The sequence below is a fragment of the Paenarthrobacter sp. NPDC057355 genome (genome assembly GCF_042667405.1).
GTDB lineage: Bacteria > Actinomycetota > Actinomycetes > Actinomycetales > Micrococcaceae > Arthrobacter.
This window is the reverse complement of the sequence record NZ_JBHVAL010000005.1, coordinates 1-54,434: the sequence shown is the minus strand read 5'-3', so window position 1 is coordinate 54,434 and position 54,434 is coordinate 1. Positions and strand designations below refer to the sequence as shown.

Below are 54,434 nucleotides of genomic sequence, written 5' to 3'. Positions count from 1 at the left end.
CGTCGTGCTTCACGCTGGTAGAGGCCCATCACGGAACCGAAGGCGGCATAGAGGCCCGCGATCGAGTCACCGATGGAGACGCCCACCCGCACCGGTGCGCGATCGGGGTCGCCCACCAGGTTGCGGAACCCGCCATAGGCTTCGGCGACGGCGGCAAAACCGGGCCGCTCGGAAAGTGGCCCGGTTTGCCCGAAGGCGGAGATGCGCGTGACCACGAGGTCCGGGTTGGCTTGGTTGAGGACCTCCGGACCGAGACCCCATTTCTCGAGCGTGCCGGGTCGGAAATTCTCCAGCAGGATGTCCGATTTCGCTGCCAGCTCCAAAACAGCCCGCTTGCCGGCCTCGGTGCGGAGGTCCAGGACCACGGACTTCTTGTTGCGGTTCAGTGTTCGGTACAGCATCGAGGTGGTGCCCTTGTGCAGCCGCCAGTTGCGCAGTTCATCGCCGGTTCCGGGCCGTTCGACCTTGATGACCTCGGCGCCGAAATCTGCCAACAGGCGTCCTGCGGTAGGCGCGGCGATGTAGTTGCCGAGTTCCAGGACGCGGACGCCGTCCAACGGAGCGATGGTTTGCTGTGTCATGGTCCTCTTCCGTGCGGGATGCCCCTTTTGCAAACCTAGACTAGGCCCATGAGATTCGCCATCCGTCCCGCGGTTGAAACGGATGTTCCCGGAATTGTGACCGTGGAGACCCTGTCCGGCCGGTTGTCTAAGGCCGGGAGGGAGCCTTTCGCGGCAAAAATTGCCGCCGCGGTGACCGACGACGGTCGCCTGGTTTTGGTGGCCGAGGCGCCACTGGACATGACCCCGGGGCCGGGGTCCGCCGTCGTTGGCTGGGCGAAAACGCACCATTACGACGTCGGTGACGGTCCAGCGCCGGCGGGTCACTATCTGGGCGGCCTCACCGTGACGCCAGATTTCCGGCGTCGGGGAATTGCGGTTGCGTTGACCTCGCGCCGGCTTGAGTGGATCTGGGAACGCGCTGCCACTGCTTGGTACATCGTGAATGCGCGCAACGAAGCCTCTTTGGAGCTGCACCGGCAGTGGGGATTCAGGGTGGTCTCGCGCGGCCCGGCTTTTCACGCCGTAACGTTCGACGGCGGCGAGGGAGTCCTGCTGGAGGCGGCGCGGCCGCTGTCCTGACCCCAAGGAACGCCCATCCGTCTTAGCATGGGTCCAGGGAAGCACCGACCGGGGGAGTGTGTAATGGGGCCGTTGGATTCGATCCAAGCCAGTGCAAGGACAACCGAACCAGCCCAAGCGGCAAAACGTCCCAGGATCCCGCGAAAACGCTCTTCCCGGCTACGGAAACTCGAGATCGCCATCCTGGTGGTGTTGGTGGTGGCGCTGGCCCTCTCTGCCACTCCTTGGCCGTCTGCTCTGCTGATCCGCAGCGTATTTGAACGGGGCGCCCAGGCAACCATCGATGAAATGACGCCCTACGTTCCCGCTACGCCCCTGGATACCCGGATGGGGGTGGAGTACAAGCCGGGTTCCACCTTTGATGTCTTCAGCCCCCAGGGCACGGCGGCGCCGCTTCCTGCAGTCGTGTGGATCCATGGAGGCGCGTGGATCTCGGGGGCGCAGCGCGACGTCAATCCGTACCTCCAGATCATTGCCGACCAGGGCTACACGACCATCGGCATGAGCTATCCGATAGCACCTGAGGCCACCTACCCCGCAGCTGTGCGGGACATCAACGAAGCTTTGGCCTACATCAAGTCGCACGCTGCAGAGCTCAATGTGGACACCAGCCGGATCGTCCTTGCCGGTGATTCTGCCGGGGCCCAACTGGCCAGCCAGATGACCACGCTCACCGTTAACCCCGAGTACGCCAACCTCATGGGAATCCAGCCTGCGCTTCAGAAGTCCGAACTGGCGGCGACCATCCTGCACTGCGGCGTCTACGACCTCCGGGCCATGGCGGACCTGAACGGCATTGTGGCCTGGGGCTTCAAGACTGCCTTGTGGGCGTACACAGGGACCAAGGACTGGTCCGCTACCTACGCCGGGGCCACGATGTCCACCATTGACTTTGTCACTCCGGACTTCCCGCCGACGTTTATCAGCGGCGGCAACGGTGACGGCCTCACCTGGCTGCAGTCGGTGCCCTACAGTAACCGCCTCAAGGACGCTGATGTAGAAGTGACGGAGTTGTTCTGGCCGGCAACCTACCAGCCGGAACTTCCCCACGAGTACCAGTTCCATTTGAACTTCGCCGAAGCCCGCGAGGCGAGGGACAAGACGTTCAACTTCCTGTCTGAGCACGCTGCGCGGCGTCCGTAGAGCTCTGGTTGGTCTGGCAGCCGGGGTTTCCGGGCTCAGATGTTGCAGCCGGAGGCGCGGGCAGCCGAGTAGGGGTACCAGCTGATGGGGCCCGGGCCCATCTGAGGGGAGCAAAGGATGTTCCAGGTCCGGGGGCCGACAACGCCGTCTGGTTGTAGTCCCCAGAACCGCTGGAAGCCAATCACCGCGTTGCGGGTCGCGGGTCCGTATGAGTTGTCCACTGCCAGTGGGGCATAGGGGGAGCCGATGCGGGTTCTGAACGCATTGAGCAGCACCTGGATGTTGCCGACGCAGCTTGAGTAGCCCCCATAGCTGTAGTTGTAATCGACGCATCGGCCGGCAGCCTGTGCCGGGGCTGGTGCCGCGACACTAAGCGCGCCGAGTGCCAGGCTCGCAGCCACGGAGGTGAGTGCCAGTTTCGAGCGGCGGGTCATTTTCGACATGATAAATCCCTTCGTTGGAGAAACTTTGCTCCATGCTAACTCCCATCACGTGGGCGGACCATGGGGACTTCTGCTCCAGCGCCGTTGCGGTCTGTTCCCGGCGTCGGGCGCGGCGGGAATACATCCGCGGGCGCCCCTGTTCATTGATTTAGATGCAAACGCATGTAAAATGAATGAACGAGCAACAGGAGAAACGCCATGGAAACCCGCCGCATCACCGTACTTTCCGCCGGACTCGGCGTGCCGTCGTCGAGCCGTCTGCTGGCTGACCAGCTGGCCGCTTCAGCCGAGCGGCAACTGGGGGCGGCAGGCTATGAGGCGAGGATCGACGTCGTCGAACTTCGCGACCTCGCCGTGGACATCGCCAACAACTTCGTCACCGGGTACGCCGCACCGCGCCTCGCGGAGGTGATTGCCGGCGTCGAGGATTCCGACGCCATCATCGCCGTCAGCCCCGTGTTCAGTGCCTCGTACAGCGGGCTGTTCAAGTCGTTCATCGACGTCCTTGATCCCAAGTCGCTCGACGGCAAGGCCGTATTGCTCGGCGCCACGGGCGGTACCGACCGCCACCAGATGGTCCTCGACTACGCCATGCGCCCGCTGTTCACTTACCTCCGGACGCGGATTGCCGCTACCGCAGTTTTCGCGGGGCCCCAGGACTGGGGAAACGACGACGGCGGCTCGCCCCTCTCGTCGCGGGTGGAGCGGGCGGCGGGTGAACTCGTGCAACTGCTCAGCGGCCCCCAGCCTGGCCGGAAGGCTCCGGTTCTTGAGTCGCTGCCTTTTGAGCAGCTTCTTGCGGGAATCTCGGCAGGCAGGTAGTCCGAACTTTTACCTGGGTCCGGTCGTTGGGGCAAGCATGAAGTGTCCTGTGGATTCCATTGACCTGGTGATGAGCGAACGAAGCGGCGTAGAGATCGATTACTGCCCGAAATGCAGGGGCGTGTGGTTGGATCGCGGTGAGCTGGATAAGATCATCGACCGCGTAGCAGCGGAGAGCGGCCCGGGCTCAGCCCGCGCTGTCCCGCCGGCGCCACAGCCGCCGATCGCGCCGCCGCCCCTCTACAACCCCTTCGAGTCCCGTCCGCAGGAACCGCGGTACGAGGACAGGGGGCGGCGCGACTACGACCGGGACTACGATCGGCGCGAGTACGATCGGCGGGGTGACCGGGACCAGTACGGCCGTAAGCGCAAGAAGAAGGAAGGCTTCCTCGGCGACCTCTTCGACTTCTAGTTAGTCATCCAGAAGCTCGATGAACTCCCGGGCTTGCTTGATGTTGATGTCTGAGTGGCGGGTCAAAGCCAGTGCCGCGCCCTCCACGTCACCGCTCTTTGCGAGCGTGCGGATCCGGCCGTAGATTTCGTCGTTGAGCATATTGCTGCTGACCTCACGGGTGACGTCGCCCTTGCTCACGATCGCCCTGTACCGGTAAGGGAAGCGCTCGGGCTCGTCGTCGTCGTCGGCGAGCAGGTCCTTGGCTGGAGTTTCTGGGGTGAACGGCTGAGGGTGGGCCGCGAGGGCACCCACAGCATTGCGCGACGCACGCAGGCCTTCTCCCGTAGCCTGTAGATAGAGCTTGATGGCGGCCATGCCCTGGCCCTGGGCTATCAGCGAATACAACTGGCGATGCTGCTCTTGATTGAGTTTGGCTGCCGACTCCTTGGCCAACTCCACCGGATCCTTCGGGGCATTCGTTGCCTCGGCGGTTGCCTTTGTTTCCGCAGAGCGCTTGGTGAAGGAATGAATGAGCAGGAGCACTCCCGCGATGACCGCAATGAGGATCAGGAGCGGGATGAGGATGGAATCCATGGCGTTGTCAGAGCCGATCTACGTAGTTCTTGGCGGTAAGCAAATCTGAATGTGTGGCTTGGCGAAGAACTTTGATGGCCTCGATCTTTTTCCCGCCGCGGACCAGGTTCTGCAGCTCGAAGGCGAGCTGGGGGTTGAGCTGGCCGTTGGGGAGCACTGCGGGCTGCTGGCCTGGCTGATTGAGGGCCGCGGGGCGTCCGGTTTGTGCCTGGCCCGCAGAGTGGCCCTGTTGCGCATGTTGGCTGTGCTGGGCTTCGTTTTGGCTGGGCTTGGTAGTTGCTTCGATGCGGGCTCGAAGGGCCAACGCTTGCTGCACTTGGGAAGCCTGGTGCGCGGCGGAACGCGCCGCCAGTTCGCGCTGGTACCTCTCGGCGTCGGACATGCCCGCATCCCGCGGTTTGAAGGCCGCGGACAATGCCCAGAGCAGGCCCAGGAGGACGAGCAACGGAAGGGCAATCGTCAGCACGTCACCAAAGTTCATCCCCATGCTTAGAGCTTATGCCAGAAGTGCGTTATCCACAGCACATTCCACGGCGGGCATAGACTTCTGAGAGCAGGGTGTCAAATTATAGGGCTGAATGTAAGTTCCATCACATTTGCGGCATGTTTATACCGGTTTCCGACGTCTCAATGGACCTGGGAATCGACACGGCTGTGGATGATTTGTGGAAAAACTTTCTTCAGTCCACAGCTTGTGAGCAGCGTTTTCGCAGGTCAGAGCGCTAATGCTGCTAAAAGAATTTCTCTATCCACAGAGTAGCCCACAGTCTGTGCACAACGTTGGGGTGGTATTCCACAACTTATCCACAGGGCCTATCTGCCACCTGCTGTAACGTGTCTGAAGTGTCCATTTTGGGCACTCATTTACCCGCATTGAGTTTCCAGGGCCGTCAAAAAGTCACAACCCGTGGCGGCTTCCCGGAAGGCACTGTGGATAACTTGTGGATACGTAATTTTGTCGGACCTGCCTGACATCCTCAGAGCAACCCGGCGGACGTAGCCACACACTGCGCTTTGCAGCCGCCAGGGACTACATCTCTGCAGCGGTACATATTTGGAGGACGGCTTTGTCAGTTACGCACTTGGACTCAATCGAGGGCACTCGCGCTTCGGACTCGAGCCGGAAGCCTCCACAGGACATCCCTGCTGAACAATCCGTGCTCGGCGGCATGATGCTGTCCAAGGACGCAATCGCGGATGTCGTGGAGATCGTCCGCGGGCATGACTTCTACCGTCCGGCCCACGAGACCATCTACGAGTCCATCATCGACCTCTATGGGCGAGGCGAACCGGCTGACGCCGTCACGGTGTCGGACGAACTCACCAAGCGCGGCGAGATCAACCGCATTGGTGGGCCCGCATACCTTCACGAGCTCATCCAGACCGTTCCGACTGCAGCGAACGCCGGATACTACGCCGAAATCGTGGCCGAGCGTGCCGTGCTTCGCCGCTTGGTGAATGCCGGAACCAAGATCGTCCAGATGGGCTACGGCCAGGACGGCGAGGTGGAAGACCTCGTCAACCAGGCGCAGGCCGAGGTGTACGCGGTTGCTGAAAAACGTACCGCTGAGGACTACGTGGCGTTGAAGGACGTCATGGAATCCACCGTGGATGAGATCGAAGCCTCTGGTCACCGCGGCGAGGGCATGACCGGCGTTCCCACTGGTTTCTACGAACTCGACGAATTGACGCACGGACTCCACCCGGGCCAGATGATCGTCATCGCAGCCCGTCCCGCCGTCGGTAAGTCGACGTTCGCACTGGACTTTGCCCGTTCCGCTGCCATCAAGAACAACTTGGCCACGGTCATGTTCTCCTTGGAAATGGGCCGGAACGAAATCGCCATGCGTCTTCTTTCCGCAGAAGCCACCATTGGCCTTCAGGACCTCCGGAAGGGCACCATCAAGGACGAACAGTGGTCCAAGATCGCCACCACCATGGGCCGCATGAACGATGCTCCGCTCTTCATTGACGACAGCCCGAACATGTCGCTCATGGAGATCCGGGCGAAGTGCCGTCGCCTGAAGCAGCAGCACGACCTCAAACTTGTCATCCTCGACTACCTCCAGCTCATGAGCTCGGGCAAAAAGGTGGAGTCCCGACAGCAGGAAGTTTCGGAATTCTCCCGTGCCTTGAAGCTGTTGGCCAAGGAGCTGCAGGTTCCCGTGATCGCCCTGTCGCAGCTGAACCGTGGTTCTGAGCAGCGCCAGGACAAGCGCCCCATGGTCTCCGACCTTCGTGAATCCGGCTCCATCGAGCAGGACGCCGACATGGTCATCCTGCTTCACCGTGAGGATGTCTACGACAAAGAATCCCCGCGTGCGGGCGAAGCCGACATCCTCATTGCAAAGCACCGTAACGGTCCCACCAAGGACATCGTGGTGGCATTCCAGGGCCACTACTCGCGCTTCGCCAACATGGCGGGCGAAACCGGTGGTGGCGGCGGGTTCTAGCCCTCCGGGATTTTTTGCGCAGGACTACTTGGACAGTAGCCTTGCTGTAGTCCGCGCCTGTGGATGCTGTACAGAGAAATATTGGGGGACACATATGAAGAAGAATTTGCTGCCCGGACTCGGGGCAACTGCATTGATGGTTACGGCATTGACGGCCTGCGGTGGGGCTACGGCATCACCGCAATCCTCGTCGGGCCCTGCCAGCGAGACGGCTACTGCCACACCAACGCCGGCAAAGCAGTACACCCAGGACGAGCTCGTCGCTTTGGTGGGGCAGATCAAGGAAGCTGACGGTACCAGCCGTGCAGTAGTTTCCGACCAAGAGCTGGTGGCCCAGTACGAACCCATTCGCGTGCTCAACAAGGCAGCTATTGAACCTTCGGAATGCGGGAACCTCGGCACGCTTGGTGTGTATCAACCCGTGGACGGCGCCGCGTCTGCCGGCACTACCAGGTCCAAGACCGGCGAGTTCATCACCAACGTGGTCCTGGCCTCCGGCGTCGAATCCGCGTTGCTCCAGGCAAGCTTGGACAAGAGCGAGTCACAGATCGAGACATGCAAGAAGGTGACGCTGTCGGCTGAGGGGGACGTCATGACCCTTACGACGGAACGGGTCGACGGCGTCGGCTCAGTCCCCGGGACTGTGGCCTCCAAGACCGTCATGGTGCTGCCTGACGGAAAGTCAGGAGCCATTTACAACGCGTACGCCCTCAAGGACGGAGTCCTGATCTCGGCTTCCGCATCCAGTAACAGCTCTGCAACCGGCGGACCGGAAGCAGCCGGTGCGCTTATGGATCAGGCTGCAGCGCTGATCAAGTAGCTCCGAAAAAGGCCGTACGCACGGGGCTGTCCTCGTACGTACGGCCTTTTTGTGGCTCTTGGCTGGCGAGTTCAGTACTCGCCCTTGATCACGAAGTAGGAGCCACGGATTGTGCCGGCCAGCTTGGACTTTTGCCGGGCGAACTTGAACTTCGAGTCCAGCTCCTCGGGGACGTCCATGCCGTCGGAGAGTTTGAATCCCACAGCCCTCTTTCCTTCGCCCGTGCTGTACATGACGTTGATAGAGAGGCCGGACTCGTAGAACACATATGCCATCTGCAGGTCCTCCACTTGGAAAGATGTGGCCTCCAGTGGCTTGGAGTTGATCACGATGTCGCGTTCTTCCCTAAGGATCCGGGTCACCCTGTCCACTACCTCGGGGAGCTCCTCGGCGGGGCTCACTGTGAAATCGTGGTCGTACTTGTTCTTGTAATAGCGGGCCTCGTTGGCACGCAGTCCGGCGGCGGCCTCGGCGACGGGCGAGGACTCAAGTCCCACGGTGGATACGTTCTTGAAGTCAACGGTGTAGGGCATCAGCTCTCCTGGTCCGGCCTGTTTGCACCAATGCTACTGATGAGACGTGCCGGGGCTGGCTGTACCGTCCCCTAGCAACCCTCGAAGTCGCTCAGCACCTTCACCTTCGCAGCAGATCCGGAAGAAGGGTCAAAGGCGTAGCCGATCCACTCCTTAGCCAGTCGGCGGGCCAGCTCGACGCCCACCACGCGCTGGCCCATGGACAAGACCTGGCAGTCGTTCGACAGGATGGAGCGTTCAACGGAGAACGAATCGTGGGCTGCCGTCGCCCTGATTCCCGGGACCTTGTTGGCCGCGATGGCCACTCCGATTCCCGTTCCGCAGAACAGGATGGCCCGGTCCGCCTTGCCGTCGCGGATCATTTCACCGGCCGCGATACCCACATAGGGATACGGGCGGGAGAAGTCCTCATCGTCACGGTGGACTCCGATATCGATCACTTCACTGATTCGGGAGTCGGCCTCGAGGTCGGCCAGAATTCGGTCTTTGTAGTCAACGCCGGCTTCGTCGGCACCCACAATAATGCGCATGAATGGTCTCCTAATTGATGGCGGCAGCTACGGGAACTGCAGTGAAGTGGGGTCCGACGGCGGCAAACACCATGGCGAGCGACGTCGCCCCGGGATCCGGTGTGCCGATGCTCTTCTCGGCCAGTGGCCTGGCGCGGCCCTTGAGGGGTCGAAGGTCTGCGGTGGACGCGGCGGCGGTTGTGGCTTCAGCCGCAGCATCTGCCCACGCTTGCTCCAGAGAGGAGCCACCGGCCACGTGTTCCTCCAGCGAGGAAGCGAACGGCAGCAACGCATCCATCATGGTTTTGTCACCGATTTCCGCTTTTCCAAGGCCCGCGATGCGATCAGCGAAGGCGCGAACCGACTGGGCGAGGACCTCCGGCGTCGGGATTTCCGTGTCACCCAGACGCTCGCCGAAGGCGCGCAGGCCGGCACCCCACAGGACGCCCGACGTGCCACCGGCTTTGTCGGCCCAGGCGTCGCCCGCGACCATCAGGACCGAACCAGCGCCGGCGCCCGAGGAGACGGCGGCTGCAGCAGCCTCAAGCGACGCCGCCGATCCGCGGACCATGCCGCGGCCGTGGTCGCCGTCGCCGGCGATGGCGTCCATGTCTCCCAGCATGGCTTCGGACGAACGCATCAGGGCGGCGGTGGTCTCCAGAGCACTAAGGCACTGGCCTGCGTAGGCGCGGGAAGCCTCTGTGGAGGAGTAGTGGGTGGCCTCTGCCACCGATGCCTCGGCGGCGTCCTCGGTGAAAGCAACATCGAATCCGACGGACCCCCGGCGATACGCCGGCGTCAGCGCCGGGGCTGTCCAGTACTGCTCCAGTTCGTCATCCAGCCACGTGAGCGTCAGCGATGCGCCCGCCATGTCCAAGGACGTCACCAGCTCGCCAACTTCCGGCATCACCAGCGTGTAGCCGGCCTCGCGGAGCAGGGGAGCCACGGTGCGCCAAAGGACAAAGAGCTCCTCGTGCTTGGTTGAACCCAGGCCGTTCAGGATTACTGCAACTCGTCCGGAGGCGGCCGAAGGCGCCTCCTCCACGACGCGCCGCACCAGTTCCCGGCCAAGCTCGACGGCGGTGGGCAGCTCGGTATCGAACAGTCCAGGCTCGCCGTGGATGCCAAGTCCCAGGCCCATCTGACCCTCGGGAAGGCGGAAGAGCGGGGCATCGGCACCCGGGAAGGTACAGCCACCGAATGCTGTTCCGATGGTGCGCGTGAGCTCGTTCGCCTTGCGGCCAAGCCGGACCACGGAGTCCATATCGAGTCCGGCCTCAGCGGCAGCGCCCATGACCTTGAAGACCACGAAGTCACCGGCGATGCCGCGGCGCTTCCCGATCTCCGACAAGGGTGCGCTGGCGATGTCGTCCGTGACCAGCACGTTTTCCGCCCGGATCCCTTCGGCGTTCAGGCGCTCGCTGGCCATCCCGAAATTCATCACGTCCCCGGCATAGTTGCCGTAGGTGAACACCACCCCGGCTCCGGAGTTGGCAGCCTTCGCCACGGAGTAGGCCTGCTGGGTGGAGGGTGAGGTGAAGATGTTTCCCACCACGGCTCCGTCGGCGAAACCCGGGCCGATGATTCCCGCAAATGCGGGATAGTGGCCGGAGCCGCCGCCGGTAATGACAGCGACCTTTGGCATAGCCGGCCGGTTGCGTCGAACCGCTCCGCCCTCGACCTGGCGCACCAGGTCCGAGTGGGCATCGCAGAAGCCGGCAAGCGCTTCATCTGCAAAGTCGGCGGGGTCGTTGAAGATTTTGGTCATGGCGGGGTCCTGGTTTTTCTGTGGGAAAGGACTAGTGGATGTGGCTGCCGCCGTTGATGTCGATGGTGGTGCCGGTGAGGTAGGCCGAGTCCTCGGAGGAGAGGAAGGTGATCACGGCTGCGACCTCTTCCGTGGTGGCGTTGCGGCCCAGGGGGATGCCGGCGTTGATGGCGGCTTCCTGCTCGTCAGTGCTGCCCACGCGGATGTTGGTGTCCACGGCGCCGGGGGTGATGGCATTGACGGTTACGCCTGTTTCGCCGATTTCACGTGCGAGAGCCTTGGTGAAGCCGAGGATGGCGGCCTTCGCTGCGGAGTAGGGAACCTTGCCGAACACGCCGCCGCCGCGCTGCGCTGAAACCGATGACATGTTGACGATGCGGCCCCAGCCGTTGGCGATCATGTCCGGCAGGAATGCCTTGGTCACCAGGTAGGTGCCGGTGGCGTTGACGTCCATTACCTTGTGCCACAACTCCAGCGTGGTTTCGAGGAAGGGGACAGGGGAGGTGATGCCTGCGATGTTTGCCAAGGCGCCAACGGGAGGCAGGTTGCCACCCGAAACCTCGGCCGCAACAGCCGCCTGCGCGGCAGTAACGGAAGCTTCGTTGGCGACGTCGATCTCGTACCCGAAGGCGGGGACGTTGAACTCGTTGCCGATTTCGGCGGCAACCTTGGCGGACTTCTCGCCGTCGAGGTCCAGGATGACGACGCCCCAACCCTGGGCGGCGTAGCGGCGGGCGGTGGTGAGGCCGATGCCGCGCTCCGAGGTGGCTCCGGTGAGAACGGCGGTGCGCTGGATGGTGGTCATGGTGCTCCTTGAAAGTTGTGGTTGTTAGATGAGGTCTGAGATGTAGCTGCCGGCTTTGGCGGCGGCAGCCGGGCGCTCGTCGTGGGTGACGTCGCGCGTTTCGAGTTCCAGCGAGAAGTGGCCGGTGTAGCCAGCGGCCCGCAACGTGGAAAGCCCGGCAGCGAAGTCTGCGTGGCCGTTGCCAATGCTGAGGTTGATGTTTCCCGGTTCGTTTTCCGTGGCAGCCGTCGCATCGCGGAGGTGGACATGCTTGATGCGCTCGCCGAACCGCGACACGAAGTCCACGGGATCGCCGCCGGAAGCAACGATGTGGCTGAAGTCCATGACGATCCCGACGTCGGACCCGGCAAGTCGGTCGGCCAGGAGCTGCGCGCGTTCGGTGTTCCAGCAGAGCCGGAAGTAGTGGAGGGACTCGGTCCACAGTTCCAGGCCGAGCTCCTTGGCACGGACAGAGGCGTGGATCAACTGCGCCGCCACCGTTTCGATGTCTTCTTCCACGCTCCGCAGTGGCTCGTGGTCGATTGCTCCACAGGGAAGGACTAGTGCCTTCGCGCCGGTCTTCGCGGCCAGGTTGAGCAGCATCGCAAGGTGACGCTCGCGCGCTTCTGCGGCACCGGCGTCGAGCGTTGCGTTCAGATCGCCGACGTCGCCGTTAACCGAACGGACGCGGAGGCCCGAATCACGAACGACGGCGGCAACCGCCTCGACTGCCTCGGCGTCCAGTATGTAGGGCACGTGGTCGCAGACGCCGGGTAGGGCGCCCAGGTCAATCTCCTCGAAGCCGAGCCCGCGCATGGTGTGCAAGGCGGTGGCTAGCTCCTGATGTCGAAAGCTGATGGAAGAACAGCCCAGTCGTTGATGAAACATCGTCGTTGATCCTCAAATCGAGCCCCGCTACGTGGAGGAGCTTTAGTGATGGACACCACGTTAGCGACGTTAACTGTCAACAGTCAACCTCTCAAGTTGACTGTTGACATTGCTGGTGGCGTCGGTCACAGTTGACGTATTATGTTGACTGTCGACAGTGGGGATGCCGAAGAAGCACCGCACTCATCGAAAGGGAAAAAGACAGATGAGCAATGAAGCTCTGACCATGCGTGGTCCGGTTCATGGAACCAAGGAAGCAAAGCGCGTCGCCGTCGGTTCAGGCGTCGGCGCAGTCATTGAAACCTATGACTTCATCGGTTTCGGCACCGCCGCTGCACTGTACTTCGGCACAGCGTTCTTCCCGGGCGCCGACCCGGTGACAGGCACCTTGGCCTCCTTCGCGACCCTCGGTGTCGGCTTCGCTGCCCGTCCACTGGGCGGCATCATTGGCGGCCACCTGGGCGACAAGCTGGGCCGCAAGCCGGTGCTGGTGGCCTCGCTCATCCTCATGGGCCTGGCGACGTTCGCCATCGGCTTGCTGCCTACGTACCAGCAGGTCGGCCTCCTGGCTCCCGCGCTCCTGGTCCTTGTGCGCATCATCCAGGGCCTCGCCTTCGGTGCTGAATGGGGCGGTGCCATTTTGATGAGTTACGAACACGCGCCCTGGCGGAAGAAGGGCCAGTTCACGGGAATCGTGCAGGCCGGCTTCCCCGTGGGGCTGCTCCTGGCCAACCTGGTGTTCCTCTTCAGCGTGGGCCTCGGCAGCGAATGGGCCTGGCGCGTACCGTTCCTGGCGAGCATCCTGCTTGTGGCCGTGGGCTTGATCATCCGTTCCAAGGTTCCGGAGTCCCCGGTTTTCGAAGACGTGAAGAACAAGGGCGACATTGTGAAGTCCCCCATCGTTGAGGTCATCAAGACCGACTGGCGCAACATCGTCCGGGGCATCGGCCTGCGCATCGCAGAGACTGCTGGCTACGCCGTGTCAGTGACCTACATGATTTCCTACCTCCACAGCACAAAACTGGCCGACAAGACCCAGACCCTGGTTGCCCTTTGCATCGCCGCCGCCATCGGCATCTTCGCCACCTACGCCTGGGGCAAGCTGACGGACAAGGTGGGCCGCAGGCCCGTCTACATCTGGTCCACCGCGTTCGCTGTGGTCTTCGGCATCCCGATGTTCCTCCTGGTCAACACCGGGCTCTTCATCTTGATCATCGCCACGATCGTGGTCGCCTATGCCGTGTGCCAGAACTCCCTCGCTGGTGCTCAAGGCGCCTGGTTCCCGGAACTCTTCCAGGCCAAGACCCGCTCTTCCGGCGCATCGCTTGCCTACCAGATCTCGGCCATGGTTTCCGGCTTCACGCCCTTCATCACCACGCTGCTGTTCGTCAGCTTCGGCTGGGTAGGTCCCGCAGCCCTCTTCAGCATCTACGGCGCAATCGGTCTCTGGGCTGCATTGATCACCAAGGAAACCTGGGGCAAGCGCGAGCGGCAGCTCGCCGAAGAAGCCGCCAGCAAAACTCCCCAGACGGTAAACGCCTAAGCAACCACTCGACGTCGGGCGCGTTCTCCCCATCGGTACGCGCCCGACCCCGGAAGGAATCCAGTGACTCTCTCATCTACTGAAACGGCTGCACCGGCCGCCGAGCGCGTAGACCGCATCCGCGCTGCCGCATACCGCATCCGTCATCACGCCCTGAACATGGGCGAGGTGCAGGGCCAGGGCTACGTTGGTCAGGCGCTCGGCGCAGCGGACATGTTCGCCGCCGTTTACGCCGACCAGCTGCGATACCGCGCCGAAGACCCGCACTGGGAGGGCCGTGACAGGTTCCTGCTCTCCACGGGCCACTATGCGATCGGGCATTACGCGGCGCTGGCGGAGGCCGGGATCGTCCCCGTTGCCGAGCTTGAGACCTACGGCTCGGACGACTCCCGCCTGCCCATGTCCGGCATGTCCACCTATACGCCGGGCATGGAAATCTCCGGCGGTTCGCTCGGCCACGGACTGACCATCGCGGTCGGTATGGCCTTGGGGTTGCGCGCGCAGGGTAGCTCCTCCCGCGTGATCAACTTCCTTTCCGACGGCGAACTCGACGAAGGCTCCACCTGGGAGGCGGCCATGGGGGCGCACCACCACCAGCTCGGCAACCTCATCGCCATGGTGGACATCAACGCGCTGCAGGCCGACGGCCCCACCAACACGGTGCTGCGCACCGAACCGGTGACGGAGAAGTGGGAATCGTTTGGTTGGTACACGCAGCGGGTGGACGGGAACGACGTCGGTGCGCTGCTGGCTGCGTTCGACAACATCGCCTCAGTTTCCGGTCCGGTCGGGCGGCCGTCCGTGATTCTTTGCGACACCAAGATAGGACGCGGCGTGCCATTGCTGGAGACCCGCGAGAAGGCGCACTTCATGCGCATCGAAGAAAGCGAATGGCAGATCTGCCGGGAACAGCTGACTGCAGGACACGAAGGGACGGCTTCAGCATGAGCACTACCACCACGGCGAAGCCGAAGCTCAAGACCTCGGCGATGATCGCCTCGTTTGCCGACCCCGGCCAGAAGACCACGTCCGCACCGTTCGGGCATGCGTTGGTTGCTGCCGCCGAGGCCAACCCGGCGATTGTCGGGTTGACCGCGGACCTGGGCAAGTACACGGACATGCACATCTTCGCGAAGGCCTTCCCGGAGAGGTTCTTCCAAATGGGCATGGCCGAGCAGCTCCTGTTCGGTGCCGCCGCCGGCATGGCCGAGACGGGGCTGGTTCCGTTCGCGTCCACCTACTCCGTGTTCGCGGCCAGGCGTGCCTATGACTTCCTGTGCCTGGACATCGCCGAGCCCAACCTGAACGTCAACATCGTCGGCGGCCTGCCGGGCCTGACCACGGGCTACGGTCCCAGCCACCAGGCCACTGAGGACATGGCAATTTTCCGCGGCATGCCCAACCTGACCATCGTGGACCCGTGCGACTCCGTGGACATCGAGCAGGCCGTCCCGCAGCTCGCGGCCTCCGACGGCCCTACCTATCTGCGCCTGCTGCGCGGCAACGTGCCCACTGTCTTGGACGAGTACGACTACACGTTCGAGCTCGGCAAGGCCAAGGTCCTGCGTGGCGGCAACGACGTTGTGTTCGTTTCCTCCGGCCTGATGACCATGCGCGCTTTGCAGGCCGCGGACGCCCTGGCTGCCCACAACGTTGACGTGGCGGTGGTGCACACTCCCACCATTAAGCCTTTCGACTCGGCAACCGTGCTGGCTGAGCTGAACACCGATCGTCTTGCCGTGACGCTGGAGAACCACACCGTTGTTGGCGGTCTGTTCGAAACTGTTGCCTCCGCCGTCGTAAGTGCCGGCCTGGGCAAGCGCGTGGTTCCCATCGCGCTTCCGGACCAATTCCTCGACGCCGGTGCGCTGCCGACACTGCACGAACGCTACGGACTGTCCGTCGACCGGATCGTGGCAAAGGTGCTGGCCGAACTCGCCTAACCCCGTGGAGTTTTTGTACAGCTAATGCGCTTTAGAGGCCGGTTTAAGGTCATTAGCTGTACAAAAACCCGGGCGCCCGTAGTATCGACAGTTAACAACGGACTGTCAGCAGTTGCCAATAGAACCGAGGACACACCATGGCCGCCACAGCCTCCCTGCTGGGACTGGAGAAAAAGAGCCTTCGCGAACAGGCGCTCGCAGCCCTGCGCACCGCGATCACCAGCGGGGAGCTCGAGCCGGGGCGGCACCTGGTGGAGACCGAGCTTTCCGAAATGCTCCAGATCAGCAGGGGCACCCTGCGAGAAGCTCTCCGTCAGCTGGAACAGGAAGGGTTGATCTCCGCCGGACCGCGTGGCCGCATGTCCGTGCGGCATCTGGACGTCAAGGAAATCCGGGACATCTTCGCTGTCCGCGGGGTGCTGGAGTCGTTGGCTGCCCGGACCCTGAGCGACATGCCGGACAAGGAGGCCGCTCTCGCAGAGTTGCGTGCCGCCGTCGAAAATATGGACAAAGCCGCTAAATCCTCACTGGAGGAGCGCATCGAATCGGACCTCGAGTTTCACCGCACGCTCTGTCGCCTGTCCGGAAATGAGACGTTGCTGCATTCGTGGGAATCCCTGGAGGGCTCCATCCGGATGTCCATCATGTTCGCCGGGCTGGAACGCGCCACGCGCAACATGAGCGTCGGCCGGCATCACGACATTGTTGCCGCTATTGAGACCGGGAATGCTGCGAAAGCGCGGGAAACGATTATCGAGCACATGAATGGCGCTGCCGAGAATTTGGTGGGGTAGTTCAGGCCGGGTCCCTTCGGGTGGAGGCCCTGGGCCGAAGCCGTGCCTTGGCCAGGAAGGGCCCGGGTGCCGTGCCCGTCCTCAGCAGCTCCTGAAGCATGTCAAGCAAAGCATCAGCGCACGCCGCCGGGTTCAGTTCGAAGGCAGTGATGGCTGGCCTGCTCGAGCGGGAATGCTCTGAGTCGGAGGCCGCAGCGATGACAACCTCAGCCGGGATATTGAGTCCTGCGGCCAAAAACTCAAGCTGCACCCCCGCCGCGTGACGACCCGTTAGGCACAAAACGGCGTCGGGGACGCCGTCGGCCAGAATTCTCCTTCCCACCTCGCGTCCGCCGTCCACCCCGCTGCGCTCCGCCTGCTCGTAGACCTTCGGCCGGACGCCGTGGGTATGACACCACGTGAGATACTCCTGCCGAAAATCCTGGTTCCAGGAGTTTCTGTCGGTGCCCGGAACCAGGACTACCTCCCGGGCGCCGGCATTTTCAAAGTGGGCCAGTGCCTGCCGCGCGGACAAGGGATCGTCCTCTGAGGCCCAATGGCTAAAGTCCGGACGCCCCGGGATCTTGCCGTAACAGACGTAGGGGATGCGACGTTTGTCCAGTACTGCCGCCACGGGATCATTTTCATGGGGACTCATAATGATGTATCCGTCCATGGAGAAGGCCAAGGGTGGGACCGGTTGACGGCTGAGGTCGGGAACCAGGGTGATGCTGAGTCCCTTGGCCAGCGCCTTGGCCGAGACAATGCCAACGAACCGTTCGAAAACATCAACACCCGCCGGTGTGTAATCGCCCAAGGCGTCCAAAGAACGCAACACCAAGCCCACGGCTCCGATGCTGCCCTGCCTCATTCCCCTCGCAAATGCGTCGGCCTGGTAGCCAAGCTCATCAGCTGCTGCCTTAACCCGGGTACGGGTGGCTTCACTGATGGTGCCCTTGCCGTTGAGGGCGTGCGAGACCGCTGTTATGGACACGCCTGCCAGCCGCGCCACGTCCCTGATGGTGATGCCTTCGCCCCGCGCCATGCCGCTCCTTTGTGACTCTCGAGGCCCTGACCAGCGAAAACACGCGGATCGTTACTTCAGTCTGAGAACCTGAAACGAAGCCTTGTATAAAACGTTTTACTACCCTAACGTGATCTGCATCTCAACACAACAGCCCTCAAAGGAACCCCCATGAAGCTTTTCACCCACCTGTCGAGTACCCAGGACCCGGTCGAGCGCGGCGAAGCATTAGGCCTGGAGTTTGGCGACAAATTCTCGGCAGTGGCCAAGCTCTATCTGGAACATTTCGAGGGCCTGGGAATCTCCGCGGAAAAGGTGCGGCGCATCGCTGAAACGAGCCACGCTTCCTTGCAAGCCTGGGCGCCGGACCTGGCTGCGGAAGCCGATGCAACAGCGCGTGCAGCGCGAATGGAACCTTGGAAACTTGCTGCGGTCGGTGCGCGCACGGAGATCCTTGCGGTCCAGCCGCCCCGGCCGGCGGGCGAATGTTCCACAGCTGTCCTCACCGGCCCCGGACGTTCTCCGGAAACCTTGCAGACGTGGGACTGGCACGACTTCCTGGTCCCGTACGCTCTCCTGTCCAGCTTTGTCTCGCATGCAGGCCTAAAGGTGAAAATGTTCACCGAGTTCGGGACCGCGGCCAAAATCGGTGTCAACAACGCAGGGATAGGGCTTCACTTCAACATCCTGGCGCACTCCAGCGACTCCGACCAAGGGGGAGTTCCAGTCCATGCAGTTGCCCGGCGGGTGCTGGATCAGGCCACGAACCTGGAAGAGGCAAGGACCATTGCCGCAAGCGCAACCGTGAGTGCCTCAACTTCCCTCACTGTTTTCGAGGCTTATGATGCCGGCTCCCGCGCAGCGGGCTTCGAACTCTCGCCGGCAGGCCTGGGCGACGTCGGGCCAGGCCAGGATGGATGGCTGTTTCACACGAACCACTTCCTGGAACCCGGGTTGTTCCGGGGAGACACGATGCCTGCTGACTCCAGCACGGCCGAGCGCTACCAGCACTTGGACGACATTCGTGGCGCGTTGGCTGGTCTTCAACCGCGCGATCGCGCCGCAGCCGCGTGCGCCGGGCTCGGCGAAAGCGCTCCCATTTGCATGAGCGCTGACACGAGCAAGCCGCTCATTGAGCAGTGGAGAACTCTCCTCACCATAAGCGTCGACGTCGAAGACTTCGCCTTGGATTTCTACGCCGGCCGCCCCGACCAAGCCGCTTCCCACGGTCTTGAACGCTTCTGAATCCCAGCAACCCCCATCACCCCAAAGGATCACACCATGTCCGAAGCACCAACCTCTCCAGCGGTTCCGGTTTCGCCGCAACAACCCCGGAACCTGGGTCAGCAAGCCACCACGGCAGTTCGCACCTTCTTTATTTCAGGGTTCGGAACAGCCCTGGAATTCTACGACTTCATTGTCTACGGCCTCGCCGCCGCCCTTGTCTTTCCAACGCTCTTCTTCCCGGCAACCGACCGTATGACAGGAACCTTGGTTGCCTTTGCCGCTTTCGGAGCCGGATTCATTGTCCGTCCTCTCGGGGGCATCATCGTGGGCCACTTTGGAGACCGGGTTGGACGGAAGTCCATGCTGGTCATGACTCTGATGCTCATGGGAACCAGTACATTCCTGATCGGTTGCCTTCCGACCTATGACAACGCGGGCCTGCTCGCGCCAGTCCTCCTGGTGGTGTTGCGACTTCTGCAGGGCTTCGCCGCCGGTGGAGAGTGGGGCGGATCCGCTTTGTTTGGCATCGAAAACTCCCCCGAGAACCGACGTGGCCTGTGGGGCAGCTTCACCAGTACAGGCATTGGTATCGGCAGCCTGTTTGGCACTGGCGTCTTTACGATTATGACGCTGCTTCCTGAGACCGAACTTCTCGCGTGGGCCTGGCGGGTTCCGTTCTGGTTGGGCGGATTGCTTGTTCTCATCGGCATCATTGCGCGTACACGCATGCCTCATGATTCCGTGAACCGGGAACATGCCCCCCGGGTGCCGTTGCTGGCGGCCATCAAGCGCCACCCTAAGCAAATGCTGCTCGCGATTGGAGTGGCGTTCGGTTACAACACCATCGCCTACATCGGCTCTCTGTTCACCGTCACCTACACCGAAGAGCGCGGCTACACGGACACCCAGTCCCTACTCTTCCAAGTGGCCGGCTCGATCGCTTTCATGTTTGCCGCGCCGTTCATGGGTCTGCTTTCCGACAGGATTGGCCGTAAGAAGGTCATCGCTGGAGGCGCGATCATCTACGCACTCTTCTTCTTCCTGTTTTTCGGACTGGTCGACAGCCAGATCATTTTCATGGCCACCGTCGCCTTTATCCTCGTCAACCTGTTCATGGCCATGCCCCAAGGATGCATCCCCGCATTCCTCGGCGAACAGTTCTCCAAGGACAGCCGCTACTCGTCCATCTCGGCAACGTACCAAACAGGCGCGGCGCTTGGCGGCGGCACTGCAGCCAGCATCGCAACCGCCCTGTTCATTGCTTTTGACCGCGGTTCAATCGGCATAGCCCTTTACTCTGGAGCGGCGTGCCTGGTGCTTGCCCTCTGCACCCTCGGGCTGAAGGAAACCTACAAGGTGCCCACCGCGCAACTCGGAACCGTGCGGTAAGAGCAGCCGGGGAGGGCTGGCGTAGTACGTTGGCCAGCCCTCTCCAGGCATAGAGTTGTGAACCATGGCACTGCGATTGGTTCAAGTGAATTTCAAGGCCCGGGATGATTCGGCCCTCGGGCAATTCTGGGCTGACGCCCTCGGCTGGGGTGTTTCCAGCGAGGGACCCGGCGTCACCAATGTGGAACCACTTGGTTTCACGTGGCCCGACCCCACGGCCGTGTGCGTGGACGTAGTCACGGTTCCGGATCCTGAGACGGTGAAGTACCGTGTCCACCTGGACCTTGCCACAACCTCTGCCGACCACCAGCGGGAGCTCGTCGAGCGGCTGAAGGGACTGGGGGCTACCCTCGCCGACATCGGCCAAGGGGATGTGCCGTGGGTGGTGATGGCTGATCCTGAAGGCAACTTGTTCTGTGTCCTAGAACCACGGCCGATCTACCAGGACACAGGTCCCATCGCCACGGTGGTGGTCAACTGCGAAGATCCCCGGGCTATGGCGGATTTCTGGAGCGAGGCCATGGACTGGACCTTGCACGAGGTAAACGATGAGCATGCGAGGTTGAGATCGTCCAAAGGCGTGGGCCCTTACCTCGAGCTCCTCAAAACTTCGGACCCGGGCGCCCTGCAGAGCCGTATCCACCTTGATCTGATGCCCTACGCGGGGGACGACCAAACCACAGAGGTGAACAGGCTGCACTCCCTTGGAGCCCATGACGCCGATGTAGGCCAAGGGGATGTTTCGTGGCGATGCCTCACGGACCCGGAAGGAAACGACTTCTGTGTGCTGAGGGCCGGCTAGCTGTAGCGGCCCGCCCGGGCCAGCCCAGCCCAGGGCGACTAGCGCCCAGCCGCCTTCAACAAGTGGTCCGGCAGCCGGTTACCCGGTGCGCGCCCCCGGATTTCAAGGAGTTCGCGCGCATGTGCGTGCAGCTTCTTGTCCTCGGCGGACACAGGAACCCACTCGGGGATCGGCACGGCAGTACCGGTTTCATCGCGCGCCACCATCACAGTGAGGCAGTACGTGGTCAGGTTCATCTCGCGGGTCTTGGGGTCGCCTGAACGAACGTGGACCGCGATGTGCATGCCCTTCGCGCCGGTGTAAACGAGTCGGGCCTCAACTTCCACCACGTGGCCGATCAGCAGTGGCCGGTAGAAACGAACGCCCCCGGAAAAGACCGCCACGGTGTCCTTGCCGCAGTACCTGGAGGCGCAAACGTACGCGGCCTCGTCGATCCACTTCATCACGATGCCGCCGTGGACCTTGCCGCCCCAGTTCACATCAGTGGGGGATGCCATGAACCGCAGCGTGACGCGCTCGGCGGTTCCGGCGTCGGTATATTCCTGGGCGTTCATCGCATTGACGATCTGCTCCCGGACCTCAATTCGCGCCAACGCGTGATCGCGGGCCTCGATCTCGGCAGGCGTGGAAGGCTCAAACTGGGGGACCGGGATCGGCTTGCCGTCGGGTCCGACGGCCACGAAGATCACCATGCACTGGCTGTGCATCGTCTCCGGGCCACCCTTGGGATCACGCGAGCTGACCACAGTGTGGATGTGCATGGAGGAACGGCCCGTGTAGACAATGGTGGACGTCACTTCCACCATGTCCCCGCTGTTCACCGGGTCAGTGAAGTGGATGTTGCCCACATAGGCAGTGACGCAATAGGACTTGGCCCATCCGACAGCGGCTGCATAGGCAGCCTTGTCCACCCATTCAAGGACAGTGCCGGCGTCAACGGATCCGCTGTGGCCCACGTCCATGGGGGCTGCGAGGAAACGGAGGGTCACGGAATTCGAGGGGGACTCGCTCATGCTCGAAGTTTACTGGCGCCGTGTTTCTGTTACGTGTGTAAGACGGATCCCGTTGTCCGCTCGGGCAGACACCTCATATGTGGCGCTGGATGCCGAGGGTGGCGATGAGGTCCTCATGGAGTTCGAACCAGACGCGATGGTAGGAGTCGCGGTCAGTGGCGGTGAGCCATGCGGCATCGTTGGCGGACTGCTTAAGCGCCTGCAGCAGGCGTAATGAGTAGCCGTCGAACCGAGGAAGCTGCCGGGTAAGCTGCGCTTCCAGGGGTCGCCACGCCGCGAGGGCGCCAATCAGGACATCCGTGGCCTCCGGACCGCTGGACGTCCCCAACTGTATGCCGCTGCAGGCCTTGACCACGCCATGGTTGAAGTCCGTAAAGTCGTCATGAACCGCCGCTGCCAGCGATCGCGCGCCTGTCGCGTCCAACTCTTTCGAGAGCAGCCGCTCGTTCTCTGCGCGCCCGAGGTTGGAGAGCAGCCAGCCACTGCTTCCGGCAAAGGTGCGGCGCGAAACGAAGCCGTTTATGCCGGCTTCGATGAGGACGGATTCCACCACACTGCGGTCCTGGGAGAACCGCGCGGCAACGGCCCCGGTGTCGGCGAACCCCAGCAGTCGCACGGCGTGCAGGGTGAGGAGAGTCATTGCAGGTCCATCACGGTAACGGTTCCCGCGGATCCATCAACGGCCACAAGACTGCCGTCCACCACCAAATCCAAGGCAGTCCGCAGGCTCACAACAGCCGGAATCCCATACTCCCGGGCAACGATCGCGGCATGTGACAACATTCCACCCGTTTCTGTGACAACAGCCGATGCGATGCCGAACAAGGGCGTCCACGCGGGATCGGTGGTGCGACACACCAGCACGTCACCTGCACGTAAGCGGGCGAAGTCGTCCGGTCCTTGAATGACGCGGGCCGTTCCGCTGACCTGGCCAGCACTGGCAGCGGTTCCCGTCAGGACCGCGGCCATGTCAGGCCTTCCGCCCGGGCCACGAACAAAAGCGCAGTTTCGACGGCGTCCATCTCACCTCGGGCCGCAGACAGTCTGTTGATGCATGGTGCAATTCTACTGTTTCGATTTGCTCTCTAAATGAGAATCAATATCATTTAACGCATGTCTCATCACCCGAACCCCACCACTGCCTCCTTGCCCGCGCGGAAGCGTCGCCTTTACGTCGGGCCGATTGCCGCCGTCGGGCTTTCAGCCCTTCTCCTCACCGCCTGCGCCGCACCCGGCGGTTCCGCCGGCAGCGGGACCGACGAATCGCCGTCGTCCGCTTCGAAGCCGAGCCCCAAAGAGGCAGGCGCGCCGACGCCCCGCCTGGTTTACACGCACGACGGCGGCATCGGAGTCCTCGACGCCGCCTCCCTTGCCGAAGTGGGAAGTGCCGAGTTGGCTGGCTTCAACCGCCTCAACCCGGCGGGCGATGGCCGGCACGTGTTCGTCTCCACCGGCGACGCCTTCCGCCTCTTCGACGCCGGCGCATGGTCGGAACCGCACGGGGACCACAGCCACCATTACCTGGCCGAACCGGCGCTGACGGACTATGCATTCGACGCTGACAAGGCTGGACATGTAGTGCTGCATGCGGGCAAGACCGTGCTGTTCAGCGACGGATCCGGCAAGGTTGAGAGCTTCAAGAGCTCCGCACTCGGCGCCGCCGTGGAAGACGGAAAGCTGCCCGCCACCGATGTCTACACCACCCCCGAGGCTCACCACGGCGTCGCTGTGGAGCTCGAAGACGGCAAGCTGCTGGTGACACTCGGCAACGAGGAAAGCCGGTCGGGGATCGCCGTGCTCTCTGCGGGGAAGGGCCAGGACCGCCAGGAAATCCTCCGCAACGAGGACTGCCCCGGAGTCCACGGCGAGGCCGTCGCAGCCGGTGAAGCCGTTGTGGTCGGCTGCGAAAACGGCATGCTCATCTACAAGGATGGCGCCATCACCAAGGTGGCCAGCCCCGACCCCTATGGCCGCTTGGGCAACCAGGCCGGATCGGAAAAATCGCCCGTAATCCTGGGCGACTACAAGGTGGACAAGGCCGCCAAGCCTGAACGGCCCACGCGGATCTCATTGGTCAACACCGAAACGGCCGCGATGCAGCTCGTGGACATCGGCACCAGCTATTCGTTCCGCTCGCTGGGCCGCGGCCCCGCAGGTGAGGCACTGGTACTCGGCACCGATGGTGGCCTTCGGGTGATCGATCCGCTCTCCGGCGCGGTCACGGCAACCATCCCCGTGGTGGCGCCTTGGGAGGAGTCGGCCACATGGCAGGACCCGCGGCCCACCCTTTTCGTCCAGGGCTCGACGGCGTACGTCACCGAGCCTGCGACCCAGTCACTTCACGCTGTGGACCTGAAGGCGGGCAAGGTGGCGAAGTCGGCGAAGCTTGAGCACACCCCGAATGAACTCACGGGCGTGACGGGCTAGGGGCCCTCACCTCTTGACGGCCGCCAATGCAGCCTTTGCGGTGCCCACGTCGGTGACGAGGGTATCCACAAGACCTGATTTCAGTGCCGCGATCACAGCTCGTTCCTTGCCCGGCCCGCCTCCGAGGGCCACCTTGAGTGGTACGGAAGCCAGCTGCTGTGTGGTGATTCCGATCATGCGGTCGTCAAGAAGGTGGAGCTCCTTGCCCTGGGCGTCGAGGAGGGTGGTGCCGATTTCAGCCGTGACGCCCTGTTCCATCAATGCGCCGAGCTCTCCCGCCTCATCGAGAAGGCTGGCCAGGAGGGAACTGTGGGGCCATCCACCCACGGTGAAAACGGCCTTGTCCAGTAAGTCCATCCGCTTCAAAGCCTGTCGAACCCCCGGCTGGCCCCTGATTACCTGCGCCGCGACGGGATCAGTCGCTATGACTGGCGAATGAAGCGGGTACATCCGTCCTTGTGCCACCCGGCGCAACTCCATGATGACCTCCAGATTGTCATCATCCGTCGAAGCGACGCCTGTTAGCTGCACCAAATCGCAATTCGGAGCGGTCTGGATTCGTGCGCAGGTTTCCAGAATGGTTCTACCCGGTCCCAGCCCGAGGATGTCATCCTCTTCGATGAGCTCCGAGAGGAGCTTTGAAGCGACGGCGGCGATGGCGGCGCGCGCCGCCTTGTCACCCTCAGCCGCGGGAACGCAGACAATTGCCGACTCCATGCCGTAGCGGGAAGCCAGCGCCTTGGAAAGCGTGGCATCGATGGGGTCGGGGAGGCGGGGCGTGACTTCCACCAGCCCTTGTTCTCGGGCGTACTTCACCATGCGGCCGACGGCAAAGCGGGAAACCCCCAATTCCTCGGCTATATCCACTGTTGGGCGTCCGAATTTCAGGTGCTGCATGGCCGCGTAGACGTGGCGCAGCTGCTCTTCCATGCTCAATTCCTTGCTCACCTGAGCATCATAGACCAGGTTGTGAGCGCTCTCATTAGTCTTTCATCTACACCCGGTGGCACCGACGCCGCCGGGTTGCCGTGAGTCCAAGGAGTAGATGATGGAAGTTCAGCGTTTCCGCCCGAGCCGTCGCACCGTTATGCAAATGGCAGTGACCGCAGTAGCCGCTACGGCTACTCTCGCCGCCTGCTCGCCCGGAGGCGGAGCGGATTCCACAGCCGACGTCGATTCATTCGGCTGGCGGAACTTCGAAGGAAAAAGCCTCAATCTTTTGATGAGCGAGCACCCGCTCTCCGCAGCGATCAAGCCGCAGCTCAATGACTTTGAGACGAAGACCGGAATCAAGGTGAACCTTGAGACCCTCAGTGAATCCGACTACATGGTGAAGATCCTGACCGAGCTTCAGTCCGGCTCCGGCGCCTACGACGTCTTCATGACCTCGCAGCCCATGAATTACCAATACGCGGCGGCAGGTTGGATCGAAGACCTGCAGCCTTGGGTGGATAACTCCAAGCACACCGCCCCGGATTACGACATCAACGACTTCTTTCCGGCTTTGTTGAGCGCTGAACGTTGGGACAAAACCAACTTCGGGGGCGCCGGAAAAGGCGGCCTGTGGGCGATCCCGGCGAACGAGGAAGGCTACGCGCTCTTCTATCGCAAGGACATTCTTGAGGCCAATAACGTTGAAGTGCCCCAAACCATCGACCAACTCATCGCCGCAGCCCAGAAGCTCAACGGAGTCGAATTCGGTGGGAAGAAGATCTCAGGCTTCGTCAGCCGTGGCGACAAGACCTATCCCACGCTGAACCCCTTCTCCACCTTCGCCGGCGCCTACGGGGTCAAGGACATCACCGATGGAAAAGCCACCGTCAACTCGCCGGAGGGCATTGAAGCAACCAGCAAGTGGGTGGAATTGATGAAGACAGCGCCCAAGGCTGCCAGCACTTACACCTGGTATGAGGCACAGCAGGACTTCCTCGCAGGTACTTCGGCGTTCTACATCGACGCCGACCATATGGCCCCGGACTTTGAGAAAAAGGGAAGTGCCATCGCCGGCAAGGTGGGATATGCCTTGCCACCTGAGGGTCCCAAGGGCCGCTCCTCGAGCATGTGGCTCTGGTCGCTGGGAATGAACTCATCGTCGAAAAACAAGGGCGCGGCCTGGCAATTCATGCAATGGGCTACCTCCAAAGAGCTCCTTACGTCCGCCATCGCAGCTGGAAACATGAACCCAACGCGTATGTCAGTGGCCAACAGCCCGGAGATGGTCCAAGCCACCGCCGGCTGGGGGGACTACAACAAGACGTGGACTGAAATCCTGTCCAAGTACGCGTCCTGGCCCTATTCGCCGTCGGCCAGTTGGACGAACGCAGGCGACATCTGGGCCACGGCCATCCAGTCCGCAATTTTGGGGCAGGCCTCCGTCGAGGACGCCCTGAATGACGCTGCAAAAAAGATTGACGCCGTTATCAAGTAACCCTGCCGACACTCCTCGCGGTCCTGGGGGCGCAAAGTCGCGTCGACCGCCGGGCAGAGTTGCACTAACCAAGGGAACCAATGAAACACAAACCTTCTCTTCCCTACCTATTGCTCTTACCCGCCCCGGCGCTGCTGGTGGCAATTCTCTACCCATTCCTCACGGGGGCATGGTGGTCGTTTACCTCGTATCGGCTCAACCGGGGCGCTCCCGTGCCCAACTGGGGCGAGAACTTCCTGAATCTCTTTTCGAGCGGGGAGGGCCTGCACGCAATCGCCATAACGCTCGGCTATGCCGTCGTCGTAGTAGTTCTTGAATGCCTGTTCGGCGTAGGACTGGCGATGCTGCTCAACTACGTAGGCCGGATTGGAAACTCTTTCCGGTTACTGATAGTTCTTCCGCTGCTCCTGCCTCCGGTAGTCGCGGCTCTCATGTGGAAGGTCATGCTGACCGAAAACGGTGTTGTGAACTGGTTGCTGGAGTCGGTCGGGTCCCAGAAGCTGCTCTGGCTCAACGGACCGGACAGCGCCCTCTGGTCTGTGGTCCTAATCGACGTCTGGATCTTCACCCCCTTCGTCATGCTTCTGGCACAAGCAGGTCTGAAGAGCGTTCCGAAAGAACTCAGCGAGGCTTCCGCGATGGATGGGGCGGGCCCTGTTCGAAACTTCATTTCCGTGACGCTGCCGATGCTCATGCCCGTCCTGGTGGTCATCGTCACCTTCCGGGGCATTGACTCGCTGAAGATGTTCGACATCATCTACACCACCACCAAAGGTGGCCCGGTGGATGCGACTACCAACCTGCACGTCATGGCCTATCTGGACGGCATACGCAACCTGAACTTCGGCGCGGCCATGGCGGCACTGATCGTCCTTTGGCTTCTTTGCTACCTCATCTCCTTTTTTCTGCTCAAGGCCCGTCGTAAGGAGGCATTTTCATGAGCAGCACAGTTATGGAGTCCGCGGCACGTGCCCAAGGGGCTCCTCCGGTTCCCGGCACTTCCCGCCGGGAAAGGTCCAAAAGACTTCGACGCTCGGCGGCAATCACCGTTCTCGCGCTCTGGACCGTGTTCGCATTGGCGCCGATTGTCTGGATCCTGATGATGTCCTTCAAGACGCCAGGCGACATCGTTGTTTATCCGCCCAAATTCTTCTTTGCTCCAACGCTGGACAACTACGTGAAGGTGCTCAGTGGCAGCGCTTTCATGACACCGTTCGTGAACTCCTTGATCGTCACGCTGGGGTCGCTGGTGTTGACCTTGCTGGTTGGCCTTCCTACCGCCTATGCCCTGGCCCGCTTCAAGTTCCGGGGCCGCGAGAACATTGCGTTCAGCATCCTGTCCCTGCGTTTCGCTCCAGAGCTGCTCATCATCCTGCCGCTCTACCTGATCTTTCAAAAGATCGGCCTGTACGACAACTATCTGGGGCTGATACTGGCTTACCAGCTCGTGACGCTGCCGATGCTTGTGTGGATGCTCCGATCCTTCATTGAGGATCTGCCTGTCGAGCTGGAGGAAGCGGTGGCCATGGACGGTGGCAACCGCTGGACGGCGTTCCGGCACGTGCTGTTCCGGTTGATCGCACCCGGTCTTGGCGCCAGTCTGATGCTTTCCTTCATCTGGGCCTGGAACAGCTACACCTTGCCCCTTGTCCTGAGCGGCAAAAACACTCAGGTGATCACCACCGGCATTCAGCAGTACATCGCCTACCAGTCCATTGACTGGGGCCCGATGGCGGCAGCCACTGTCGTTTCCATGGTCCCGGGCATCCTCTTTGCTCTCTTCTCCTTGCGCTGGATCGTCGGTGGTCTCACTGCCGGCACGGTCAAGGGCTGATTACTTCCCGATTCGAAAGGACATTCACATGCCAATCCCTACCACCATGCGCGCCAGCGTCCTGACCTCACCCAAGACCATAGAACTGAAGGAGGTTGCAGTTCCGGAACCGCAGCCGGGCCAGGTGCTGGTACGTGTGACAGCCGTGGGCGTTTGTGGTTCGGACACCCACTTTTACGAGACCGGCTCCATTGGTGACATTGTCGTCGAGGGCCCGATCGTGCTGGGGCACGAAACGGCCGGTCAGATTGTCGCCGTCGGACCTGGCGTCGACAGCAGCCGCGTCGGAACGCGGGTGGCGGTTGAGCCGCAGACACCCTGCAGAAAGTGCGATTACTGCAAGACGGGCCGCTATCACCTGTGCCGGGACATTTTGTTTTACGGGGCTTGGCCTGTGGACGGCTCCTTTTCCGAGTATGTGATCGTGGACGATGACTTTGCCCATGCCGTTCCGGAGTCGATTTCCGATGAGCAGGCAGCCCTTCTCGAGCCGCTTTCAGTCGCCGTACATGCGGCCCGGCGGGCAGGCGTGAAGGCAGGTGACAAAGTCCTTATCACTGGTGCTGGACCGATTGGCGTCATGAATGTCCAGGTCGCCAGGGCCCTTGGTGCCAGTGAGGTGGTCATCAGCGACCCGATTGCGCATCGGCGTGAGTTTGCCTTGGCGCACGGTGCGGACATTGCTTTGGACCCCACCAAAAGCGGCTTGGACGAGTACGCAGAGTACTTCGACGTTTACATCGATGCTTCGGGAAACGCTCGGGCCATTTTGCCGGCCTTCCCGGCGGTCAAGCGTGGTGGAACCGCCTGCCTGGTGGGGATGGGAGGGGAAGAGCTCAACGTTCCCATCGCAATGATCCAACACCGCGAAATCACGCTGACCGGGACTTTCCGATACGTGAACACATGGCCAACTGCCATTGCGCTGTTGGCATCCGGGGCTGTGGATGTGGAAGGCATCGTTACTGGTCGATACGGACTGGAGGACGTTGAAGAGTCGCTGATGAAGGCCAAGAAGGACCCGCTGGCGATTAAAACAATGGTCATCCCCGGCCCCCAGGCAAAGCTGTAGCAGGACGATCGCGTTGAACCGGACTGACAATAAAAGGGTCGTCGAATGGGAAATCAGTGAGTTCCTCTTCGATATGGATGGAACGCTCCTGGATTCCATCGCGGCGGTGGAGCAGGCGTGGCATGAATGGGCGGTCGAGGAGGGGGTGACCATTCCGGAGGGGGAGTCGTTTCACGGACGCACCTCGCGGGACCTGGCCGCGGCCTTTGTCCCTGAAGAACGCATAGCTGCTGCACTTCTCCGGCTCAGCGAAATTGAGCAGCATCCCAAAGCCCCGGTAACTCCGCTGCCCGGAGCGCTGGAGTTGTTGGCGGCAGTTCCCGGCGACAGATGTGCGGTGGTGACCTCTGCCGCGCGCCTGGTGGCCCAGGCCCGCTTGGCCGCCGGGGGAATCACGCCGCCGGCTCTGCTAATAACGGGCGACGACGTTACCCGTGGCAAGCCGGACCCCGAGCCTTACCGGGCCGCAACGCGTTGGGCGCGGGACGGCGTGCCCCCTGTTGCCTTTGAAGACACCGTCGCCGGGTTGCAATCGGCCCGCAGTGCAGGATGCCTGACGGTCGCCCTTCCGGGGACTGCGACGGCGGAGGAGCTCCAATCGCATGCCGACGCCGTCATCACCACATTGGCCGACGTCGCCGTTTTCGTGGGGGCAGACGGCAGCCTCCGGGTGCGACTGCACGCGCTAAACCCTCTCTCACGTCCCGCCCCTTAACCACCGACGCTCTATCACTCCCTCCAAGGGAGTGATAGAGCGTCCGGGTGAAAGGGGTATTACGTGAGAGAGGGTTCGGGAGGGCTTACGCGAGAACGCGGAGCTTCGAGCCAGAGCGTCCGAACAGTGCTGCGTCGGCCGAGATGCGTCCCGCGCCTGCCAACGCCAGGGCAAGGGCCGCACCGGCGAACAGCAACACGAGCTCATACCCGCCGTTACCTACGAAGATGCCGGCCGGGGCATGCACCAGGAACAAGGCCCCCAGCATGTTGACGGCAAGGAGTGCTGCGAAAACGCGGGTCAGGAGGCCGAGGATCAGGGCAATGCCACCCACGAGTTCCAGCGTCGCCACGATCGGGGCGACTACGGAAGCGCCCGGGACGCCCATCTGCGTGAAGGATGCCTGAGTTCCGGCGATGGTGAATTCGTTGAACTTCTGCCAACCGTGCGCGGCGAAGAGAAATCCTGCAATAACGCGCAGGATGGTCAGGGCTGTGGTGGTCAAGCTGGACTTGTTCATGCTTCAACCCTTGCAGGTATTTAGTTGAAGTGTCAACTAAGCTCAGCGTGCTTTCACCGAATTCCCAGCTACTTACGAGGCTTTGCCTGCAGCCAGGGTTGAAGCAGCCGGGTGGTCACCGGCAGGAAGATGTACGTCATCAGGGGAGTCAGGATGACGATGTTGAGCAGCACGGCAAACACCAGTGGCCAGTTCTGGGTCACGGGGTGCAAAAGGAAATTGGCCAGCAGGCTCAGCGGGAAGAACGGCAGGAAGATGCTGACGGCCTGCTTCCAGCGCGGCGGCACCACCGTCTCGGGGACAACGACCGAGACGTCTCCCGGCTGCGAAAACCAACCCTCGATGCCCGTGTGCCGCTCCACGCGGGTGGTTTCCATCATTTCCCTGGCGCTGTCGATCCACCAGCGCCGTTCCTCGGAGTCCTCCCATGCCTGCAATGACTCGGCGTCGGCGAAGCGGTAGAGCATGTGCCATTCGGTGGAATCGACACCGTTGCGCACCCAGCCGGAACCGAGGTAGCCGGGCCATTCGCGGGCGAGTTCCTGCCCGGCGTGAGCCCAGGCGTTGGCTTGGCGGGTGTAGCCCGGGAGGATGGTTCGGGCGACGGAAACAGTGACGGGATGCTCATATGACACGGCCCAAATGTACCCGGCCCCCGGCAGACTAGGCTTGTTTAGTGCCTCAAACCACAATCGCTCCCGCCCGCTCGAACGCGCGCGAAATCCTTCGTCTCGCCGTCCCTGCTTTCGGCGCGCTGATTGCCGAGCCGCTCTTCCTCCTGGCCGACTCAGCGATCGTGGGGCATTTGGGGGTGGATCAGCTGGCCGGTGTGGGCCTGGCGTCCACTATCCTGCACACCGCAGTGGGACTTATGGTCTTCCTGGCATATTCGACGACGCCGGCAGTCGCCCGCGCGATCGGCGACGGGAAGCTGGGCAAGGCTTTGGCTGCAGGTCGCGACGGCGTCTGGCTGGCCCTGCTGCTGGGGCTAGTGCTCGCCGTGGTCGGCTTTGTCGCGGCTGAACACCTTGTTGGCTTCATGGGTGCGACCGGTGACGTGCACGGATTCGCTGTCGACTACCTCCGGTGGTCCATGCCCGGCCTGGCGGCGATGCTGCTGGTCTTCGCGGGCACCGGGGTTCTTCGCGGTTTGCAGGACACGCGCACGCCGCTGCTCGTGGCGACGGCCGGTTTCGCGCTCAACATTGCCCTGAACTGGTTCCTGGTTTATGACATGAACCTGTCCGTAGCGGGCTCCGCCATTGGCACGAGTATCGCCCAGTGGGCCATGGCGGCGGTCTATTTGGTGATGGTGGGCCGGAATGCGCGTCAGCACGGCGTTTCCCTGAAGCCCGACTGGCACGGCATCCGGGCCATGACCAAGGTCGGTTCGTGGCTCATGCTCCGCACGCTGAGCCTCCGTGTGGCCATCCTCGCGACGGTCGTGGTGGTGACGGCCCAGGGCGCAGTAAACCTCGCCGCACACCAGCTGGCCATGACCATCTTTTCCTTCCTCGCCTTTGCCCTGGATGCTTTGGCCATCGCGGCGCAGGCGTTGATCGGCAAGGAGCTGGGCGCCCGAAATGCGGCCAAGGCCCGCGAACTGACGCGCACCATGATCCGCTGGGGTCTGGGATTCGGCGTGATAACCGGCGTGCTGCTGGCTGTCGCGGCTCCCTGGGCCGGTTACATCTTCACGTCCGACCCCGGAGTCCTCTCGGCCCTGACGGTGGCGTTGTGGGTACTGGCGCTGGGGCAGCCCATTGCCGGGTACGTTTTCGTTCTGGACGGTGTCCTCATCGGCGCCGGCGACGCGCGCTATCTGGCGATTGCCGGCGTCGTAAATCTGGCGGTTTACTTGCCGCTGCTGGTGGCTGTCCACCAACTAAAGCCCGACGGCGCGGCGGGGCTCCTCTGGTTGTGGGCGGCGTTCGCGCTGGGCTACATGCTGGCGCGTGCGGTGACGCTGGGGCTGCGGGCGCGGACCGATCGGTGGATGGTGCTGGGTTCGCACTAAACTGGATGGGTGACTCTTCCCTCGACTCCTGCCCAAACCCCTTCTGCCCTTCCGGCGGGGCCGTGGAAACCGGTGCTGATCCGCGCGACGGTTGCGGTGTTGTTCGGGCTGGTGACCATTTTCTGGAGTTCACCGTCGGTGCACGTGCTGGCGTGGGCCGTCGGCCTTTATCTGCTGGGAACAGCGGCGGCAGTTTGGATGTCCCGCGCGCTGCCCGCGGCTGTGGCCGTGGTGGTGGCCTCGGGTGGTGTGGCTGCTTTGATCACGCAGTCAGACGAAGGCGTGGCCCTTTCGGCGATGCTCGCGCTGCTGGTGCTCGGGCTCCTGGAGTTCATGAAGGGCCTCAAAAAGCGTGATTCCCTGGCCCGCGACTGGCTCATCTCGGGCATCATCTCGGTGGGTACGGCCATTGCGTTGCCATTCTTCACTTCGCTGGGCGCGCACGCGCTTTTGGGTGTTTCCGGTGGTGGCGCAATTCTCTCCGGAGTGCTTTGGATGCTCTCCGGACTGTCGCTTCGGCACGATGCCCGCACCGCTGGGACGACCTCTGCGCCCGGTGCTTCGCCGGAGGCCGTAAACTAGTAATTGGACGTTCTACTCGTTGTAGAACTTTTGCAGACCGGCGGGCCCGTACCGCCATCATTGGAGGAATGACCGTGGCAGACCAGACACCAGGAGAACCGCGCAAGATGCGGACCTCGGTCAAGGGACCCCTCATGTTCTCCGCCTTCTTCGCAGTGCTGGCTTTCTTTGCCGTGCTGATCTTCGCTTCAGGCGGTAGTGCGCGGACTCCCCGGTTCGACCTCGCCTTCACCGGCGCCGGCATCGCCTTCATCGTGAGCCTCGTTGTGGCAGCCATGCTGTCCATGAGCTACAAGGAAAACGCCGACCACCTAGGCAAGGGTTCAGGGGTAAACCTCAGCTCCAAGCGTCCGCACGGTGGATCGCCCGCTCCGGAGTCGCCCGACGAGCCTGAAACGCCCGACGCCGGCCGCTAACCTTCCAGCGCTTCCCCACTTTGCTTGGGGGAGCGCTTTTTTGGTGGGTGGAGTTTGGTTACTCGCCTTCGGCGGCCTTGCGTGCCCGGTACGCTGCGACGTGGGTTCGGTTGGCGCAATTACCTGTGTCGCAGTACAGCTTGGATCGGTTGCGGCTAAGGTCAAGGACCACGGCGTCGCAGTCATCCGCGGCACATACCCGCATGCGTTCCATCTCTTTGCTGCGGATCACGTCGATGATCGCCATCGCCGCTTCGGTTCCCATGCGGTCCGCTAACGGGGCCTCGGGGGTGGTGGCGTGAAGGTGCCAGTCCCAATGGTCGTGTTTGACCAGTTGGGGGAGCGCCTTGGCATCGAGAAGGAGCTTGTTGACGGATTTGGCGGCGGTGTCCTCGTCGGAGCTCCAGAGTGCTGCGAGTTCGCTGCGAAGGCGCTTGATGCTGTTCAGTTCGTCCGCGGAATTGACGCGGGAGCCGGTGAACTCCTCGGCGGCCAGGAACGCGTTGAGGTCATCCAGGGAGGTCAGCAGTTCCTGCCCGTTGGCTGCTGTATTGATCAGGTTGACCACGCTGCGGAGGGCAACCTCGGTGTCAGGCGCAAAAAGCACTTTGACTCCTTACATGTTCGGGGAGTAATGTCATGACCATAAGCCCACTTTACTCCTGACAGGAGGCTGCTGTGTCAGCTCCAATGACGAAGACTGATGCAAAGAATTTCCTGGCATCAGGACTCGGCATCGCACTCTTTTCTTCCGCCGTGTTCGGCACCTCAGGCTCCTTCGCCAAATCGATGCTGGAAACCGGATGGTCACCCGGTGCCGCAGTAGCCGTGCGCCTCACAGGTGCCGCGCTGATCCTGGCGATTCCCGCCGTCGTGGTTCTTCGTGGACGCTGGCACCAGCTCAAGGAAAACTGGCTCACTATCCTGCTTTTCGGCCTCATCGGAGTCGCCGGCTGCCAGCTCTTCTATTTCAATGCGGTAGCCCGCTTGTCCGTTGGCGTCGCGCTTCTTCTGGAATACCTGGCCCCGGTGATGATCGTGCTGTGGCTGTGGATCTCCACCCGCCGCAGACCGCGTGCACTGACCGCTGCCGGCGCGCTGCTTTCGCTCGGCGGCCTGGTCCTGGTGCTCGACCTGACAGGCGCAGTGAAGGTGGACTTCGTCGGTGTCCTGTGGGGCATGGCGGCTGCCGTGTGCCTGGTGATCTATTTCTTCATCACAGCCAAGGAGAATGACACCCTTCCTCCGCTGGTGCTGGCCTCGGGTGGATTGCTGGTGGGCGCCGTGGTGATGTGGCTCGTGGGCGGGTTGGGCTTGCTTCCCATGACGTTCAGTACCGCAGACACAACGCTGGGTCCGTGGACCGTGCCGTGGTGGGTGTCCGCCGTCGGTTTGATCATCCTGGCAACCGTGCTGGCCTACGTATCGGGAATCATGGCCGCGCGCAGCCTGGGTTCCAAGGTGGCCTCTTTTGTGTCACTGACGGAAGTGCTGTTCGCGGTGATCTGGGCGTGGTTGCTGTTGGGCGAACTGCCAGGCCCGATCCAGCTGCTGGGTGGGCTCCTGATTGTGGGCGGCGTTGTCCTGGTCCGCGTGGACGAACTGCGCGGAGACCGCCGGGCCGCTGGCGCCCGGGCCTTGGATCACCCGAATGACGTCGAGCCTGTCCCCTCGGGGCCGGCCGCCGAAGGCAGGTAATTCAGGGTTTCGAATAGACGCAAAAATGCCCGGACGCTTGTGCGTCCGGGCATTTTTCCAACTGTCTTAGTTGGAGGCCTGCTGCTGCTGCTCTGCGTTCTTCTGAGCGCGGTCGCCAGCTTCACGAAGAGCGTCGGCAACCTTCTTCAGGTTGGAAGCGTGCTGGCTGTCCCACTCGCCGCGGAACTTGTCAGCGTCCGGGCCCTTCCAGTCGGTGCCGTCGAGAGCACCCTTCAGCTGTGAACGCTGCTGCTCGATGTGCTCAGCGCCTGCCTTCAGCTTGTTACCGAGCTGACGAAGCTGATCAACATCTGCACCCCAAATAGCCATGAGATTCTCCTTCATTTGTTCGGACCCGAGCTCTTCGGCATCCCCAGCGGCCTCCGGCTCATCCGGAAGATCCAATAGCTAAAACCTATCCCGTGAATCGTAATCGCGTCGATGGGCACCCCTCCCCATGCAGCACTGCCCATGGTTAGCATGGGGCTATGTGCCGGAATATCAGGACTTTGCATAACTTCGAACCGCATGCCACCAGCGAGGAAGTGGAGGCCGCTGCCCTCCAATATGTGCGCAAGATCAGCGGATCCACCAAGCCTTCAAAGGCCAACGAGGAAGCCTTCGCCGAGGCTGTCCACGAGATCGCGCATATTACGCAGCATCTCCTGGACTCGTTGGTAAGCCACGGCCCTGCGAAGAACCGTGACGAGGAAGCGGCCAAGGCGAAGGCCCGGGCCGCAGTCCGCTTCGGAACCGCATAGCCCGGGCCTCCTCCCCGCGCTACTTGCCGAACGAGCGCAGCCTCAGCGAGTTGGCCACCACCAGCACTGAGCTGGCCGCCATCGCCGCGCCCGCGATCATCGGATTCAAGAGCCCGAGGGCAGCGACGGGAATGCCGATCGCGTTGTAGAAGAACGCCCAGAACAGGTTGGTTTTGATGGTGGACAGCGTCTTCCGGGACAGCTCGATCGCCTGCACCAGTTGACCCAGATCGCTGCCCATCACTGTCAGGTCCGAGGCCTCGATGGCAACGTCCGTGCCGGAACCCATCGCGATTCCCAGGTCCGACTGGGCCAGGGCCGCGGCGTCGTTGACGCCGTCGCCGGCCATGGCGACCGTGGACCCCGCTTCCTGAAGCTTCCGGACGGCGTCCACCTTGCCTTCCGGCAGCACCCCGGCGAACACATCTTCAGGCGCAATTCCGACGGCGGCAGCCACTTGGGCGGCCACTGCGGCGTTGTCTCCGGTCAGCAGGATGGGACGGATACCGAGTTCCTTCAGCCTCGCGATGGCCGCCGCCGAGCCGGGTTTGATGGTGTCCCGGAGGCTCACAATGCCGGCCGGTTCGCCATCAACGGCCACCCAGATCGAGGTGGCGCCCCCATTCTCCTGGGCCGCGAGGATATCGCGGTGGTCCGATCCGATGGAGATGCCATTTTCCTCCAACCATCCCGAACGGCCCACAACTACGGTCCTCGCGCTGCCGTCCAGCGCAACGCTTCCCCGTACTCCGCCGCCTGGCGCCGAACTGAAGCCTTCGACGGCGGGCAACTTTCCGGCGTCGTGCGTGGCTTCCTTCGCCGCCGCCGCAATGGCGTGGGCGATCGGGTGTTCCGATGCTGACTCGACGGCCCCGGCCAAGGTGAGCACGGAAGCGGGGGAGTGCCCGTTGAGGGCGACTGTGTGGTCCACGGCCAGCTTGCCGCTGGTTACCGTGCCAGTCTTATCCAGCAGGATGGTATCCACGTGACGAGTGTCTTCCAGCACCTGCGGGCCCTTGATGAGGATACCCAGCTGGGCACCACGGCCCGTTCCGGTCAGCAGGCCAACCGGGGTGGCCAGGCCCAGGGCACAGGGGCAAGCGATCACCAGGACTGCAACGGCAGCTGTGAAGGCAGCGTTGAGGTCGCCGGAGAAGAACAGCCAAAGCAGGAAAGTGATCAGGGCGATGACCAGCACGATGGGGACGAACACCGAACTGATCCGGTCCGCCAGCCGGGCGATGGGAGCTTTGCCGGTCTGGGCTTCGCTGACCAGGCGTCCCATCTGGGCCAGCGTGGTGTCTGATCCGACGCGCGTGGCCCGGACCAGCAATCGCCCGGATGTGTTGATGGTGGCACCTGTTACTGTGCTGCCCGGTCCAACTTCAACAGGGACGGATTCTCCGGTCACCAGGGATGCGTCCACAGCCGATGCGCCATCGAGCACCACGCCGTCGGTGGCGATCTTCTCACCGGGACGAACGACGAACACATCGTCAACCAGGAGTTGCTCGGCGGGAATCTTCTTCTCCACGCCGTCCACCAGGATTGTTGCATCCTTGGCGCCCAGATTGAGCAGGGCCTTCAGGGCATTGCCTGCTTTGGCTTTGGCGTTGGCTTCGAGATAGCGGCCCAGCAGCAGGAACGTGGTGACCACGGCTGCGACCTCGAAATACAGCCCGCCGCCCGCCATGCTTTCCATGCCGGGGTGCTCTGTCATGCGTGGGTCCGCGAACAACTGCCATGCCGAGTAAAGGTAGGCCGCAATGACGCCGATGGAGACAAGGGTGTCCATGGTGGATGCGAAATGCCGGGCGTTGATGGCAGCGGCCCGGTGGAACGGCCAGGCGGCCCAGCTCACCACCGGTAGTGCCAGTGCACCGACAACCCAGCCCCAGTTGGCGAACTGCAGGGCCGGAATCATGGAGATCGCGAAAACGGGAAAAGTCAGGACGGCGGACAGGATCAACCGCGGCCGTAGTGTCGAAGCCGAGGGGCCGTGATCCATGTGGTTTTCATGGCCGGCGTGTTCGTCGTGTTCCTGGTGAGCTGGCCCGGCCTCGTGATGCTCATGCTCATGCCCATGACCGTGATCATCTGCGGCCGGGCGGGAGTGGCGTGCAGGGGCTTGCCTCAGCGTCGCCTTGTATCCCGTTGCGTTCACGGTGTCCACGATTTGCTGGTCTGTAACGTTTGCGGGGACCGTGACGTGCGCGGATTCGAGGGGGAGGTTGACGCTTGCCTCGACGCCTTCGAGTTTGCCCAGTTTCCGTTCCACTCGATTGACGCATGAGGCGCAGGTCATGCCCTCGATGTCCAGCTCGATCACCCTTTGTGCGGGTTGGTTGAAGGTCTCCTGGTTACTCAAGAGAACCCCCTAGGCTTCGTTGGCTACCACCACGTAGCCGGCTTCTGCCACGGCTTCGCCAATTTCCGACGGCGACAGCTCCTGGGTGGATGTGATGGTGACAGTGGACAAACCGCCGGGGTTGAGGTCCACCGCGACGTCCTGGACGCCGCCGAGCGCTTCGAGTTCTTCGCTCACGCTGGAGACACAGTGGCCGCAGGTCATGCCGGATACGTTGACGTTGGTCTGGATGGTCTGGCTCATGGAGTGCTCCTTGGTGGTGAGTTGGATGGTGTGGTGAGTGGCGGAGTTACCGCTACCGCAGCAGGCGCCCGATGGCATCGGTGGCCTCCTTGACTTTGGCGTCGATTTGTTCGGCGCGGGTTTGGGGGTCGGGCTCGGAGGCAGCACCTACCACACAGTGGCCGATATGCTCCTCAACGAGTCCCAGGCTCACGGCGTGGAGGGCCTTGGTGGCAGCAGCGACCTGCGTGAGGATGTCGATGCAGTATTTGTCCTCCTCCACCATGCGGGCAATGCCGCGAACCTGCCCTTCAATGCGTTTGAGCCGTTTGAGGTACGCGTCCTTGTTGCTGGTGTACCCATGGGATGCAGAGGGCTCGAGGTCCACCTCGATGACTGGTGCATCCTGATGGCTCATGCTCAGGTCTGGCGTGTTCATGGCCCCAAGCTATACCCCAAGGGGGTATGGAGTCAAGTACCCCCAGGGGGTATCAAGAAAACCACTTGGTATAGACCAAAACAGCAAAAAAGCGGATTCTTGTTTTGCAATGCAAACCTTTGTGTAAATGTGCTTCCGCCCACACCCGCGCGTTCATAGTGTTTGGTCTCATAGCCGCGGAGGGGGAAATCCCGCGGAACCCAACTTTTCTCCATGGAGGACACTTGAAACTCGCACGCTCCGCCGCGGCAATTGCCATCGCAGCGCTCGCATTGACCGCTTGCGCTCCGCCTACCTCGAACAACGCAGCCTCCAGCTCGGATGAGCAGACAGGCACTGTCCGCGTGTGGCTCTTCTCCGAGGTCAACCAGGACCCCAAGTCAGCAGTGGTCAAGGAAGCCGTTACTGAATTCGAGGCGGCACACAGTGGTGCCAAGATCGACGTCCAGTACATTCCCGTAGACAGCCGGGCCGAACGGTTCAAGGCCGCGTTCAATGATCCGTCCAGTGCGCCGGATGTGGCCGAGTTCGGCAACACGGACCTGGCCAGCTATGTGGCGTCCGGCGGCCTTGCCGATGTTACCGGGGACATCAAGTCCTGGGGCGAAGCAAAGGACCTTGACCCGAAAATCCTGGCCACCACTGAAATCGACGGCAAGAACTATGGGGTGCCGTGGTTCGTCGGCGTTCGCGCCCTCTATTACCGCACGGATCTCCTGCAGCAGCTGGGTCTTGCGGTCCCCAAGACCCTGGACGAGGTAGAGACGGTTGCCCGGGCCGTGCGCGCAGCGAACCCCGGCATGCTGGGAATCTCCGTGGGTGGAGCGGCACAGTTCTCTGCCATGCCCTACCTGTGGGCAAACGGCGGGGAGATCGCCACCAAGGAAGGCGACAAGTTCGTTTCCGGTTTGGACTCGGCCCAGTCCCGTGAAGGCGTGGCAGCCTACACCCGGCTCCTGAAGGACGATATTTGCCCGGCCCAGACCTGTGCGGAATTCGGCGGAAACGCCAGTGTCCAGCAGTTCATCGCGGGAAAGTCGGCCATGACCATCGGCGGCGACTTCAACTACAAGGCCGTTGCTGCCAGTGCCATCAAGGACAAGTTCGCCGTGGTTCCGGTTCCCGGCAAGACTGCAGGTTCCATTGCGCCCGCTTTCGCCGGCGGCAACAACCTGGGCGTCTTCAACAGCAGCGAACGCCGCACTCTCGCAGCCGACTTCGTGAAGCTGCTGGCCAGCAAGAAGTACCAGCAAAAGATGTTCGACTCCATGGGCAACCTCCCCACCTTCACAGATGTCCAGAAGTCGGTGGCCGAAAACAACAAGCAGGTTGAGCCCTTCATCAACACATTGGGCGCCGGAACCAAGTTTGTCCCGGTTACCGAAAACTGGTCCACCATCGATGCCCAGGGCGTCTTCACGGGCATGTACCAGAAGGTGGTTACAGGCAAGGCCGATGTGAACGCTGCAACCAGCGAGGCCGCTGACGCCATGAACGCCGCGTTCGGGTCCAAGTAATGCCCTGCTGCCCATCACCAACCGAAGGCGCATCATGACAGCCGTCACCCCGGTACTGCCCGAAGCGTCCCAAGGACGCGCACCACGCAAGGGCCCGACGACGGCGGCACTCGCCTCCCGCCGTCGGGGGCGTCTGGAACCTTGGCTCTACCTCGCACCGGCGTTCATAGTCCTGATTGCGCTGCTGGGCTATCCGATCTTCCAACTGATCAACGTCTCCCTGTATGACTACCGGCAGGCCCAGGTCAGTGGAAAAGCACCCCTGAAATTCGTGGGGTTGGAGAACTACCAGAAGCTCTTCGCCGATCCGCAGTTCTGGACTGTCCTGGGCAACACCGTGGTCTTCGCTACCGCCTGCGTGGTCTTCACGTTGTTGGTGGGCAGTTCACTTGCGGTGCTGGCAACCAGGCTCCGTCCGTGGGTCCGTTCCGTGCTTTTTGTGGTCTCGCTCGGCGCATGGGCAACCCCTGCAGTTACAGGCAGCGCTGTGTGGCTGTTCTTGTTCGAGCCCACCTTGGGCTTGGTGAACAAGACGCTGGTGGCCATCGGGCTGACGCAGTTCCAGGGCTACTCCTGGACCTACGACAAATGGTCGGCCTTCGGGCTGGTAGCCAGCGAAGTGGTGTGGTGCTCATTCCCGTTCGTACTGGTTACCGTCTACGCGGGCATCCAGGCGATTCCGACGGAGGTCATCGAAGCCGCAAGGATCGACGGCGCATCCATGCCCCGCATCGCCCGGAGCATCATGCTGCCGATGCTCCGTCCGATCGTGATCGTGGTGACCATCCAGTCCATCATCTGGAACTTCAAGATCTTCTCGCAGATCTACATCATGACCAACGGAGGCGGCATCGCGGGCCAGAACCTGGTCCTGAACGTGTACGGCTACCAGCAGGCATTCGCCGCAAGCCTGTACGGACTCGGTTCAGCCCTTGGCGTCATCATGACCGCCCTGCTGATGGTCATCACCCTCGTCTACCTCCGCATCCTCAAGCGAACAGGAGAAGCCCTGTGACCGCCGTCGACGTTTCACCGCTTGCGCCGCAGGCAGCGGCAGAAAACCCGCAGAAGTTCCGCAAGAACGGCAAGCGACGCTTCGGCGCCGACGCCGCGGCGATCGTCATAGCGCTGATGGTTGCCTTCCCGCTGTTCTGGATGGTGTTGTCCGCGCTCAAGCCCAAAACCGCCCTCGACGCCGGGGATGCGGCACCGTTCACCCTTGAACCGTCGCTGGACTCGTTCGGGCGCGTGCTGGGCGTGAACAACTTTGGCCAGTACTTCCTGAACAGCGTGATTGTGGCGATGATCGTGGTGGTCCTGTCCACCGTCCTGGCGTTCCTCGCGGCTGTGGCCCTGACGCGCTACGACTTCAAGATGCGCACCAAGCTGCTGATCATCATCCTTGTTTCGCAGATGGTGCCCGTGGAGGCGCTTACCATTCCGCTGTTCTTCCTGCTCCGCAACGCCGGCGAGGCCATTCCGCTGGTGGGCCTGAACCAACTGGGTTCACTGGTGCTGGTCCATGTTGGCTTCAGCATTCCGTTCGCGATCTGGATGCTGCGCGGGTTTGTGGCCGCTGTTCCGGTGGAGGTGGAAGAGGCCGCCCGCCTGGACGGAGCCAGCAGCTTCCGTTTTGTGCGTTCCATCCTGTTCCCGCTGGTGGCGCCGGGGGTGGTTGCGTGCTCGGTGTTCTCCTTCATCTCCACATGGAACGACTTCCTGTTCGCCAAGACGTTCATTATTTCGGCCCAGGAGAACCAGACATTGCCCATGGCGCTGCTGACGTTCTTCAAGCCCGACCAAAACGACTGGGGTGCCATCATGGCCGGCTCCGTCATCATGACCATCCCGGTGCTGATCTTCTTCATCGCCGTCCAGCGCAAGCTCGTGTCCGGTCTCGCCGGGGCGGTGAAGGGATGAGCGCGCTCCACCAGTTGGTCCCGGCGCCGTGGTCCTTCTCGGCGGGGACAGGCGGGTTGACGCTCGACGCCGGTACGACCTTGGGTGCCGACCCTGAACTGGGCGGTCCCCGCCGCTGGTTGGCCCGTTCTTTGGGCGCCGCCACCGGCTGGGACCTGGCTCCCGCAGCCACCGCCGACGCCCAGGTCCGCTTCCTGCTGGACCCGAAGCTCGACGCCGAGGCGTACCGCCTGGAGGTGGGTGACGCCGTCGTAATTTCTGCCGGTGGGCCCGCGGGCGCGTTCTACGCTGCGCAGACTCTTCTGCAGTTGCTGGGACCAAGAGCATTCCGCCAGTCTGCGGTCGGTTCGATCTGGTCGGTTCCCCGGGTTTCTGTGGAGGACAAGCCACGGTTTGGTTACCGCGGAACGATGCTGGACGTCGCACGCCACTTCATGCCCAAGGACAACCTGCTCCGGTTCATCGACGTCATGGCCATGCACAAACTCAACGTCCTGCACTTGCACCTGACCGACGATCAGGGTTGGCGGATCCAGATCAACCGCTATCCCAAGCTGACGGAAACCGGTGCGTGGCGCCGGGAATCGTCCCTTGGGTCCTGGCGTGCGGGCGTTTTCGATGGTCGGCCGCACGGTGGTTTCTACACGCAGGACGACCTCAGGGAGATCGTGGCGTTCGCCGCTGAGCGGCACATCACCGTCATCCCGGAGATAGACGTTCCAGGACACAGCCAGGCCGCCATCGCGGCGTACCCGGAGCTGGGCGAGGGCCAGGCAGAGGGTGCGGAACCTGTGGAGGTATGGACGCGCTGGGGTATCAATGAGACGGTCCTTGCCGTCTCCGAAACCTCGCTGGAGTTCTACCGGAACGTCCTGGACGAGGTCGTGGAGATCTTCCCCTCCCCGTGGATAAGCCTGGGCGGCGACGAAGTTCCGCTCACCCAGTGGCAGTCCAGTACCGCTGCGCGTGGCAAGGCGGAGTCGCTTGGCCTGGACGATGTCTCGGGCCTGCACAGCTGGTTCGTAGGGCAGCTCGCGCTGCACCTCAAGGGCCACGGCCGCGCAACGTCCGTGTGGGACGAAATCGGCGACGGCGGACTTCCGGACGGCGCGCTCGTGGCCTCGTGGCGTGGGTATGAGGGAGGGATTGATGCCCTCCGCAAGGGTTACGACGTAGTGATGTGCCCTGAGCACAAGCTTTACCTCGACCACAGGCAGGCCGACGGCGACGACGAGCCGGTACCGGTCGGGTTCGTGACCACCCTGCAGGCCGTCTACGAGTTCGATCCGCTGCCTGGTCTTTCCGCGGAGGGATGGCCGGGACGTTTGCTGGGCGCCCAGGCGAACATCTGGACCGAGCACCTGGACTCGCCCCGCCGCGTGCAGTTCGCGGCCTTCCCGCGCCTGAGCGCCATCTCGGAGGTGTTCTGGTCCAACCCTGAGGGCCGGGACTACGATGAGTTCCTGACCCGGCTCACAGGTGCACATCTGGCCCGGCTCGAGGCCATGGGTGTGGAATACCGGCCGTTGTCCGGTCCAGCACCCTGGCAGCAGCGGCCGGGGGTCGAGGGTTGGAAACGTGATTACGACGCCGAGCAGCTCGTGAGGAACTGAGTGACTACTGAAGGCAAGGACGCCCGTAATTCCTCGGCGTCACTTCGCAAAGCACTGGCTTTATTGACGGTGGTGGCCGAGGAACCGGGCAATGGGGATGGGCTGGCGCTTGTAGAGCTCACCCGGCTCTCCGGATTGAACAAGAGCACCTTGTTGCGCCTGGCTGCGCCATTGCTCGAAGAGAACCTGCTGGAGCGTGATCACGAGACCGGCAAGTTCCGCCTGGGACACGGCTGCTTGAGGTTGGGGCAGTCCTACCTGGACCGGGTGGATCTGCGCAGCGTTGCCAACGGTGAACTCCGCAGCCTTATGCGTGCTACCGAAAGCACCTGCCATCTGGTGGTGCTTTCCGGGCATGACGTGGTCTATCTGGACAAGGTGGAAGACGAGGCCACGGTGCGCATGGCCTCGCGGGTTGGCGCCACCATGCCGGCTTACTGCACGGCAGTCGGCAAGGCCATGTTGGCTTTCAGCCCGGAAGAAGTGGTGGGTCCCATCCTGGCCGGCAGCCTGGTGCCACTCACCGAGAAGACCATCACGGATCCGGCGCTGTTGCGCGCCGACTTCGAAGCTATCCGGCGGCGCGGCTATTCCATCGACGACCGGGAGAACGAGCCGGAGGTGCGCTGTGTCGCGGCGCCCATCTTCGGCCATGACGACCACGTGGTGGCTGCACTTTCGGTATCTTCGCTGTCTTCCCGGATGACCGCCAAACGGGTTCGGGAAGTAGGGCCGATGGCGGCTGAGACCAGCCTCCGGATTTCCGCCAAGCTCGGTTCGCGCCGGGCGTCCGCGAAGCTGGCGAAACTCGCATGAGCATGAGCGCCGCAGAGTTCTTCCGGGCCAAGCTTCAATGCGAAATCGACGTCATGGAGGTGGCTGCGTCCGAACCGGGTTCCTTGGTGGTTGTGGATACCCGCCGTCGGTCTTCTTGGGACCACGGACATATTCCCGGTGCGGTACATATCCCGACCGCCAGTATTCCTGAGCTGGCCCCTGGGCTTGTCCCGGCGGGTTCGCAGGCGGTGGTGTACTCCTGGGGGCCGGGCTGCAATGGCAGTACGTTCGCTGCCCTCGCCTTCGCGGAGCTGGGCTATTCAGTCAAGGAGATGATCGGCGGCATCGAGTATTGGATCCGGAACGGGCTACCGGTTGAAACTTCCGCGGGCGTGGTTCAGAGTGAGCCGGACACGTTGGTGACGGCACACAAGGTCATTTGAAAGGTGCGACATGGCGGTTTTCGTTCTGATTCACGGTGGCGGTTCCAGTGCGTGGGACTGGCATCTGGTCAGCCCGGTCCTTGAAGCCTCGGGACATCGTGTGGTGGCCGTCGATTTGCCCATCGAAGATGCCGGGGCGGGACTCGAGGACTACACCCGTGCAGTGACGGAAGCAGTCGGCGATGCCCGGAACACCATTGTGGTGGGGCACTCGTTGGGCGGTTTCACGGCGCCGTTGGTGTGCGAGACGCTCAACTCGGATGGGTTGGTGTTTCTCTCCGCGATGATCCCCCTGCCCGGGGAGACTTTCGGTGACTGGTGGACCAACTCAGGGCATGACCGGGAAACCATTCCCGAAGAGCCATACTTCAACCTGGTACCCGAAGACTTGGCCCGCGAGGCCGCGGACCATGAGCGCGACCAGCAAGGGGCCTGGATGGCAGCACCTTGGCCAGGGAAGCAATTGGACGTTCCAACCTTGGGTATTTTGTGCCGCGACGATCTGTTCTTCCCACCGTCGTTCATGCGGAGCCTTATCCGCGACCGGCTGGGCGCCGAACCCGTTGAGATCGCTGGCGGTCACTACGCCCCATTGAGCCACCCGGAAGCTGTGGCCGGAGCCCTGAACGACTTCGCCCGGCAGGTTGAAGAGGGCCGGTAGTTCCGCCGGCACCGTCCGACTTGACGGCTAGCCGGATGATGTTGACCACCGGTCGGTGCCGGCCAGAATCGAGCGTCGCCAGGGCCACGCAGCTCTGCCATCGCCGCCGTCACCACACCGAATAGGCTTGGACCATGCTGAACCTGGTCCTTGGCCTTATCTTTGCGGGGTTTTTCCTGGCCTCCTACCAGTCGGACCGCCGACGACTCCGCAACGGCGTCTTCCTTTTGGTGGCGGCCTGGTTCCTGCTGCAGGCGCTCCTGGACTTCCTGATCGACCTGAACCCATGGTTCGAGTGGCTGAACCTGTTGGTTGTCGTCGTACCGGTCGTGAGTATCTTCGTCTTCGCCGCCTTCCTGATCGCGAACGGCGTCACGATGGTCCGAAGGGAAGGGCCCGGGATCACCAGCTTCCTGCCGATCGCCGTCGGTTTGACCGTGTTCCTGGCCCCTGTGGTCGCTTTCCTTTTCGTGCTGAGTGGGCAGCCGGTCCTGGCCGGTATCGCAGCCCTGGCGTTCTTCCTCTGCGCCTACTTGGGTTGCGCTTTCGTTGTCTTCCTGGGCTACGCGATGGTGTATTCCAGGATGCGCTACAGCCCGAACCCGGCCGCCGTCGTCGTCCTGGGGTCGGGCCTGATCGACGGCAACGTCCCGCCCTTGCTCGCCGCGCGCTTGAACAAGGCCCTGGAAATTTACGACGGCGTCACACCGGTCAGGCCCGTTTTGGTACCTTCCGGGGGCCAAGGCCCGGACGAACCCCGGCCCGAGTCCACTGCGATGAAGGAGTACCTGGTGGCGAAGGGGGCAGCTGCCGCTGACGTCTTGGAGGAGAACAAAGCCACCACAACCCGCGAGAACCTGGCCTATTCCGTGGCGCTGCTGGCTGAGAAGGGAATCAAGGGTCCGTTGCTGGTGTGCACCAACAACTACCACGTGCTCCGCGCTGCGCTCCTGTCGCGCCGGCAGAAGATCAGTGCTGAGGTGGTCGGTGCCCCAACGGCCAGGTATTTCGTGCCCAGCGCGTTCCTTCGCGAGTTCGTCGCCGTGATGCGGGACAACCGCCGGACCAACGTGATCCTCTGCCTGCCGATGTTCGGTATTGCCCTGCTCATCACCGTGGCCCTGATGAACTCGCCGGTGGTGTAAGCCCACCCGTTAGCGCCCCGGGTTGACGCCGGAGATTGCCTTCTATCGCACAGGCTCGCTCTGCTTGACCTCGGCTTCAGGCTCCCGGGGACTCAGTATGGAGTTGGAGTTCAGGGCCAGGAATCCCGAAAGGAGCGCCGCGAGGAGTATCGAGCTGAAGGCCATAAAGGGCGAGACTCCCATGAGATAGGTGGCAACCGCCAGGCTTAGGGGGCTGGACACCGTTTCCAGGAATTGGACGGCCGTCATTGTCTTGCCAAGGTCGGACGGGGGTATCTGTTGGTGGATCAGGGACGTGCGCCCCACAGTCCAGGCGATCCCTCCTGTGCAGACAAGGAAAAGTGCCGTGGCTATGGAGATCCATGAAGGGATGAAGAACAGGAGCGATCCTGCCGCCATGAGCCAGGACGACCGTTGCATGAGGAGGTTTGGGCGCCAGTCCGAGACCACGCCGGACAACAGGGATCCGCAGAACAAACCAGCAGCAGCGGACGCCCCAACAATCCCGACTTCTGTTGTTGAGCCACCCAGGCCAACAGATGTCTGAAAGATTGCAAGCGTTGACAACGGGGCGGACAAGAAGCCGATGAGGACTACGGTGCCGGCAAAGCGCCACCAACCGTTGACCTGCGAGAGTCTCCGATACCCGGCCGAAAGATCCTTGAAGAAGCCGGCGCGGTCAGGCCGGCTGGCGGGGCGGTCCGGCCAAGGCAGGAAGTTCATGATCATAGCGATGACGGTGAAGGAGACTGCGTCCACGGCCAGTAACCACCATGGACCCCATACCGCGCTGAGAGCGCCGCCGATGGCTGGACCCACAATGGAGGCCGAAGTCCACGCAGTGGAGACTGATGCATTGAACTTGGCGGTGCCCTCTCCGTACATTTTCGGAATCGCCACGAACGTGGCTGTTCTCGCGAACATGTCCAGGCTGCCGCGCAGGAACGCGCCCAGCACCAGAACCCAAAAAGGTGTGTGCCACGGGCCGATGAGCAGGGCCATTGCGGCTACGACCGTTGCCTGACCCCAATAGCCAATGTGGGTCATGGTGCGGGGCGACATCCGATCGGCCAGTCCGCCGATCAGCACTCCCGGGAAGGCCTTGGGGAGTTGTGAAGCTACGGCGACTATGGACATTTGGGCGAGGCTGCCACTTGTCTGGAGGACGATGAGCGGCAGGGCGATGTTGTAGGCGCCGCCACCGAGCGAATTCACCCACATGCCCGTCAGATGCAGACGTCTCTGCCACGGCTTTGCCACTGACAATTTATTCACCTCGGGATGCATGGAATATGGTTGAAAGGTCGGTTTGTTGTTCCACTGAACTCATAAGCCACTGCAAAGCGGGTGCCTGCCAAAAACTGATGTTCCAAGTCCTGGCGATAGCAAAGTGGAATAGGGTTGTGCAGCATGGGAGCACCAGTCGCCATTTGCCGGGGAGAATGAGCGCAAGAGGAAGTGCGGCCAATTCGAGAAATGGAATTGCGCGTGTCAGGATCCGAACTGGAACCGCGAATTTCTCTTGCGCAAATGGGTGTTCATCCGATGCGTTCAAATGCGAGTGGTATATGAGGTTTGCGTCGCCGAGCCGTACCCAGGCGTCGTAGCCGTGAATCAGCTTCGACAACCCGGCCTGCGTATAGGGCAAGTACAGTGCGACGCGCGAGACGGAGAGCGGCAGGTCGGCTAGCTGGCTGTTTGCCGGTATGGGTAGTTGGTGCGTAAGGAGTACGGCCTCGATAAACGTGTCGTAAGACCATCGCCCTGGAAGTGAACGGGCATCCGCGGCACGAGTCCCGAGGAACAATCCCAACGCTGCTCGCCGAACCCAGGGCAAGTGCGCTGCCCCCGGCCTGCCGTACAACTCACTTGCGCCCGCGGTCGCCAGGAACAGGCCAGCTGCCGCGCGCCGGGTCATCCACGATTTGCGTTCCTCTGGACCAGCACCTGCGCCCAAGTCCGTCGAAGCAACCGCCGCCCTGTAATCCCGGGCAGCGGCGGGGCCCGGACGAAGCGTCGCTGCCAACGCGGCGACCATCCAAACTCCGGCGGTTCGTAATTGCCGTTTCCTAGCAGGGCTCATGCGAAGATTGCGGGACATAGGTGTACACCACCTCTCTTTCCCCAGGCATTCCCCGAACCGTGGTTTCTACCCACACCTCCATCCGGGTTAGCGGAACGTCCGGTAGCTGGATTGGAGCGCGGACTTCGTCAAAGGCCCGCCAGCTGCTCCCCTGGAGCCGCCGGATGATACGCAGGCAAAGAACGTGTTTGGGACGTTCCTCCTCTGCCATGAAGATACGGGCGAACACGGCCCCGGCCCGGAAGAACTGCGTGGGAAGGCAGTTTGCGGGTCCGGCGGCCACCATTGTTCCGTCTGCATGGTGAAATTCGACGGCGAAGCGTGAGACCCGGTCCCCGAACTTCGCGTTGAACATATTGTTCGACGCGATTGGCCAGAAGTTTTTGTTGGCGACGGTCGCAAGGAGTGACGCGGCCGTGTAGGCGCCCGCGAGGGCGGCGAATGCCCTGCTGCTTCTAGCCGCACGCGGCACAGTGGTCATTCTTGGCAAAATCCTCAAAATCAGATGACAACTCCAAGGAGTCAAACACCAGCCTTCTCCCATCGAGGTTGGTGGAGCCGGTCAGAAGATAGCGGAACACCTCCATGGCCGCAACGGAGGCCACGATGGAGTTCAAGGGGCCGAAGCTGGGAGCCTGGTAGGAGTTATTGAGGTTGGTGGTGGAAAGTGACGCGGCAGAGTTTGACCGACCATCGTTGTCCGTCGCGGCGCAGAGGAGGCACGGGGTTTCGCCCGGCCTGACCACTGGGCCCACCACGCCGCGGGTGTCCTGGTACCCGGCGCAGGTGAAGGGCGTGCCGGTGACTATGGAGGCTTCGTTGGACCACTCAAGAACCTCCTGGGGAGTGTCCGCGGAAACCACCACAAAATCCGATTCTTGGAATACAGGCAGGAGATCATCAACGCCCGAGATCATTGCTGAAACTTCATTGGCCGTGATGCTGGGCGCCCGAAGCAGAAGGTTCTCCGCAGCAGCCTTGATCTTGGGAGTGCCAACGTCCGCGGCTGTGAAGAGATATTGCCGGGTGAGGTTGCTTTCTTCGACGGTGTCGCCATCGACAAGGATGATCGAACCTACCCCTGCTGTGGCCAATTGCATGGCCACATTGGTTCCGATGCCGCCCACGCCGATGAGTGCCACGGTTCGGTTGTGCAGTTGTTCGCTCGCCCCGGGACCCGTGCCGTGTGCAAGCTCAAAGTAGAGGTCATGTCGGCTGTATCGGCCCGAAAGATCGAATCTGTAAGGTATCAACACTTCAGCGTCGATGAGCTCCTGGACGATTGGCCCGGCGCCGTCGCCCATCAAAAGTTGGGCTTCTTTGCCCAGGTCTTGGAGGGTTCGTGGGTGAGAAGCAAAGCTCAGCAATTCGGTGAGGCCGGAAGGCGCATCTTCAATTTCGATGGCATTGGGTGGTGCCAATCCGATGTGCACGGTGGTACCTGTTGTCACAACTGGAAGTGACTGTTTTAGCGAGTAGGTTGCGACGTCCAATTTTTGCCTCCAATGATGAGTGGGGACCACGCGTTGCGTGGTCCCCACCACTTTTCTGTTTGTTCAGTTGAACACGAAGTTCAGCTTGGAACGGCGCTTTGCCAGTCGCTTGATCTTAAGCACTCGAATCACTCCTTCGATTAATAAACTTGATGGACGGAATGAATCTACGACATAAGTCATGCATATGACAAGTTTGTCGATTGCTTGACGGGCGTGTCGTCTTCTGCCGCTACAGGCACGCTAGGGCGTATAGGGTTTTCTCCATGTTCAAACTCGTTGCTCCGGATATCTCTTTCCACCAGTCGTTCCTTGAGTCCCACGCTGAGTGGGAAGGCGCACATCAGGATGGGGCCGGCGTCTTTATGGCGAAGGACGTCACCACCAGCGAAGGGTTCGCTGCCTGGGTCCAGCAACTTAGGGATGCGGAGTACGTGGGTGAGAACGACGGCATCGTTCCTTGCACGTATCTGTGGATCACTGAGGGCCCGCGCTACGTGGGTGCCATCGCGTTCCGTCACTACCTCACCCCGGCGCTGCTGAATTCGGGAGGCCACATCGGCTACGGCGTGCGGCCCTCGGATCGTGGGCGCGGCGCTGCGTCGTGGGCCCTGAAGAACCTGTGTTCACAGCTGGAGGCGCGGGAGCAGCCTGATCGTGTCCTGCTGACGTGCGATGACGCGAACGTGGCCTCGGCCAGGACCATCGAACGTGCGGGCGGTGTGATCGAAGATACCCGGACGGACGAGACGGGACGGCACTTTCGCCGTTACTGGATCGATGTTCGGCGGCCCCAGAGCTGAGGGCCGGCTTGTTCACCCTCCAGTCACCAAGTGTTGTTAGCGTTCTGCGGACTACACGTCTGAGCAGGAGGACCGCATGACGGAGGCAAATCCACTGTCCACATCGTTGGACAACTGGTGGGTGAGGGACAACCTGCGCGAGACCATCGACCACTTGGTGGAATTGGGCTACACCATCAGCGGCGGACAAGGGGAAGACCCGGAACTCATCGATCCCGGCGGATCGGCCGTGGAAACCTGGAGCGACGGGTACCCCTACGAAGAGCGGATGACCCGTGACGAGTATGAGATCGAGAAGTACCGCCTCCAGATTGAGTTGCTGAAGTTCCAGTACTGGGGCCAGGACCTGGGCCTCAAGCACGTCATCGTGTTCGAGGGCAGGGACGCGGCGGGCAAGGGCGGGACCATCAAGCGCTTCACCGAGCACCTGGATCCGCGTTCGGCCCGGACTGTTGCACTGGCCAAGCCCTCCGACCGCGAGCAGGGCCAGTGGTATTTCCAGCGATACATCCAGCACCTTCCCACGGCCGGCGAAATCGTGATGTTCGACCGTTCCTGGTACAACCGCGCAAACGTTGAGCGGGTCATGGGCTTCTGCACCGAGGAGGAATACGACACCTTCATGGGGCAAGCGCCGGTGTTCGAGAAAATGCTGGTGGACGCCGGGATCCACGTGACCAAATTCTGGTTCTCAGTGACCCGTCAAGAGCAGCGTACCCGCTTCGCGATCCGGCAGATCGACCCCGTCCGGCGCTGGAAACTCTCACCCATGGACCTTGCGTCGCTGGACCGTTGGGACGAGTACACCGAGGCAAAAGAGCAGACTTTCCTGCACACGGACTCTGACCATGCACCGTGGATCACGATCAAATCCAACGACAAGAAGCGCGCCCGCATCAACGCCATGCGTTTCTTCCTCAACCAGTTCGATTACGCCGACAAGGACACCACGGTGGTTTACGACGCCGATCCGCTGATCGTCCGCCGCGGCCGCGACGCCGTAGGCGACTAACACCAAAGTACGACGTCGGTCAGCCGCCTTACCGGGTGGTGAGTGCCGGCGTCGTACGCTTTTCCTGAAAGTTCCGTTACATTCTTCTGACTGCCGGACATTAACCGGGTATGAGCGTGAAAGCGGAGCGAGGGGATCGCGTGGACCAAGCGAGGGAGCAGCGTTTCCTGGCGGCCCACGCGGCCTGCCACGACAAGGTTTACCGCTACTTCCGTCGTCGAACCGCGGGGCCGCCGACAGCCGAGGACCTGTGTGCCGAGGTCTTTCGGATCGCCTGGGAAAAGTCCCGGGATCACGAATTGTCCGTGCTGGAGGTCTTCGGCATTGCCCGGAACGTCCTCAGAAACCACAACCGATCAAACGTCCGGTCCATCAACCTCACGCAGCAATTGGAGCTGCAGCGGACTTCCCTGTTGGGCCCGGACAATGACGAGGTTCGGGAGGCGCTGGCGAGCCTCAAGCCCCAAGAACGGGAAGTTCTCCTCCTGACCTATTGGGACGGCTTCACGTCAGCCGAAGTGGCGCAGCTGCTCCATGTCACGGCCACAGCCGTCCGGATGCGTCTGCACAGGGCCCGGAAGGAACTTGGCCACCTGCTTCGGGCCGATCAAGCAGCAGAGGATGTCAGCAATGAGCCATAACGAATCATCAGAGCTGAGGCGTCTGGTCGCAGCGGACCCCGCCCGGGCAGTCACGGAAGAAGACCTGGCCAAGAGCCGGGAGAAGAGCCTGACCGTCATGTCCAGCGACGCGGTTCTCCTCACCGTCGGTGGGTCCAGTGAAGATCGGCCAGTCGCCAGGCGTCGGGGCCGGGTGGTCGCCGGAGTTGGCTTGGTGGCGGCGGCGGCCGCGGTGGTCGCGGGTGTCTTCGCGTCCTCGCTATGGTCGCAGCAGGCGCAACGGCCCATCCCGGCCGCCACGCAACCCGATCACGCACCGGATACCAGCTCCCCGAGCGACCAGCCGCTCCCTGAGCTGACCGGGCGCATGCCGACTTTCGACGCCGAAATCGTCACGGGCGGTAATGGCAACAAGGCTGCGGTCGCCAAAGATGAGCCGGCGGACTTCCACATGGACGCCGGTAACAGGGGAACCTTGGGCCTCAACGGCGGCGGATGTATTGCCAGCGTCTACCCCGACGGGCGCTTCGGGGGCCTGATCTTCCCGCGCGGTACCAAGGTCACCGAGTCCGGAGTGGTCCTGCCCGACGGAAAATCCATCAGCATTGGGCAGCAGTTCTCTTTCGGCGGAGGACTGTCCCCGGAGGGCACGGACGTGGGCGAGTGCTCTCCCGGCGGTTCGCCCTTCCTGGTCCAGAACTGGGACGAGCTCCCTTCAAAATAAGCACGCGAGTTGGCAGTTAATTGCAATGTTTCCCGGAAACATTGCCATTAAATGCCAACAAGCGGAACGGTCTACAAGGTGACCTCGTCCAACAACCGGTCATTAAGCACCAGGGCC

The 54,434-nt window shown here is 62.3% G+C and carries 60 protein-coding genes (1 of these 60 running past the window's edge); 36 read left to right on the top strand and 24 right to left on the bottom strand.

The features are described from left to right. Positions 1–581 carry the beginning of a CaiB/BaiF CoA transferase family protein gene (locus tag ACFUOZ_RS08090; RefSeq protein ID WP_377546585.1) on the bottom strand. 670 nt of this gene lie to the left of the window's left edge, so the window shows 581 of its 1,251 coding nt (coding positions 1–581); its start codon is at positions 579–581; its stop codon lies beyond the left edge, outside the window. Positions 582–629: 48 nt separating this feature from the next. Between ACFUOZ_RS08090 and ACFUOZ_RS08085 the strand changes: the two genes are divergently transcribed. Next, the gene (locus tag ACFUOZ_RS08085; protein WP_377546583.1) at positions 630–1,142 is read left to right on the top strand and encodes a GNAT family N-acetyltransferase; all 513 of its coding nucleotides are present in this window, start codon (positions 630–632) and stop codon (positions 1,140–1,142) included. A 63-nt stretch (positions 1,143–1,205) separates the two neighbouring features. Then, entirely contained in the window at positions 1,206–2,285 is a 1,080-nt protein-coding gene (locus ACFUOZ_RS08080; RefSeq protein ID WP_377546580.1) for an alpha/beta hydrolase, read from the top strand. Between the two features lie 35 nt (positions 2,286–2,320). On the opposite strand, the gene ACFUOZ_RS08075 is transcribed toward ACFUOZ_RS08080, so the two are convergent. Then, the gene (locus ACFUOZ_RS08075; RefSeq protein WP_377546577.1) at positions 2,321–2,728 is read right to left on the bottom strand and encodes a peptidoglycan-binding protein; all 408 of its coding nucleotides are present in this window, start codon (positions 2,726–2,728) and stop codon (positions 2,321–2,323) included. Positions 2,729–2,926: 198 nt separating this feature from the next. Between ACFUOZ_RS08075 and ACFUOZ_RS08070 the strand changes: the two genes are divergently transcribed. Continuing rightward, positions 2,927–3,550, top strand: coding sequence for an FMN reductase (locus ACFUOZ_RS08070; RefSeq protein WP_377546575.1), 624 nt, complete (start codon positions 2,927–2,929; stop codon positions 3,548–3,550). A gap of 49 nt (positions 3,551–3,599) precedes the next feature. After that, on the top strand, positions 3,600–3,962 hold the full coding sequence (locus tag ACFUOZ_RS08065; protein ID WP_377546573.1) for a zf-TFIIB domain-containing protein: 363 nt from the start codon (positions 3,600–3,602) through the stop codon (positions 3,960–3,962). Here ACFUOZ_RS08065 and ACFUOZ_RS08060 read toward each other — a convergent pair whose 3' ends face one another. Beyond that, the gene (locus tag ACFUOZ_RS08060; protein WP_377546570.1) at positions 3,963–4,538 is read right to left on the bottom strand and encodes a hypothetical protein; all 576 of its coding nucleotides are present in this window, start codon (positions 4,536–4,538) and stop codon (positions 3,963–3,965) included. A 7-nt stretch (positions 4,539–4,545) separates the two neighbouring features. Next, a complete protein-coding gene (locus tag ACFUOZ_RS08055) occupies positions 4,546–5,019 on the bottom strand; it encodes a hypothetical protein (protein ID WP_377546954.1) in 474 nt (157 codons plus the stop codon). 586 nt (positions 5,020–5,605) lie between these two features. Here ACFUOZ_RS08055 and dnaB point away from each other — a divergent pair. Beyond that, a complete protein-coding gene (gene dnaB, locus ACFUOZ_RS08050) occupies positions 5,606–6,991 on the top strand; it encodes a replicative DNA helicase (RefSeq protein ID WP_167268417.1) in 1,386 nt (461 codons plus the stop codon). Between the two features lie 94 nt (positions 6,992–7,085). Then, a complete protein-coding gene (locus ACFUOZ_RS08045) occupies positions 7,086–7,811 on the top strand; it encodes a hypothetical protein (RefSeq protein WP_377546568.1) in 726 nt (241 codons plus the stop codon). Positions 7,812–7,882: 71 nt separating this feature from the next. On the opposite strand, the gene ACFUOZ_RS08040 is transcribed toward ACFUOZ_RS08045, so the two are convergent. From ACFUOZ_RS08040 to ACFUOZ_RS08020, 5 genes are all read right to left on the bottom strand, one after another. Next, positions 7,883–8,344, bottom strand: a complete 462-nt coding sequence (locus ACFUOZ_RS08040; RefSeq protein ID WP_377546565.1) for a phage tail protein — start codon at positions 8,342–8,344, stop codon at positions 7,883–7,885. Positions 8,345–8,415: 71 nt separating this feature from the next. Further along, positions 8,416–8,874: a ribose-5-phosphate isomerase gene (locus tag ACFUOZ_RS08035; protein WP_377546563.1), complete on the bottom strand. Its 459-nt coding sequence runs from the start codon at positions 8,872–8,874 to the stop codon at positions 8,416–8,418. A gap of 10 nt (positions 8,875–8,884) precedes the next feature. Beyond that, positions 8,885–10,621: a dihydroxyacetone kinase family protein gene (locus tag ACFUOZ_RS08030; protein WP_377546560.1), complete on the bottom strand. Its 1,737-nt coding sequence runs from the start codon at positions 10,619–10,621 to the stop codon at positions 8,885–8,887. Positions 10,622–10,652: 31 nt separating this feature from the next. Further along, on the bottom strand, positions 10,653–11,426 hold the full coding sequence (locus ACFUOZ_RS08025) for an SDR family NAD(P)-dependent oxidoreductase (protein ID WP_377546557.1): 774 nt from the start codon (positions 11,424–11,426) through the stop codon (positions 10,653–10,655). A 24-nt stretch (positions 11,427–11,450) separates the two neighbouring features. Further along, on the bottom strand, positions 11,451–12,293 hold the full coding sequence (locus ACFUOZ_RS08020; protein ID WP_377546555.1) for a sugar phosphate isomerase/epimerase family protein: 843 nt from the start codon (positions 12,291–12,293) through the stop codon (positions 11,451–11,453). A gap of 205 nt (positions 12,294–12,498) precedes the next feature. Here ACFUOZ_RS08020 and ACFUOZ_RS08015 point away from each other — a divergent pair, with 205 nt between their 5' ends. The 4 genes from ACFUOZ_RS08015 to ACFUOZ_RS08000 all read left to right on the top strand — a co-directional run bounded on the left by ACFUOZ_RS08015 (position 12,499) and on the right by ACFUOZ_RS08000 (position 16,573). Further along, entirely contained in the window at positions 12,499–13,836 is a 1,338-nt protein-coding gene (locus tag ACFUOZ_RS08015; protein WP_377546553.1) for an MFS transporter, read from the top strand. 63 nt (positions 13,837–13,899) lie between these two features. Continuing rightward, positions 13,900–14,784 (top strand): transketolase, encoded by an 885-nt coding sequence (locus ACFUOZ_RS08010; protein WP_377546550.1) that lies wholly within the window; start codon positions 13,900–13,902, stop codon positions 14,782–14,784. Further along, on the top strand, positions 14,781–15,779 hold the full coding sequence (locus ACFUOZ_RS08005) for a transketolase family protein (protein WP_377546548.1): 999 nt from the start codon (positions 14,781–14,783) through the stop codon (positions 15,777–15,779). Before ACFUOZ_RS08010 ends, ACFUOZ_RS08005 begins: the two co-directional genes overlap by 4 nt. A 137-nt stretch (positions 15,780–15,916) precedes the next feature. Beyond that, on the top strand, positions 15,917–16,573 hold the full coding sequence (locus ACFUOZ_RS08000) for a GntR family transcriptional regulator (protein ID WP_377546545.1): 657 nt from the start codon (positions 15,917–15,919) through the stop codon (positions 16,571–16,573). A 1-nt stretch (position 16,574) separates the two neighbouring features. Here the strand turns inward: ACFUOZ_RS08000 and ACFUOZ_RS07995 are convergent, their stop codons facing one another. Next, positions 16,575–17,597: a LacI family DNA-binding transcriptional regulator gene (locus ACFUOZ_RS07995; RefSeq protein ID WP_377546543.1), complete on the bottom strand. Its 1,023-nt coding sequence runs from the start codon at positions 17,595–17,597 to the stop codon at positions 16,575–16,577. Between the two features lie 150 nt (positions 17,598–17,747). Here ACFUOZ_RS07995 and ACFUOZ_RS07990 point away from each other — a divergent pair, with 150 nt between their 5' ends. From ACFUOZ_RS07990 to ACFUOZ_RS07980, 3 genes are all read left to right on the top strand, one after another. Further along, positions 17,748–18,821 (top strand): C45 family autoproteolytic acyltransferase/hydolase, encoded by a 1,074-nt coding sequence (locus ACFUOZ_RS07990; protein ID WP_377546541.1) that lies wholly within the window; start codon positions 17,748–17,750, stop codon positions 18,819–18,821. Positions 18,822–18,857: 36 nt separating this feature from the next. After that, positions 18,858–20,192 carry an MFS transporter gene (locus tag ACFUOZ_RS07985; RefSeq protein WP_377546539.1) on the top strand — a complete coding sequence of 445 codons (1,335 nt, stop codon included), beginning with the start codon at positions 18,858–18,860 and terminating at the stop codon, positions 20,190–20,192. Between the two features lie 64 nt (positions 20,193–20,256). Next, positions 20,257–20,994 carry a VOC family protein gene (locus ACFUOZ_RS07980; protein ID WP_377546537.1) on the top strand — a complete coding sequence of 246 codons (738 nt, stop codon included), beginning with the start codon at positions 20,257–20,259 and terminating at the stop codon, positions 20,992–20,994. 38 nt (positions 20,995–21,032) lie between these two features. Here the strand turns inward: ACFUOZ_RS07980 and ACFUOZ_RS07975 are convergent, their stop codons facing one another. The 3 genes from ACFUOZ_RS07975 to ACFUOZ_RS07965 form a co-directional block, all read right to left on the bottom strand. Further along, a complete protein-coding gene (locus ACFUOZ_RS07975) occupies positions 21,033–22,007 on the bottom strand; it encodes an acyl-CoA thioesterase (protein ID WP_377546535.1) in 975 nt (324 codons plus the stop codon). Positions 22,008–22,080: 73 nt separating this feature from the next. Further along, entirely contained in the window at positions 22,081–22,647 is a 567-nt protein-coding gene (locus ACFUOZ_RS07970) for a hypothetical protein (RefSeq protein ID WP_377546533.1), read from the bottom strand. Then, on the bottom strand, positions 22,644–22,976 hold the full coding sequence (locus tag ACFUOZ_RS07965; protein ID WP_377546531.1) for a PEP-utilizing enzyme: 333 nt from the start codon (positions 22,974–22,976) through the stop codon (positions 22,644–22,646). Before ACFUOZ_RS07965 ends, ACFUOZ_RS07970 begins: the two co-directional genes overlap by 4 nt. 144 nt (positions 22,977–23,120) lie before the next feature. On the opposite strand from ACFUOZ_RS07965, the gene aztD reads away from it, so the two are divergent. Next, positions 23,121–24,434, top strand: a complete 1,314-nt coding sequence (gene aztD, locus ACFUOZ_RS07960; protein ID WP_377546529.1) for a zinc metallochaperone AztD — start codon at positions 23,121–23,123, stop codon at positions 24,432–24,434. 6 nt (positions 24,435–24,440) lie between these two features. On the opposite strand, the gene ACFUOZ_RS07955 is transcribed toward aztD, so the two are convergent. After that, on the bottom strand, positions 24,441–25,382 hold the full coding sequence (locus ACFUOZ_RS07955; protein WP_377546527.1) for a sugar-binding transcriptional regulator: 942 nt from the start codon (positions 25,380–25,382) through the stop codon (positions 24,441–24,443). A gap of 145 nt (positions 25,383–25,527) precedes the next feature. Between ACFUOZ_RS07955 and ACFUOZ_RS07950 the strand changes: the two genes are divergently transcribed. The 5 genes from ACFUOZ_RS07950 (at position 25,528) to ACFUOZ_RS07930 (ending at position 30,483) form a co-directional block, all read left to right on the top strand. After that, the gene (locus tag ACFUOZ_RS07950) at positions 25,528–26,862 is read left to right on the top strand and encodes a sugar ABC transporter substrate-binding protein (protein WP_262276622.1); all 1,335 of its coding nucleotides are present in this window, start codon (positions 25,528–25,530) and stop codon (positions 26,860–26,862) included. Between the two features lie 80 nt (positions 26,863–26,942). Further along, positions 26,943–27,803, top strand: coding sequence for a carbohydrate ABC transporter permease (locus ACFUOZ_RS07945; protein WP_377546524.1), 861 nt, complete (start codon positions 26,943–26,945; stop codon positions 27,801–27,803). Beyond that, positions 27,800–28,696 carry a carbohydrate ABC transporter permease gene (locus ACFUOZ_RS07940; RefSeq protein ID WP_377546522.1) on the top strand — a complete coding sequence of 299 codons (897 nt, stop codon included), beginning with the start codon at positions 27,800–27,802 and terminating at the stop codon, positions 28,694–28,696. The genes ACFUOZ_RS07945 and ACFUOZ_RS07940 overlap by 4 nt, the downstream gene beginning before the upstream one ends. A 28-nt stretch (positions 28,697–28,724) precedes the next feature. Next, a complete protein-coding gene (locus ACFUOZ_RS07935) occupies positions 28,725–29,768 on the top strand; it encodes an NAD(P)-dependent alcohol dehydrogenase (RefSeq protein ID WP_377546519.1) in 1,044 nt (347 codons plus the stop codon). A 13-nt stretch (positions 29,769–29,781) separates the two neighbouring features. Further along, on the top strand, positions 29,782–30,483 hold the full coding sequence (locus tag ACFUOZ_RS07930; protein WP_377546516.1) for an HAD family hydrolase: 702 nt from the start codon (positions 29,782–29,784) through the stop codon (positions 30,481–30,483). Positions 30,484–30,568: 85 nt separating this feature from the next. On the opposite strand, the gene ACFUOZ_RS07925 is transcribed toward ACFUOZ_RS07930, so the two are convergent. Together ACFUOZ_RS07925 and ACFUOZ_RS07920 are read right to left on the bottom strand one after the other, a co-directional pair. Continuing rightward, positions 30,569–31,003: a DoxX family protein gene (locus tag ACFUOZ_RS07925; protein ID WP_377546513.1), complete on the bottom strand. Its 435-nt coding sequence runs from the start codon at positions 31,001–31,003 to the stop codon at positions 30,569–30,571. A gap of 68 nt (positions 31,004–31,071) precedes the next feature. Continuing rightward, entirely contained in the window at positions 31,072–31,638 is a 567-nt protein-coding gene (locus tag ACFUOZ_RS07920; RefSeq protein ID WP_377546511.1) for an antibiotic biosynthesis monooxygenase, read from the bottom strand. A 41-nt stretch (positions 31,639–31,679) separates the two neighbouring features. On the opposite strand from ACFUOZ_RS07920, the gene ACFUOZ_RS07915 reads away from it, so the two are divergent. The 3 genes from ACFUOZ_RS07915 to ACFUOZ_RS07905 all read left to right on the top strand — a co-directional run bounded on the left by ACFUOZ_RS07915 (position 31,680) and on the right by ACFUOZ_RS07905 (position 34,018). Then, entirely contained in the window at positions 31,680–33,020 is a 1,341-nt protein-coding gene (locus ACFUOZ_RS07915; RefSeq protein ID WP_377546508.1) for an MATE family efflux transporter, read from the top strand. Between the two features lie 9 nt (positions 33,021–33,029). Further along, a complete protein-coding gene (locus ACFUOZ_RS07910) occupies positions 33,030–33,602 on the top strand; it encodes a hypothetical protein (RefSeq protein WP_377546506.1) in 573 nt (190 codons plus the stop codon). Positions 33,603–33,670: 68 nt separating this feature from the next. Then, positions 33,671–34,018: a hypothetical protein gene (locus ACFUOZ_RS07905; RefSeq protein ID WP_377546504.1), complete on the top strand. Its 348-nt coding sequence runs from the start codon at positions 33,671–33,673 to the stop codon at positions 34,016–34,018. A gap of 58 nt (positions 34,019–34,076) precedes the next feature. Here the strand turns inward: ACFUOZ_RS07905 and ACFUOZ_RS07900 are convergent, their stop codons facing one another. Next, complete coding sequence (locus tag ACFUOZ_RS07900) at positions 34,077–34,625, bottom strand: CGNR zinc finger domain-containing protein (protein WP_377546501.1); 549 nt, start codon at positions 34,623–34,625, stop codon at positions 34,077–34,079. Between the two features lie 71 nt (positions 34,626–34,696). On the opposite strand from ACFUOZ_RS07900, the gene ACFUOZ_RS07895 reads away from it, so the two are divergent. After that, positions 34,697–35,716 (top strand): DMT family transporter, encoded by a 1,020-nt coding sequence (locus ACFUOZ_RS07895; protein WP_377546498.1) that lies wholly within the window; start codon positions 34,697–34,699, stop codon positions 35,714–35,716. Positions 35,717–35,782: 66 nt separating this feature from the next. On the opposite strand, the gene ACFUOZ_RS07890 is transcribed toward ACFUOZ_RS07895, so the two are convergent. After that, a complete protein-coding gene (locus ACFUOZ_RS07890; RefSeq protein ID WP_018779397.1) occupies positions 35,783–36,046 on the bottom strand; it encodes a WXG100 family type VII secretion target in 264 nt (87 codons plus the stop codon). Between the two features lie 158 nt (positions 36,047–36,204). Here ACFUOZ_RS07890 and ACFUOZ_RS07885 point away from each other — a divergent pair, with 158 nt between their 5' ends. After that, positions 36,205–36,477 carry a DUF2277 domain-containing protein gene (locus ACFUOZ_RS07885; RefSeq protein WP_189018798.1) on the top strand — a complete coding sequence of 91 codons (273 nt, stop codon included), beginning with the start codon at positions 36,205–36,207 and terminating at the stop codon, positions 36,475–36,477. Positions 36,478–36,496: 19 nt separating this feature from the next. Here the strand turns inward: ACFUOZ_RS07885 and ACFUOZ_RS07880 are convergent, their stop codons facing one another. The 3 genes from ACFUOZ_RS07880 to ACFUOZ_RS07870 are packed head-to-tail and all read right to left on the bottom strand — an operon-like array spanning position 36,497 to position 39,506. Beyond that, on the bottom strand, positions 36,497–38,845 hold the full coding sequence (locus ACFUOZ_RS07880; RefSeq protein ID WP_377546495.1) for a heavy metal translocating P-type ATPase: 2,349 nt from the start codon (positions 38,843–38,845) through the stop codon (positions 36,497–36,499). A 9-nt stretch (positions 38,846–38,854) separates the two neighbouring features. After that, entirely contained in the window at positions 38,855–39,088 is a 234-nt protein-coding gene (locus tag ACFUOZ_RS07875) for a heavy-metal-associated domain-containing protein (RefSeq protein WP_377546492.1), read from the bottom strand. 52 nt (positions 39,089–39,140) lie between these two features. Next, on the bottom strand, positions 39,141–39,506 hold the full coding sequence (locus ACFUOZ_RS07870; protein WP_377546489.1) for a metal-sensitive transcriptional regulator: 366 nt from the start codon (positions 39,504–39,506) through the stop codon (positions 39,141–39,143). A gap of 224 nt (positions 39,507–39,730) precedes the next feature. On the opposite strand from ACFUOZ_RS07870, the gene ACFUOZ_RS07865 reads away from it, so the two are divergent. From ACFUOZ_RS07865 to ACFUOZ_RS07830, 8 genes are all read left to right on the top strand, one after another. Beyond that, positions 39,731–41,023, top strand: a complete 1,293-nt coding sequence (locus tag ACFUOZ_RS07865) for an extracellular solute-binding protein (protein WP_377546487.1) — start codon at positions 39,731–39,733, stop codon at positions 41,021–41,023. A gap of 34 nt (positions 41,024–41,057) precedes the next feature. Beyond that, on the top strand, positions 41,058–42,038 hold the full coding sequence (locus ACFUOZ_RS07860; RefSeq protein ID WP_377546485.1) for a carbohydrate ABC transporter permease: 981 nt from the start codon (positions 41,058–41,060) through the stop codon (positions 42,036–42,038). Continuing rightward, a complete protein-coding gene (locus ACFUOZ_RS07855; RefSeq protein WP_377546482.1) occupies positions 42,035–42,943 on the top strand; it encodes a carbohydrate ABC transporter permease in 909 nt (302 codons plus the stop codon). Before ACFUOZ_RS07860 ends, ACFUOZ_RS07855 begins: the two co-directional genes overlap by 4 nt. Next, positions 42,940–44,556 (top strand): beta-N-acetylhexosaminidase, encoded by a 1,617-nt coding sequence (locus ACFUOZ_RS07850; protein WP_377546480.1) that lies wholly within the window; start codon positions 42,940–42,942, stop codon positions 44,554–44,556. Before ACFUOZ_RS07855 ends, ACFUOZ_RS07850 begins: the two co-directional genes overlap by 4 nt. Next, positions 44,557–45,372, top strand: coding sequence for an IclR family transcriptional regulator (locus tag ACFUOZ_RS07845; protein WP_377546478.1), 816 nt, complete (start codon positions 44,557–44,559; stop codon positions 45,370–45,372). It abuts the gene before it with no gap. Then, positions 45,369–45,776 (top strand): rhodanese-like domain-containing protein, encoded by a 408-nt coding sequence (locus ACFUOZ_RS07840; RefSeq protein WP_377546475.1) that lies wholly within the window; start codon positions 45,369–45,371, stop codon positions 45,774–45,776. The genes ACFUOZ_RS07845 and ACFUOZ_RS07840 overlap by 4 nt, the downstream gene beginning before the upstream one ends. Before the next feature lie 10 nt (positions 45,777–45,786). Next, a complete protein-coding gene (locus ACFUOZ_RS07835) occupies positions 45,787–46,437 on the top strand; it encodes an alpha/beta fold hydrolase (RefSeq protein ID WP_377546472.1) in 651 nt (216 codons plus the stop codon). Positions 46,438–46,571: 134 nt separating this feature from the next. Then, positions 46,572–47,582, top strand: coding sequence for a YdcF family protein (locus ACFUOZ_RS07830; protein WP_377546469.1), 1,011 nt, complete (start codon positions 46,572–46,574; stop codon positions 47,580–47,582). Between the two features lie 42 nt (positions 47,583–47,624). Here the strand turns inward: ACFUOZ_RS07830 and ACFUOZ_RS07825 are convergent, their stop codons facing one another. The 3 genes from ACFUOZ_RS07825 to ACFUOZ_RS07815 form a co-directional block, all read right to left on the bottom strand. Then, the gene (locus ACFUOZ_RS07825) at positions 47,625–48,803 is read right to left on the bottom strand and encodes an MFS transporter (RefSeq protein WP_377546951.1); all 1,179 of its coding nucleotides are present in this window, start codon (positions 48,801–48,803) and stop codon (positions 47,625–47,627) included. Between the two features lie 848 nt (positions 48,804–49,651). Further along, entirely contained in the window at positions 49,652–50,146 is a 495-nt protein-coding gene (locus ACFUOZ_RS07820; RefSeq protein WP_377546466.1) for a hypothetical protein, read from the bottom strand. Further along, entirely contained in the window at positions 50,121–51,116 is a 996-nt protein-coding gene (locus tag ACFUOZ_RS07815) for a TOMM precursor leader peptide-binding protein (protein ID WP_377546464.1), read from the bottom strand. Before ACFUOZ_RS07815 ends, ACFUOZ_RS07820 begins: the two co-directional genes overlap by 26 nt. A 308-nt stretch (positions 51,117–51,424) precedes the next feature. Between ACFUOZ_RS07815 and ACFUOZ_RS07810 the strand changes: the two genes are divergently transcribed. The 4 genes from ACFUOZ_RS07810 to ACFUOZ_RS07795 all read left to right on the top strand — a co-directional run bounded on the left by ACFUOZ_RS07810 (position 51,425) and on the right by ACFUOZ_RS07795 (position 54,317). Next, positions 51,425–51,961 carry a GNAT family N-acetyltransferase gene (locus ACFUOZ_RS07810; RefSeq protein WP_377546461.1) on the top strand — a complete coding sequence of 179 codons (537 nt, stop codon included), beginning with the start codon at positions 51,425–51,427 and terminating at the stop codon, positions 51,959–51,961. A 76-nt stretch (positions 51,962–52,037) separates the two neighbouring features. Continuing rightward, positions 52,038–52,973 carry a polyphosphate kinase 2 gene (ppk2, locus tag ACFUOZ_RS07805; RefSeq protein WP_377546458.1) on the top strand — a complete coding sequence of 312 codons (936 nt, stop codon included), beginning with the start codon at positions 52,038–52,040 and terminating at the stop codon, positions 52,971–52,973. 110 nt (positions 52,974–53,083) lie between these two features. Beyond that, the gene (locus ACFUOZ_RS07800; RefSeq protein ID WP_377546456.1) at positions 53,084–53,614 is read left to right on the top strand and encodes an RNA polymerase sigma factor; all 531 of its coding nucleotides are present in this window, start codon (positions 53,084–53,086) and stop codon (positions 53,612–53,614) included. Beyond that, a complete protein-coding gene (locus tag ACFUOZ_RS07795) occupies positions 53,604–54,317 on the top strand; it encodes a hypothetical protein (RefSeq protein ID WP_377546453.1) in 714 nt (237 codons plus the stop codon). The genes ACFUOZ_RS07800 and ACFUOZ_RS07795 overlap by 11 nt, the downstream gene beginning before the upstream one ends. Positions 54,318–54,434: the final 117 nt, after the last annotated feature.

Coding starts and splice junctions, on each gene's coding strand:
- ACFUOZ_RS07800 (WP_377546456.1), top strand. CDS start 53,084: ATGAGCGTGAAAGCGGAGCGAGGGGATCGCGTGGACCAAGCGAGGGAG.
- ACFUOZ_RS08070 (WP_377546575.1), top strand. CDS start 2,927: ATGGAAACCCGCCGCATCACCGTACTTTCCGCCGGACTCGGCGTGCCG.
- aztD (WP_377546529.1), top strand. CDS start 23,121: ATGTCTCATCACCCGAACCCCACCACTGCCTCCTTGCCCGCGCGGAAG.
- ACFUOZ_RS08025 (WP_377546557.1), bottom strand. CDS start 11,426: ATGACCACCATCCAGCGCACCGCCGTTCTCACCGGAGCCACCTCGGAG.
- ACFUOZ_RS07980 (WP_377546537.1), top strand. CDS start 20,257: ATGGCACTGCGATTGGTTCAAGTGAATTTCAAGGCCCGGGATGATTCG.
- ACFUOZ_RS08030 (WP_377546560.1), bottom strand. CDS start 10,621: ATGACCAAAATCTTCAACGACCCCGCCGACTTTGCAGATGAAGCGCTT.
- ACFUOZ_RS07820 (WP_377546466.1), bottom strand. CDS start 50,146: ATGACCACTGTGCCGCGTGCGGCTAGAAGCAGCAGGGCATTCGCCGCC.
- ACFUOZ_RS08080 (WP_377546580.1), top strand. CDS start 1,206: ATGGGGCCGTTGGATTCGATCCAAGCCAGTGCAAGGACAACCGAACCA.
- ACFUOZ_RS07950 (WP_262276622.1), top strand. CDS start 25,528: ATGGCAGTGACCGCAGTAGCCGCTACGGCTACTCTCGCCGCCTGCTCG.
- ACFUOZ_RS07970 (WP_377546533.1), bottom strand. CDS start 22,647: ATGACTCTCCTCACCCTGCACGCCGTGCGACTGCTGGGGTTCGCCGAC.
- ACFUOZ_RS08035 (WP_377546563.1), bottom strand. CDS start 8,874: ATGCGCATTATTGTGGGTGCCGACGAAGCCGGCGTTGACTACAAAGAC.
- ACFUOZ_RS08040 (WP_377546565.1), bottom strand. CDS start 8,344: ATGCCCTACACCGTTGACTTCAAGAACGTATCCACCGTGGGACTTGAG.
- ACFUOZ_RS07945 (WP_377546524.1), top strand. CDS start 26,943: ATGAAACACAAACCTTCTCTTCCCTACCTATTGCTCTTACCCGCCCCG.
- ACFUOZ_RS08085 (WP_377546583.1), top strand. CDS start 630: ATGAGATTCGCCATCCGTCCCGCGGTTGAAACGGATGTTCCCGGAATT.
- ACFUOZ_RS07850 (WP_377546480.1), top strand. CDS start 42,940: ATGAGCGCGCTCCACCAGTTGGTCCCGGCGCCGTGGTCCTTCTCGGCG.
- ACFUOZ_RS08005 (WP_377546548.1), top strand. CDS start 14,781: ATGAGCACTACCACCACGGCGAAGCCGAAGCTCAAGACCTCGGCGATG.
- ACFUOZ_RS07825 (WP_377546951.1), bottom strand. CDS start 48,803: ATGTGGGTGAATTCGCTCGGTGGCGGCGCCTACAACATCGCCCTGCCG.
- ACFUOZ_RS08060 (WP_377546570.1), bottom strand. CDS start 4,538: ATGGATTCCATCCTCATCCCGCTCCTGATCCTCATTGCGGTCATCGCG.
- ACFUOZ_RS08020 (WP_377546555.1), bottom strand. CDS start 12,293: ATGTTTCATCAACGACTGGGCTGTTCTTCCATCAGCTTTCGACATCAG.
- ACFUOZ_RS08000 (WP_377546545.1), top strand. CDS start 15,917: ATGGCCGCCACAGCCTCCCTGCTGGGACTGGAGAAAAAGAGCCTTCGC.
- ACFUOZ_RS07965 (WP_377546531.1), bottom strand. CDS start 22,976: ATGGCCGCGGTCCTGACGGGAACCGCTGCCAGTGCTGGCCAGGTCAGC.
- ACFUOZ_RS08015 (WP_377546553.1), top strand. CDS start 12,499: ATGAGCAATGAAGCTCTGACCATGCGTGGTCCGGTTCATGGAACCAAG.
- ACFUOZ_RS07995 (WP_377546543.1), bottom strand. CDS start 17,597: ATGGCGCGGGGCGAAGGCATCACCATCAGGGACGTGGCGCGGCTGGCA.
- ACFUOZ_RS07840 (WP_377546475.1), top strand. CDS start 45,369: ATGAGCATGAGCGCCGCAGAGTTCTTCCGGGCCAAGCTTCAATGCGAA.
- ACFUOZ_RS07905 (WP_377546504.1), top strand. CDS start 33,671: ATGACCGTGGCAGACCAGACACCAGGAGAACCGCGCAAGATGCGGACC.
- ACFUOZ_RS07990 (WP_377546541.1), top strand. CDS start 17,748: ATGAAGCTTTTCACCCACCTGTCGAGTACCCAGGACCCGGTCGAGCGC.
- ACFUOZ_RS07835 (WP_377546472.1), top strand. CDS start 45,787: ATGGCGGTTTTCGTTCTGATTCACGGTGGCGGTTCCAGTGCGTGGGAC.
- ACFUOZ_RS07885 (WP_189018798.1), top strand. CDS start 36,205: ATGTGCCGGAATATCAGGACTTTGCATAACTTCGAACCGCATGCCACC.
- ACFUOZ_RS07870 (WP_377546489.1), bottom strand. CDS start 39,506: ATGAACACGCCAGACCTGAGCATGAGCCATCAGGATGCACCAGTCATC.
- ACFUOZ_RS07975 (WP_377546535.1), bottom strand. CDS start 22,007: ATGAGCGAGTCCCCCTCGAATTCCGTGACCCTCCGTTTCCTCGCAGCC.
- ACFUOZ_RS07890 (WP_018779397.1), bottom strand. CDS start 36,046: ATGGCTATTTGGGGTGCAGATGTTGATCAGCTTCGTCAGCTCGGTAAC.
- ppk2 (WP_377546458.1), top strand. CDS start 52,038: ATGACGGAGGCAAATCCACTGTCCACATCGTTGGACAACTGGTGGGTG.
- ACFUOZ_RS07830 (WP_377546469.1), top strand. CDS start 46,572: ATGCTGAACCTGGTCCTTGGCCTTATCTTTGCGGGGTTTTTCCTGGCC.
- ACFUOZ_RS07795 (WP_377546453.1), top strand. CDS start 53,604: ATGAGCCATAACGAATCATCAGAGCTGAGGCGTCTGGTCGCAGCGGAC.
- ACFUOZ_RS07860 (WP_377546485.1), top strand. CDS start 41,058: ATGACAGCCGTCACCCCGGTACTGCCCGAAGCGTCCCAAGGACGCGCA.
- ACFUOZ_RS07940 (WP_377546522.1), top strand. CDS start 27,800: ATGAGCAGCACAGTTATGGAGTCCGCGGCACGTGCCCAAGGGGCTCCT.
- ACFUOZ_RS08045 (WP_377546568.1), top strand. CDS start 7,086: ATGAAGAAGAATTTGCTGCCCGGACTCGGGGCAACTGCATTGATGGTT.
- ACFUOZ_RS07985 (WP_377546539.1), top strand. CDS start 18,858: ATGTCCGAAGCACCAACCTCTCCAGCGGTTCCGGTTTCGCCGCAACAA.
- ACFUOZ_RS07935 (WP_377546519.1), top strand. CDS start 28,725: ATGCCAATCCCTACCACCATGCGCGCCAGCGTCCTGACCTCACCCAAG.
- ACFUOZ_RS07810 (WP_377546461.1), top strand. CDS start 51,425: ATGTTCAAACTCGTTGCTCCGGATATCTCTTTCCACCAGTCGTTCCTT.
- ACFUOZ_RS08075 (WP_377546577.1), bottom strand. CDS start 2,728: ATGTCGAAAATGACCCGCCGCTCGAAACTGGCACTCACCTCCGTGGCT.
- ACFUOZ_RS08055 (WP_377546954.1), bottom strand. CDS start 5,019: ATGAACTTTGGTGACGTGCTGACGATTGCCCTTCCGTTGCTCGTCCTC.
- ACFUOZ_RS07875 (WP_377546492.1), bottom strand. CDS start 39,088: ATGAGCCAGACCATCCAGACCAACGTCAACGTATCCGGCATGACCTGC.
- ACFUOZ_RS07925 (WP_377546513.1), bottom strand. CDS start 31,003: ATGAACAAGTCCAGCTTGACCACCACAGCCCTGACCATCCTGCGCGTT.